49 protein-coding genes (1 of these 49 cut by a window edge) are annotated in these 56,827 nt (G+C 69.4%); 21 read left to right on the top strand and 28 right to left on the bottom strand.

Going from position 1 to position 56,827, the window contains the following annotated elements; translation table 11 throughout:
* Positions 1-824, bottom strand: partial view of an HlyD family secretion protein gene (locus QPK32_RS21355; RefSeq protein ID WP_290414817.1) — the 5' portion only. It extends 268 nt beyond the left edge of the window; the window shows 824 of its 1,092 coding nt (coding positions 1-824); it begins with the start codon at positions 822-824; its stop codon lies beyond the left edge, outside the window.
* A gap of 106 nt (positions 825-930) precedes the next feature.
* Here QPK32_RS21355 and QPK32_RS21350 point away from each other — a divergent pair, with 106 nt between their 5' ends.
* Positions 931-2,352, top strand: a complete 1,422-nt coding sequence (locus QPK32_RS21350) for an efflux transporter outer membrane subunit (RefSeq protein ID WP_290414816.1) — start codon at positions 931-933, stop codon at positions 2,350-2,352.
* On the opposite strand, the gene QPK32_RS21345 is transcribed toward QPK32_RS21350, so the two are convergent.
* The 8 genes from QPK32_RS21345 to QPK32_RS21310 form a co-directional block, all read right to left on the bottom strand.
* Positions 2,353-2,913, bottom strand: coding sequence for a TetR/AcrR family transcriptional regulator (locus QPK32_RS21345; protein ID WP_290414815.1), 561 nt, complete (start codon positions 2,911-2,913; stop codon positions 2,353-2,355). It abuts the gene before it with no gap.
* A gap of 302 nt (positions 2,914-3,215) precedes the next feature.
* On the bottom strand, positions 3,216-5,108 hold the full coding sequence (locus tag QPK32_RS21340) for a bifunctional diguanylate cyclase/phosphodiesterase (protein ID WP_290414814.1): 1,893 nt from the start codon (positions 5,106-5,108) through the stop codon (positions 3,216-3,218).
* Between the two features lie 164 nt (positions 5,109-5,272).
* Positions 5,273-6,157 carry a LysR family transcriptional regulator gene (locus tag QPK32_RS21335; RefSeq protein ID WP_290414850.1) on the bottom strand — a complete coding sequence of 295 codons (885 nt, stop codon included), beginning with the start codon at positions 6,155-6,157 and terminating at the stop codon, positions 5,273-5,275.
* A 27-nt stretch (positions 6,158-6,184) separates the two neighbouring features.
* Positions 6,185-6,937 (bottom strand): SDR family oxidoreductase, encoded by a 753-nt coding sequence (locus tag QPK32_RS21330; protein ID WP_290414813.1) that lies wholly within the window; start codon positions 6,935-6,937, stop codon positions 6,185-6,187.
* 140 nt (positions 6,938-7,077) lie between these two features.
* A complete protein-coding gene (locus tag QPK32_RS21325; RefSeq protein WP_290414812.1) occupies positions 7,078-7,458 on the bottom strand; it encodes a response regulator in 381 nt (126 codons plus the stop codon).
* A gap of 98 nt (positions 7,459-7,556) precedes the next feature.
* The gene (locus QPK32_RS21320) at positions 7,557-8,189 is read right to left on the bottom strand and encodes a response regulator transcription factor (protein WP_290414811.1); all 633 of its coding nucleotides are present in this window, start codon (positions 8,187-8,189) and stop codon (positions 7,557-7,559) included.
* Positions 8,179-9,633 (bottom strand): sensor histidine kinase, encoded by a 1,455-nt coding sequence (locus QPK32_RS21315; RefSeq protein WP_290414810.1) that lies wholly within the window; start codon positions 9,631-9,633, stop codon positions 8,179-8,181. Before QPK32_RS21315 ends, QPK32_RS21320 begins: the two co-directional genes overlap by 11 nt.
* A 103-nt stretch (positions 9,634-9,736) precedes the next feature.
* Complete coding sequence (locus QPK32_RS21310; protein WP_290414809.1) at positions 9,737-12,490, bottom strand: EAL domain-containing protein; 2,754 nt, start codon at positions 12,488-12,490, stop codon at positions 9,737-9,739.
* A 193-nt stretch (positions 12,491-12,683) separates the two neighbouring features.
* On the opposite strand from QPK32_RS21310, the gene QPK32_RS21305 reads away from it, so the two are divergent.
* The 4 genes from QPK32_RS21305 to QPK32_RS21290 all read left to right on the top strand — a co-directional run bounded on the left by QPK32_RS21305 (position 12,684) and on the right by QPK32_RS21290 (position 19,132).
* Complete coding sequence (locus QPK32_RS21305) at positions 12,684-13,412, top strand: SDR family oxidoreductase (protein WP_290414808.1); 729 nt, start codon at positions 12,684-12,686, stop codon at positions 13,410-13,412.
* 126 nt (positions 13,413-13,538) lie between these two features.
* A complete protein-coding gene (tssF, locus tag QPK32_RS21300; protein WP_290414807.1) occupies positions 13,539-15,473 on the top strand; it encodes a type VI secretion system baseplate subunit TssF in 1,935 nt (644 codons plus the stop codon).
* Entirely contained in the window at positions 15,464-16,522 is a 1,059-nt protein-coding gene (gene tssG / locus QPK32_RS21295) for a type VI secretion system baseplate subunit TssG (protein ID WP_290414806.1), read from the top strand. The genes tssF and tssG overlap by 10 nt, the downstream gene beginning before the upstream one ends.
* Positions 16,523-16,573: 51 nt before the next feature.
* Positions 16,574-19,132 (top strand): heavy metal translocating P-type ATPase, encoded by a 2,559-nt coding sequence (locus tag QPK32_RS21290; RefSeq protein WP_290414805.1) that lies wholly within the window; start codon positions 16,574-16,576, stop codon positions 19,130-19,132.
* 129 nt (positions 19,133-19,261) lie between these two features.
* On the opposite strand, the gene QPK32_RS21285 is transcribed toward QPK32_RS21290, so the two are convergent.
* The 6 genes from QPK32_RS21285 to QPK32_RS21260 form a co-directional block, all read right to left on the bottom strand.
* Positions 19,262-19,828, bottom strand: a complete 567-nt coding sequence (locus QPK32_RS21285; RefSeq protein WP_290414804.1) for a porin family protein — start codon at positions 19,826-19,828, stop codon at positions 19,262-19,264.
* Positions 19,829-20,170: 342 nt separating this feature from the next.
* Positions 20,171-20,707 (bottom strand): porin family protein, encoded by a 537-nt coding sequence (locus tag QPK32_RS21280; protein ID WP_290414803.1) that lies wholly within the window; start codon positions 20,705-20,707, stop codon positions 20,171-20,173.
* A gap of 298 nt (positions 20,708-21,005) precedes the next feature.
* Positions 21,006-22,379, bottom strand: coding sequence for a multicopper oxidase family protein (locus QPK32_RS21275; RefSeq protein WP_290414802.1), 1,374 nt, complete (start codon positions 22,377-22,379; stop codon positions 21,006-21,008).
* A complete protein-coding gene (locus QPK32_RS21270; protein ID WP_290414801.1) occupies positions 22,376-23,773 on the bottom strand; it encodes a TolC family protein in 1,398 nt (465 codons plus the stop codon). Before QPK32_RS21270 ends, QPK32_RS21275 begins: the two co-directional genes overlap by 4 nt.
* Entirely contained in the window at positions 23,770-24,156 is a 387-nt protein-coding gene (locus QPK32_RS21265; protein WP_290414800.1) for a hypothetical protein, read from the bottom strand. The genes QPK32_RS21270 and QPK32_RS21265 overlap by 4 nt, the downstream gene beginning before the upstream one ends.
* A gap of 101 nt (positions 24,157-24,257) precedes the next feature.
* The gene (locus QPK32_RS21260) at positions 24,258-24,728 is read right to left on the bottom strand and encodes a hypothetical protein (protein WP_290414799.1); all 471 of its coding nucleotides are present in this window, start codon (positions 24,726-24,728) and stop codon (positions 24,258-24,260) included.
* Positions 24,729-24,866: 138 nt separating this feature from the next.
* Here QPK32_RS21260 and QPK32_RS21255 point away from each other — a divergent pair, with 138 nt between their 5' ends.
* Both QPK32_RS21255 and QPK32_RS21250 read left to right on the top strand, forming a co-directional pair.
* Positions 24,867-25,223 carry a hypothetical protein gene (locus QPK32_RS21255; RefSeq protein ID WP_290414798.1) on the top strand — a complete coding sequence of 119 codons (357 nt, stop codon included), beginning with the start codon at positions 24,867-24,869 and terminating at the stop codon, positions 25,221-25,223.
* A 24-nt stretch (positions 25,224-25,247) separates the two neighbouring features.
* A complete protein-coding gene (locus tag QPK32_RS21250; RefSeq protein ID WP_290414797.1) occupies positions 25,248-25,547 on the top strand; it encodes a hypothetical protein in 300 nt (99 codons plus the stop codon).
* A 57-nt stretch (positions 25,548-25,604) separates the two neighbouring features.
* Here the strand turns inward: QPK32_RS21250 and QPK32_RS21245 are convergent, their stop codons facing one another.
* Positions 25,605-26,570 carry a GlxA family transcriptional regulator gene (locus QPK32_RS21245; RefSeq protein ID WP_290414796.1) on the bottom strand — a complete coding sequence of 322 codons (966 nt, stop codon included), beginning with the start codon at positions 26,568-26,570 and terminating at the stop codon, positions 25,605-25,607.
* A gap of 7 nt (positions 26,571-26,577) precedes the next feature.
* Entirely contained in the window at positions 26,578-26,952 is a 375-nt protein-coding gene (locus QPK32_RS21240) for a hypothetical protein (RefSeq protein ID WP_290414795.1), read from the bottom strand.
* A 237-nt stretch (positions 26,953-27,189) separates the two neighbouring features.
* On the opposite strand from QPK32_RS21240, the gene QPK32_RS21235 reads away from it, so the two are divergent.
* Complete coding sequence (locus QPK32_RS21235) at positions 27,190-27,822, top strand: response regulator transcription factor (RefSeq protein WP_290414794.1); 633 nt, start codon at positions 27,190-27,192, stop codon at positions 27,820-27,822.
* A 7-nt stretch (positions 27,823-27,829) separates the two neighbouring features.
* On the opposite strand, the gene QPK32_RS26750 is transcribed toward QPK32_RS21235, so the two are convergent.
* The gene (locus QPK32_RS26750; RefSeq protein WP_290414793.1) at positions 27,830-30,772 is read right to left on the bottom strand and encodes a triple tyrosine motif-containing protein; all 2,943 of its coding nucleotides are present in this window, start codon (positions 30,770-30,772) and stop codon (positions 27,830-27,832) included.
* A 316-nt stretch (positions 30,773-31,088) separates the two neighbouring features.
* Positions 31,089-32,105 (bottom strand): cation diffusion facilitator family transporter, encoded by a 1,017-nt coding sequence (locus QPK32_RS21225; RefSeq protein WP_290414792.1) that lies wholly within the window; start codon positions 32,103-32,105, stop codon positions 31,089-31,091.
* A 101-nt stretch (positions 32,106-32,206) separates the two neighbouring features.
* Here QPK32_RS21225 and QPK32_RS21220 point away from each other — a divergent pair, with 101 nt between their 5' ends.
* Together QPK32_RS21220 and QPK32_RS21215 are read left to right on the top strand one after the other, a co-directional pair.
* Positions 32,207-34,885, top strand: coding sequence for a bifunctional acetate--CoA ligase family protein/GNAT family N-acetyltransferase (locus QPK32_RS21220; protein WP_290414791.1), 2,679 nt, complete (start codon positions 32,207-32,209; stop codon positions 34,883-34,885).
* A gap of 3 nt (positions 34,886-34,888) precedes the next feature.
* Positions 34,889-35,065: a hypothetical protein gene (locus tag QPK32_RS21215; RefSeq protein ID WP_290414790.1), complete on the top strand. Its 177-nt coding sequence runs from the start codon at positions 34,889-34,891 to the stop codon at positions 35,063-35,065.
* Between the two features lie 29 nt (positions 35,066-35,094).
* Here the strand turns inward: QPK32_RS21215 and QPK32_RS21210 are convergent, their stop codons facing one another.
* Both QPK32_RS21210 and QPK32_RS21205 read right to left on the bottom strand, forming a co-directional pair.
* Complete coding sequence (locus tag QPK32_RS21210) at positions 35,095-36,375, bottom strand: cytochrome-c peroxidase (RefSeq protein WP_290414789.1); 1,281 nt, start codon at positions 36,373-36,375, stop codon at positions 35,095-35,097.
* Positions 36,365-37,783, bottom strand: coding sequence for a metallophosphoesterase (locus QPK32_RS21205; protein ID WP_290414788.1), 1,419 nt, complete (start codon positions 37,781-37,783; stop codon positions 36,365-36,367). The genes QPK32_RS21210 and QPK32_RS21205 overlap by 11 nt, the downstream gene beginning before the upstream one ends.
* Positions 37,784-37,993: 210 nt before the next feature.
* Between QPK32_RS21205 and QPK32_RS21200 the strand changes: the two genes are divergently transcribed.
* Genes QPK32_RS21200 through mnhG form a run of 6 tightly spaced genes read left to right on the top strand, consistent with a single transcriptional unit; the run spans position 37,994 to position 44,041 of the window.
* Positions 37,994-40,918 carry a monovalent cation/H+ antiporter subunit A gene (locus QPK32_RS21200; RefSeq protein ID WP_290414787.1) on the top strand — a complete coding sequence of 975 codons (2,925 nt, stop codon included), beginning with the start codon at positions 37,994-37,996 and terminating at the stop codon, positions 40,916-40,918.
* On the top strand, positions 40,918-41,262 hold the full coding sequence (locus tag QPK32_RS21195) for a Na+/H+ antiporter subunit C (protein ID WP_290414786.1): 345 nt from the start codon (positions 40,918-40,920) through the stop codon (positions 41,260-41,262). Before QPK32_RS21200 ends, QPK32_RS21195 begins: the two co-directional genes overlap by 1 nt.
* Positions 41,259-42,893, top strand: a complete 1,635-nt coding sequence (locus tag QPK32_RS21190) for a monovalent cation/H+ antiporter subunit D (protein ID WP_290414785.1) — start codon at positions 41,259-41,261, stop codon at positions 42,891-42,893. Before QPK32_RS21195 ends, QPK32_RS21190 begins: the two co-directional genes overlap by 4 nt.
* Positions 42,890-43,408, top strand: a complete 519-nt coding sequence (locus QPK32_RS21185; RefSeq protein WP_290414784.1) for a Na+/H+ antiporter subunit E — start codon at positions 42,890-42,892, stop codon at positions 43,406-43,408. The genes QPK32_RS21190 and QPK32_RS21185 overlap by 4 nt, the downstream gene beginning before the upstream one ends.
* Positions 43,392-43,670 (top strand): K+/H+ antiporter subunit F, encoded by a 279-nt coding sequence (locus tag QPK32_RS21180; protein ID WP_290414783.1) that lies wholly within the window; start codon positions 43,392-43,394, stop codon positions 43,668-43,670. The genes QPK32_RS21185 and QPK32_RS21180 overlap by 17 nt, the downstream gene beginning before the upstream one ends.
* Positions 43,667-44,041: a monovalent cation/H(+) antiporter subunit G gene (gene mnhG, locus QPK32_RS21175; RefSeq protein WP_290414782.1), complete on the top strand. Its 375-nt coding sequence runs from the start codon at positions 43,667-43,669 to the stop codon at positions 44,039-44,041. The genes QPK32_RS21180 and mnhG overlap by 4 nt, the downstream gene beginning before the upstream one ends.
* Before the next feature lie 3 nt (positions 44,042-44,044).
* On the opposite strand, the gene mrdA is transcribed toward mnhG, so the two are convergent.
* From mrdA to QPK32_RS21150, 5 genes are all read right to left on the bottom strand, one after another.
* Positions 44,045-45,925, bottom strand: coding sequence for a penicillin-binding protein 2 (mrdA, locus tag QPK32_RS21170; protein WP_290414781.1), 1,881 nt, complete (start codon positions 45,923-45,925; stop codon positions 44,045-44,047).
* 133 nt (positions 45,926-46,058) lie between these two features.
* Positions 46,059-46,388 carry a Dabb family protein gene (locus QPK32_RS21165; protein WP_290414780.1) on the bottom strand — a complete coding sequence of 110 codons (330 nt, stop codon included), beginning with the start codon at positions 46,386-46,388 and terminating at the stop codon, positions 46,059-46,061.
* 85 nt (positions 46,389-46,473) lie between these two features.
* Positions 46,474-47,742 (bottom strand): DEAD/DEAH box helicase, encoded by a 1,269-nt coding sequence (locus tag QPK32_RS21160; protein WP_290414779.1) that lies wholly within the window; start codon positions 47,740-47,742, stop codon positions 46,474-46,476.
* A gap of 130 nt (positions 47,743-47,872) precedes the next feature.
* Positions 47,873-48,001, bottom strand: coding sequence for a hypothetical protein (locus QPK32_RS21155; RefSeq protein ID WP_290414778.1), 129 nt, complete (start codon positions 47,999-48,001; stop codon positions 47,873-47,875).
* A 116-nt stretch (positions 48,002-48,117) separates the two neighbouring features.
* The gene (locus tag QPK32_RS21150; protein WP_290414777.1) at positions 48,118-49,182 is read right to left on the bottom strand and encodes an acyltransferase; all 1,065 of its coding nucleotides are present in this window, start codon (positions 49,180-49,182) and stop codon (positions 48,118-48,120) included.
* A gap of 240 nt (positions 49,183-49,422) precedes the next feature.
* Here QPK32_RS21150 and QPK32_RS21145 point away from each other — a divergent pair, with 240 nt between their 5' ends.
* Together QPK32_RS21145 and QPK32_RS21140 are read left to right on the top strand one after the other, a co-directional pair.
* Positions 49,423-49,971, top strand: coding sequence for a hypothetical protein (locus tag QPK32_RS21145; RefSeq protein WP_290414776.1), 549 nt, complete (start codon positions 49,423-49,425; stop codon positions 49,969-49,971).
* Positions 49,972-50,100: 129 nt separating this feature from the next.
* A complete protein-coding gene (locus QPK32_RS21140) occupies positions 50,101-51,402 on the top strand; it encodes an NAD(P)/FAD-dependent oxidoreductase (protein ID WP_290414775.1) in 1,302 nt (433 codons plus the stop codon).
* A gap of 97 nt (positions 51,403-51,499) precedes the next feature.
* On the opposite strand, the gene QPK32_RS21135 is transcribed toward QPK32_RS21140, so the two are convergent.
* Positions 51,500-52,207, bottom strand: a complete 708-nt coding sequence (locus tag QPK32_RS21135; RefSeq protein ID WP_290414774.1) for a sensor histidine kinase — start codon at positions 52,205-52,207, stop codon at positions 51,500-51,502.
* Positions 52,208-52,356: 149 nt separating this feature from the next.
* Here QPK32_RS21135 and QPK32_RS21130 point away from each other — a divergent pair, with 149 nt between their 5' ends.
* Positions 52,357-52,857, top strand: coding sequence for a hemerythrin domain-containing protein (locus QPK32_RS21130; protein WP_290414773.1), 501 nt, complete (start codon positions 52,357-52,359; stop codon positions 52,855-52,857).
* Positions 52,858-52,863: 6 nt separating this feature from the next.
* On the opposite strand, the gene QPK32_RS26745 is transcribed toward QPK32_RS21130, so the two are convergent.
* Complete coding sequence (locus tag QPK32_RS26745; RefSeq protein ID WP_290414772.1) at positions 52,864-54,513, bottom strand: response regulator; 1,650 nt, start codon at positions 54,511-54,513, stop codon at positions 52,864-52,866.
* Between the two features lie 273 nt (positions 54,514-54,786).
* Between QPK32_RS26745 and QPK32_RS21120 the strand changes: the two genes are divergently transcribed.
* Positions 54,787-55,233: a hypothetical protein gene (locus QPK32_RS21120; RefSeq protein ID WP_290414771.1), complete on the top strand. Its 447-nt coding sequence runs from the start codon at positions 54,787-54,789 to the stop codon at positions 55,231-55,233.
* Positions 55,234-55,537: 304 nt separating this feature from the next.
* Complete coding sequence (locus QPK32_RS21115; RefSeq protein ID WP_290414770.1) at positions 55,538-56,791, top strand: glycosyltransferase family 9 protein; 1,254 nt, start codon at positions 55,538-55,540, stop codon at positions 56,789-56,791.
* Positions 56,792-56,827 lie beyond the last annotated feature (36 nt).

Genomic DNA, 56,827 nt, shown 5'->3' with positions numbered 1-56,827 from the left:
GCGAGCTGGTCTTCCTTGAAGTTGGCGTCGATCCACAGGCCGCGCGCCGGGATCAGGGACACGAGATGCTCGCCGGCCTGGGCATAGGCGCCGGCGCGCGCACGGCGGTTGCCGACCACGCCGTCGGCCGGGGCGCGTACCTCGGTATAGGCCAGGTTCAGGCGCGCCAGCTCCAGTTCGGCGCGGGCCTGGTCCAGCGCGGCCGTGGCCTGCGCGGCGCGCGAGGCGATTACGTCGAGCTCGCGTTCGGCTGCCAGCTGCGTCGCGCGCGCCTTCGCGCCGTTCGCCTGCGCTTCCTTCCACGCCGCCTCCGCGCGCTGGGCGCTCTGCAGCGAGACGGCGGCCTTGCCCGCCAGGCTGCGGTAGCGCGCGTCGTCGTCGCGCGCCCGCGCCAGTTCGGCGGCGCTGGCCGCGACCCCGGCCTCGGTCTGCTGCACGACCGCCCGCTGCTGGCGGCGCGTCGCCGCCAGGTTGTCCAGCAGCGCTTGCTGCGCCGCCACTGCGGCTTCGGCTTTCGCCACCGCGGCACGGTAGTCGCGGTCGTCGATGCGGTACAACAGCTCGCCCTTTTTGACTGCCTGGTTGTCGGCTACGTGCTCCTCGGCGATGTAGCCGGGGACCTTCGGGCGCAGCACCACGGTGTCGGCGCCAACATAGGCATCGTCCGTCTTCTCGATGAAGCGGCCTTCGGTCCACCAGTGCACGCCGTATGCGGCGAGCGCCACGGCGGCGATGGCGCCGCCGGCGGCGGCCTTGATGTGCTTGCGCGTTGGCTTGCGCGGGGCGGCGCCGACGGCGATATCCTGGGGAGCGGCAGTCGTCATGACAATCTATCCTCTTGTTGCTTTCAAAATGCAAGTCACTATACACTTGCGACTTTCATCATGCAAGTAACTAGGCGAGGACCAGATGGATGCAGCACGAATGGGAATGAAACCTGCCGCGCGGTCGGCGATCGCGGCGATCGCGGCGGCACTGCTCTCGGCCTGCGCGGCCCAGCGCCCCGACACGGCGCCGCAGATCGAGACGGCGGCGGCTTTCCGGCACGCGCCGGACGGCGGGGCGGCTACCGTCCCGGCGCCGGCCCTGGACCGCTGGTGGCTGCAGTTCGAGGATCCGGACCTGACGCGGCTGATCGAACTGGCGCTGGCCCAGAACCTGGACCTGCAAGCGGCGGTGGCGCGCGTCGAGCAGGCGCGCGCGGCGGCTGGCATCGCCGGTGCGGCGCTGCTGCCGCGCCTGGACGCGCAGGCGTCGTTCAGGGCTGAGCAGCAGTCGCTGGAAAGTCCGCTGGGACGCATCGGCAGCCGCTTCCCCGGCTACGACCGCAGCCCCGTGCTGCGCAGCGAAGCGCTGGCGGCGAGCTGGGAGCTGGACATCGGCGGCGGCTTGCGAAGTGCCCGCGACCAGCGCCGGGCCGAAGCCGAGGTGGCCCAGGCGCAGCAACTGGGCGTGCGGGTTTCGCTGGTGGCGGAAGTGGCAGACAGTTATTTCCGGGTACGGGGCGCGCGGTTGCGCTTGGCGCTGGCGGAGCGGCGACTGCGCGACGACCGCGAATTGCTGCGCCTGGTACTGGCGCGGCGCGAGGACGGCCTGGCGACGCTGGGCGAACAGGCGCAGGCGGAGGCGCGCGTGGCGCAGGTGGAGGCGGGCATGCCTGCGCTGCAGGCGCAGATAGAGACCCAGCTGAACCGCATCGACGTGCTGCTGGGCGTGACGCCGGGCAGCACGGCGGGGCGGATCGCGACGTCGACGGCGCCGCTGCGCACGCCTGCGCTGGCCGGCAGGCTGTCCCCGGCCGAGCTGCTGAGGCGCCGGCCGGACGTCGTCGCGGCCGAACGGCGCCTGGCGGCAGCCGGGGCGGGTGTGCAGGTGGCGCGCGCGGAGTATTACCCGAAGGCGTCGCTGAGTGTCTTGCTGGGCATGGAGAGCTTGCGGACAGGCGTGCCGAGCGGCGCGAACTTCCAGCCGGCTGCACTGCTGGGCCTGCGTTGGCGGCTGTTCGACTTCGGCGCGATCGACATGGAGGTCGCGCGCGCCACGGCCGCACGGCGCGAAGCCTTGCTGGCCTATCGCCAGGCGATGCTGCGTGCGACCGAGGACGTCGAGAACGGCCTGCTGGCCTCCAGCTGGCTGCGCGCGGAACAGGCGGCGCTGGCGCGCCAGGCGGAAGCCGCGGGCCGGGCACGCGACCAGGCCCATGAAGCTTACGTCGGCGGCGCCGCGAGCCTCATGGACGAACTGGAGCTGGAGCGCGACCAGCTCGATGCGCAGGACCGCCTCGCGCAATCCGAGACGGAAGCCGGCCGCGCGCTTGTCGCGACTTTCCGAGCGCTCGGCGGCGGCTGGTGATCAGGTTTCCTGCGACGGCGCCCGGATCGCCGACCGCACGGCGGCGAGGATCTGGTCCGATGCGGCCGGATCCTTGACGGCGCGCGCCAGCGTGATCGCACCGACCATCGCGGCCAGCGCCACGAGGCTGCGTTCCGGCGGCGCGCTGCGCAGTTCCGCGCCTTCGAGGCGCTGCGTCATGCGCTGGACCACGATGTCGCTCGTGTCGCTGGGGCTGCCGCGCAGGCCGAGTTCGGCGCACAGGCTGGGGAGGGGACAGCCTTCGTCGGGGTTGTCGCGGTGCTCGGGCGACAGGTAGCTGGCCACGAAGGCCAGCAGTTCGTCCGAATCGCGCGGCTCGGGCCAGCGCTCGAAGGCCTGTTCGGCGGCCGATGCGAGCGACGCCTCCACCAATGCATCCTTCGATGCGAAATGGGCATAGAAGCCGCCATGGGTCAGACCCAGCGCCTTCATCAGGGGGACCAGGCCGGTGCCTTCGACGCCGTCCTTGCGGAAGCGGCGCGACGCTTCGCCGATGATGCGCTTTCGGGTTTCTGCCTTATGGTTACTCGAGTAACGCATGTTGTTGCACTTCTGCTGAGGTTGTAATGGCCGGGCTGTTGGGGCTCCGGGGACGGTCAGCGCGCGGCCTTGAATTTGGCAACGCGCCGTGTCACGATTGTAATCAATTGTAATGGGTAAGCCACAATTGTACAAATAGATCAGCGGCGAATTGTCGACCCCATGTAACGGATCGAATCCGGAACAAAACCGGATGAAATGCGGCAGATGAGCGACTGTACCGCACGGGCGTGCGGGTGGGAAGCCAAGTGTTGTTGAAGTGCTAAAGAGCCGGCTTGCGGAGCGGCCCGGCAGGCCGTCCGTCAGGAGGCGGAGAGCCCGTCTGCCTGGGTGCCGTGCAGCCGTAAATACTCCGCGCACGCCTGCGCCTCCAGCGGAGGGCTGAAATAAAAGCCCTGGATCTGGTCGCAGCCCGCGGCGCGCAGCGCCTGGTACTGTTCGGCCTTGTCGACGCCCTCGGCGATCACCTCCAGATGCAGGCTGTGGGCCATCGCGATGATGGCCTGCACCATCGCCAGCGACTCCGCGCTCTGGTGCACGTCCAGCACGAAGGAGCGGTCGATCTTGAGCTTGTCGACGGGTAGGCGCTTCAGGTAGCTCAGGCTCGAATAGCCGGTGCCGAAATCGTCGATGCTCAGCGCGATGCCGAGTTCGCGCAGCTGGTGCATCAGCGCGCTGCTGCGCTGCGGGTCGTCGATCGACATGCTTTCGGTGAGTTCCAGTTCCAGCGCGCCGGGCGGCAGGGCGGCGTCGCGCACCACGCCGGCCACGGTGGCGACGATGTCGGTGCGCAGGAACTGGCGCGCCGACAGGTTCACCGCCACCGGCACCGGGGGCACGCCGGCGGCCCGCCACGCGCCGGCCTGGGCGACGGCGCCGCGCAGCACCCATTCGCCGATCTCGACGATGAGTCCCGAGTCCTCGGCGATGGGGATGAATTCGACGGGCGAGATGGTGCCGTGCTCGGGGTGCTGCCAGCGCAGCAGCACCTCCAGCCCGGCGACGGCGCCGTCGCGCAGGCCGATCTTGGGCTGGTAGACCAGGTACAGCTGGTCGTTGACGATGGCCTGGCGCAGCTGGGTTTCCAGCGTCAGCTTGCGCTGCACGGCGCGGTGCAGTTCGTCGGAAAAGCGCTGGATCTGGCCGCCGCCCAGTTCCTTGGCGCGGCGCGTGGCCATCGTCGCGTGGTTCAGCAGCACGTCGCCGTTGCCGCCATCCTGCGGGAAGATCGCGTAGCCGATGCTGCAGGTGAGGGGCACCGTGCCGCCGCCGGACTTGAACTCGCGGTTCACGGCCTGCATCAGCTGGCGCAGGCGGTCGCGCGCGACGGCGTCGTCGCCCAGGCCGGGCAGCAGCAGCACGAACTCGTCGTTGCCGGCGCGCGCCAGCGTGTCGCCGGGGCGCAGGAGGCTCTGCAGGCTCCAGGTGACGGCGACCAGGGCCTTGTCGCCCGCGTGGTGGCCGAGCAGCTCGTTCAGGCGCTTGAACTTGTCGATGTTGATCGTCGCCACGAGGGTCTGGATGCTCGCCTTGCCCCAGTTGCCCAGGTTCTGCTCGATGGTGCGCACGAGGGACTGGCGGTTGGCCAGGCCCGTCAGCGCGTCGTGGTTGAGCAGGAACTCGACCTGGCCCGCCGCCGCCGACAGCTCGCCGCTCGCGCCCGGCTCGACGTACACGTGGGAATGGAGGGACTGGGCCGCGCTGGCCAGCTGGCGGTGGTGGATCAGCTGCTCGGCCATGCGCGCCAGGTCGCGCAGGATATCGAGCTCGTCCTCGGACAGGTGGCGCGGGACGCGATCCAGCACGCACAGGGTGCCCAGCGGCATGCGGTCGATCGAATACAGCTGCACGCCGGCATAGAAGCGCACGTGCGGCGGCCCCGTCACGAGCGGGTTGTCGGCGAAGCGCGCGTCGAGCGCGGCATCGGGCACGACGAGGGGCTCGTGGTCGAGGATCGCGTGGGCGCAGAAGGAGACGTCGCGCCCGGTCCGGTCGACGTCGATGCCGCAGCGCGATTTGAACCACTGGATGTCCTTGTCCACCAGGGACACGGTCGCCATCGGCATCTTGAGCAGGCGCGACGCCATGCGGGTGATGCGGTCGAAGGCGTCGTCGGGCTGGCTGTGCAGCAGGCGGGTCGCATGCAGCGCGGTCAGGCGCCGGGCTTCGTCGAGGGGGAGGGATGGGATCTGCATGCTCTGTGTTCGGGGAGCTGTCGGACTGCGCCTATTCTGCCACGGCATGCCGTACGGCGCACGGTGCACGAGTTTGCCTGCAGGCGCCGCGCTGTCGTTGTTGCTGCGCGACCATTTCCAAAAACCGGGCTCCGACCCCGGCTCTGACCCCGGTTTGCGTTTGCTCAGGTGCGCAGGCAGGCGACCAGCCAGTCGGCGAACACGCGCACGCGGGGCGACAGCTGGCGCTGGCGCGGGTACAGCACGGACACGGGAAAGGTCGGCGGCGGCAGGTCCGGCAGCACTTCGCGCAGCAGGCCGGCGGCCAGGTCCTGGGCGATGCGGTAGCGCGGCACCTGCACCAGCCCCAGGCCGGCCAGCGCGGCGGCCGTGTAGGCATCCGCGCCGGTGACGGAGACGACGGCCGGCGGGTTGGCCAGGCGCAGGCCGTCGGGCGTGACGAATTCCAGCGGGTAGGGGCGGCCGGTGGCGGTGGACACGTAGTGCACGGCCTGGTGCCGGTCCAGGTCCGCCAGCGACCGCGGCGTGCCGAAGCGTTCCAGGTAGGCGGGGCTGGCGACGGTGGCCTGGGGCAGGTCGGCCGCGCGCCGCGCCACCATCGAGGAGTCGAGCAGCGGTCCCGCGCGCAGCACGCAGTCGACGCCCTCGCGCACCAGGTCGACCAGGCGGTCGCCTTCGCCCACGTGCAGCTGGATGCGCGGGTAGCGCGCCAGGAAGGCGGGCAGCGCCGGGAACACGAACATGCGGGCCAGCGTGGGTTGCAGGTTCACGCGCAGCAGGCCCGCCGGTTCGGTGGCGCGGAAGGCGCCTTCCGCTTCGTCCAGGTCGGCCAGCAGGCGCACGCAGCGCTGGTAGTAGGCTTCGCCGTCCTGGGTCGGCGCCACGGCGCGCGTGGTGCGTTCCAGCAGGCGCACGCCGAGACGCTGTTCAAGGCGCTTGATGGCATTGGTGGCCGTGGCGCGCGGGATCAGGAGGTCCTGGGCGGCCAGCGTGAAGCTGCGCCGCTCGACGATGCGCACGAATACCTGCATCTCCTGGAACCGGTCCATCTGCGCGCTGGCCATGTGCCGCTTTCCTCAGGCCAGGCCGCCGTTGGCGCGCAGCACCTGGCCGTTGACCCAGGCGCCGTCCGGGCCGGCCAGGAAGGACACGACGCGCGCGATGTCCTCCGGCTCGCCCAGGCGCTCCAGCGGCGCGGCCTTGGCCAGCTGCTGCACCTGCTCGTCGCTCTTCCCGGTGAAGAACAGCTCGGTGGCGACGGGGCCCGGAGCGACGGCGTTGCAGGTGATGCGGCGGCCGCGCAGCTCCTTCGAGAACACGCGCGTCATCGCTTCCACCGCGGCCTTGGTGCCGACGTAGACGCCATAGGTGGGCGGCGCCAGGTGCAGCACGGTGGTGGAGAAGTTGACGATGCGTCCGCCGTCGTTGACGCGCGCGGCCGCTTCGCGCATCGTGTTGAAGGTGCCCTGCACGTTGATGGCGAAGGTGCGTTCGAAGGTCTCGTCGCTGGTCTCGGCGATGGTCACGTAGGGCAGCACGCCGGCGTTGTTGACGAGGACGTCGACGCGGCCGAAGCGGCCTTCGACGGCGTCGAACATGCGCTTGACGGCGGCGCTGTCCGCCACGTCCGCCTGCACGGCGAAGGCGCGGCCGCCGGCGGCTTCGATCGCGGCCACGACGGCATCCGCCTCGGCCTGCTTGCTGGCGAAGTTGACGGCGACGGCAAAGCCGTCCTCGGCGAGGCGCCGGGCGATGGCGGCGCCGATGCCGCGCGAGGCGCCGGTGACGAGGGCGACGCGGCCGGTGTTCGGGGTTGCTTGGGCGTTCATGCTGCACTCCTTGGTTCGGTTGACGGTGAAGCCATGATGATTGATATCTCGAAAAAGATAATCAGGGTATCGATAGCTTCAGTATTCCGCCTGCTTTAACAATCCAGGCGAACCGACGCGGGAGCAACATACGGGCTGTGTCAACCGCCGCCGACGGCCGAACTGACGCATTCGGCCAGGATCTCGTCGTCGACGGGCTTGCTGAGGAAGCAAGTCGCGCCGCCGGCGAGCGCGCGCCTGCGTACTTGCTCGTCGGGGAAGGCGGTCATCAGGATGCAGGGCGGGCCGCCGGGTTCGGCGCGCAGGCGGCCCAGCAGTTCCAGGCCGCCCATGACGGGCATCTGGACATCGCTGAGTACGCAGTCGATGCCGGCGAGGCCGGCCGACAGCAGGTGCTGGGCGCCCTCGTACAGCGTGACGCGCCATCCGTAGGAACGTAACAGGGCATGCATGGCGACGCGGACGTCGGCATCGTCGTCGACAACGGCGACGTGGGGGGAAGAACGGCTGGAGGTATCCATGACCCCAGCATACAATGCGTCCGCAGGCACGGAAAGTCATACATTGGTATGACCGGGCCTGCGAGGCGGGAATCGTTGCAATGCGGCGTAACGACGCCTCAGGCTTGCCGCTCCGGCGCCAGTGCCTCTGCCATGCGCACGAGGTCGGCGAAGGTCTTCGCTTCCATCTTGCGCATCGCATTGCCGCGGTGGATCTTGACGGTGATCTCGCTGGTGCCCACTTCGCCGGCGATCTGCTTGTTCATCAGGCCGCGCACGGCCAGGCCCATCACCTGGCGTTCGCGCGGGCTCAGCGTGCGGTAGCGCGCTTCCAGTTCGGCGTGGGAGCGCCCCCGTTCGCGCCGCACGCGGTCGCGCGCCAGCGCCTGCTGGATGGCGTCGAGCAGGTCCTGCTCGCGGAACGGCTTGCTGAGGAAGTCGACGGCGCCGCCCTTCATGGCGCGCACCGTCATCGGGATGTCGCCGAAACCGGTCATGAAGATCACGGGCAGGGCGACGCCTTCCTGGTTGAGCTGGTCCTGCAGGTCCAGGCCGCTGGCGCCCTGCAGGCGCACGTCCAGCAGCAGGCAGCTGCACACCTCGGGGCGCGGCGCGCGCATGAATTCGGCCACGCTCGGGTAGCAGGCCACCTGCATCCCGACCGAACGCAGGAGGCGCGACAGGCTGTCGCGCACTTCGGCGTCGTCGTCGACGACATGGACGAGTTCCGGGATCGTGGTGTCACTGCTCATGCGCGTGGGCCTCCTGGGGGACGGGTAGTTCGACGTGGAAGGTGCTGCCCGGCGGCGTGCTGCGCGCGCCGATCTGGCCGCCGTGCTTGGTGATGATGGAACGGCAGATCGACAGGCCCAGGCCCATGCCGTCCGACTTGGTCGAGAAGAACGGCTCGAACAGGCGCGCGCTGTCGGCGTCGGCAATGCCCGGACCGCTGTCGCGCACCGACAGGCCGACGGTCTCGCCGTCCCGGTACGTGCGCACTTCCAGCCGCGCCGGGGTACGGGGCGCGGCCATCGCCTGCAGCGCGTTCATGATCAGGTTGATCAGCACCTGCTGCAGCTCGACGCGGTCGCCGACCACCGCGGGCAGGCCGGGTTCCAGGTCCAGGCGCAGCGCGAGCGGGGCGCGTTCGAGTTCGCGCTGCAGCAGCTCGATGGTCTCCGTGACCAGTGCGTTCAGGTCGAGCTGGCGGTGTTCGGGATCGGCGCGGCGGGCCAGCGCGCGGATGCGGCGGATCACCTGGCCCGCGCGTTCGCTGGCCTGCACGATGCCGTCCAGCGCCGCCATGGTCTCGGGCAAATCCGGCTCCGGCCGCCCGAGCCAGCGGCGTGCCGCCTTGGCGTTGGCGAGGATCGCCGTCAGCGGCTGGTTGACCTCGTGCGCGACCGAGGCCGCCAGTTCGCCCAGCATGCTCACGCGCGCCGCGTGCGCCAGCTGGATCTGGGAGGCGTGCAGTTGCTGTTCGGCCTCGACCCGCTCCGTGATGTCCGTGATCGCGCCCAGGTACTCGCAGTCGCCGTATTCGTCGCGCGACACCTCGGCCAGCACGTGCACGTGGCGCAGCTGGCCGTCCGGCAGCAGCAGGCGGTGGGCGAAGTCGATCTGCCCCTCGCAGGCCAGCGCGCGCCCGAAGGCCTCGCGCACGGCGGCGCGGTCTTCCGGCAGCGTGCGCTCCAGGACGCGCTCCATGCTCGGCGCGGCGTCGCCGCTGTAGCCGAAGATACGCGCCGCTTCCTCCGACCACACCATCGACGCGTCCGGCACCTTGATGCCGAAGCTGCCGGTGCGCGTCAGGCGCTGGGCGCCGGCCAGGAAGGCTTCGCTGCGGCGCAGGGCGTCCTGGCGCTGGCGCAGCCGGTCCAGCGTGTCCTGGCACTTGACGGCGAGCCAGGTGGCGATCCCGATGGCGGCGATGCTGACCAGCGCGCGGCCGGCCGGCGAGGGGTGCAGCGTGAAGCCGTGCGCGATCAGGTAGGCGCCCATGGTCAGCAGCACGCAGGCCACGCTCAGCGCGAGCGCGGCCCTGCGCGGCCAGGCCGAGGCGGCCAGCATCAGCACGACGATGTACATCACGGCGATGGCGGTGTCGAGGCGGGTGAAGGCGTCCACCGCGAAAATCGCGCAGGTCAGCAGGATCAGGGCGGCGGATTGTGCGGGATGGCCTTGGCGTCGTGGCATGTTTACAAGCTCCGGAATTTGCTGGAGCTTACACCTGTCCGAAGGTGAGGCCAACTAGTAAAAAGACGGGTATTCGGCGGGCATAGTGGCCGAAATGGAGGGATCAAGCTGCTATCGCGCGCGCTTCGCCTGCCTCGCGCACTTTGCCAATCTCGCGCGCGGCGCCGTGCTCGTGCAGCGCGGCCAAATCGCGCGCCGGCATCGGCCGCGCGAACAGGTAGCCCTGGAACGACAGGCAGCCGATCTCGCGCAGGCGCTCCCACTGGTCCTCGCATTCGACACCTTCGGCCACCACGTTCAGTCCCAAGCTGGCGGACAGGTGGACGATCGCCTGCACGATGCTGGCGGCGTGCGGCGTGCGCAGCATGTCGCGCACGAAGGACTGGTCGATCTTGAGCTGGTCCAGCGGCAGCCGCTGCAGGTAGCTCAGCGACGAGTAGCCGGTGCCGAAGTCGTCCAGCGAGAAGCCGATGCCGTACAGCTTGAGCGACTGCATGCGCGCGATGGTGTCCTCGATGTCTGTCAGCAGCATCGATTCCGTCAGTTCCAGCTTGAGCCGGCGCGGGTCGGCGCCGCTCGTCGCGATGATCTCCAGCAGGCGCGCCACGAAGTCGTCCTGGCGGAACTGGCGCGCGCTGACGTTGACGGCCAGCGTCAGGTTCGCCGTGGCCGGATCGCCGCTCCAGGCCACCAGCTGGCGGCAGGCTTCCTGCAGCACCCATTCGCCGATGCCGACGATCAGGCCCGATTTCTCGGCCTGAGCGATGAAGGCGCCGGGCCCCGTCAGGCCGTCGCGCGGATGGCGCCAGCGGATCAGCGCCTCGGCCCCGATCATCAGGCCCATCTGGTTGACCACGGGCTGGTACCACAGCTCGAACTCGCGCCGCGCCAGCGCGAAGCGCAGGTCGGTCTCCAGGCTCGTCGTGGCGTCCACCGCGGCTTGCATGCCAGGGTCGAAGAAGCGGTAGGCGCCGCCGCCGGCCGACTTGGCCTCGTACATGGCCATGTCGGCCTGGCGCAGCAGGTCGTGCGCCACCACGTGGCCGTTGCCGAACAGCGCCGCCCCGATGCTGGGCGTGCTGCGCAGCTCGTGGCCGTCCAGCGTGTAGGCGAGCGAGAGCGCGTTGAGGATCTTGCGCGCCACCAGCTCGGCGTGGGCGCCGGCGTCCGGCGCGGTCGTGCCCAGGTCTTCCAGCAGCAGCACGAATTCGTCGCCGCCCAGGCGCGCCACCGTGTCGATGTCGCGCGTGACCTGCTGCAGGCGGAACGCGACCATTTCCAAGAGGCGGTCGCCGGTGTCGTGGCCGCGCGTGTCGTTGAGCAGCTTGAAGTCGTCCAGGTCGATGAACAGCACGGCGCCGTAGCCGCCGTTGCGCTCGCACTTGGTCAGCGCATGGCCCAGGCGGTCCATCAGCAGGCGCCGGTTCGGCAGGTTGGTCAGGCCGTCGTAGAACGCCAGGTGGGCGATGTCCGCCTCGGCCTGCTTGCGGGCGCTGATGTCGCTGCGGGTGCCGACCATGCGCACCGGCTGGCCGTTTGCGCCGCGCTCGACCACCTTGCCGCGCGACTGCACCCAGACCCAATGGCCGTTGCGGTGGCGCATGCGGAACTCGGCCTCGAAGTCCGGCGTGGCGCCGTGCAGGTGGCGTTCAAGGATCACGTGCAGCGCGTCGCGGTCTTCCGGATGCACGGGGCCCATGCCCTCGGGGTCCATGGTTTCCTGCTCGCCCGAAGTGTAGCCGAGGATGGCGCAGGCGCGCGCATCGACGCTGCGGCGGCCGGAGGCGATGTGCCAGTCCCACAGGCCGATGCTGGCGCCGGCCAGCGCGAGGTCGACCCGTTCGGCCGCCTCCATGCGCTCGGCCTCGGCGCTGCGCGCCAGCAGCTCCAGCGCGCCGCGGCGGCGCTGGGCCAGCAGCAGGGCGGTGGCGCAGGCCAGCCAGAACAGGGCCCAGCCGGCCAGGCTGGCCAGCGCCACGCGGCGCCAGCCCATGCCGATCAGGTCGGCGTTGCGCGACAGGCCGATGACGAGCGTGCGTTCCAGGCCCAGGTCCGCCAGGCGCATGCTGCGCTGGACCAGCAGCCGCTCGGTGCCGGACGCATCGCGGGCGCGCTGCACGGTGACCAGGCGGCCGCCGGCGCGGTGCGCGGCCAGCAGCGGATCGGCATGGGCCGGCACGGCGCGCATCTCGGCCGGATCCGGCGGCACGTACAGCAGGCGCCGTCCGCTCGGATCGGAGATCGAGATCGTCATGTCGCTGGCATACAGCGCCGAGCGCATCACGGCGTCGAAGTATTCGGGGTTCAGGATCGCCACCACGGCGCCGCGCCCGCAGCCGTCCAGCGGCGACAGCGACATGGCGACCTTGAGGTCGAAACGGTCCGGCTGCGCCTCGAACGGGTCGGACAGGTACAGCGTGTCGCCGCTGCACATGTGCGCGACGCGCGCCAGGAAGCGGCGGTCGTCCAGGCGGCGCGCGCCCAGGTCGTCGTCGGACAGCAGGATGCGCCCGTCCGGGCCCAGCGCCATCAGCGCCCGCACACCGGGCATCGCGCGCTTGAGCGATTGCAGCAGCGTGCGGCGGCAGGCCGGGCCGCAGGCGGCGTCCGCGCGCAGCGCCTCGCGTGAGCCTTCCAGCGACCAGCGCACCGCCTCCAACTGGCGGTGCAGCGCCTGGTCGATCACCTGGACCTGCTCGCGCATGCGTTCTGCATCCGCTTCCAGCGCCGTGCGGCGTTCGTTCCAGGCCGTGCCGGCCAGCAGCAGGCCGGTCGACAGCAGGCCGGCGGCGAGCAGCAGCCATTCCGTGAGGCGGCGCCGCGGTGCGGTCAGGCGGAGCAGAAGGTGCAGTGGCATGATGGTCTCCCTGTTCATGGCTGCGATCGTAAGCGGCCCGTGCCGCCGGCGCCATCAGACCTCGGTATGGCCGCTCATACGGGTGTATAGGGAGGCGCCGGCGGAGGCCCGCAACGCGCACGATTGGCCCGTGGGCGCTTCATGGTTTACCATCCGTGTGGCTGCGCCCAGCGGCGGATACTCGGAGAACACCATGAAAGCGATCCTGACCGGCCACACCAAGGGCCTCGGCGCCGCCCTCGCGGCCAACCTGCTGGCGCGCGGCGTGCCGCTGCTCGGCCTGGCGCGCACGGGCGCACCCGCGCTGCGCGAAGCCTATCCGGACCTGTTCGAGGAAGTCGAGCTGGACCTGGCCGACGGCGCCGCGCTGGCGGCCTGGCTCGAAGGGGGCGCGCTGGAACGCTACCTGGACGGCACCGGCGCCGTCCTGCTGCTGAATAACGCCGGCGTGGTCGGCCCCGTCGGCCCGCTCGACGTCCAGGACCCGCAGGCCGTATTGCGCTCGGTGGCGTTGAACGTGGCGGCGCCGATGGCGCTGTCGGCGGCGGTCGTGCGCGCCAGCAGCGCCGCGCAGCGGCGCATCCTGCACATCTCCAGCGGCGCGGCGCGCAACGCCTATCCGGGCTGGAGCGTGTACTGCGCCACCAAGGCCGCGCTCGACCAGCATGCGCGCGCCGTGGCCCTCGACGGCGAGCGCGGGGTGCGCATCTGCAGCCTGGCGCCTGGCGTCATCGACACGGGCATGCAGGCCGAGATCCGCGACACGCCCGAGGAGCGCTTCCCGCAGCGCCAGCGCTTCGTCGACCTGAAGGAGACGGGCACGCTGGTCGATCCTGAACGGTGCGCGGAGCAGCTGGTCGACTACATGCTGGGCAGCGGGTTCGGGGCCGAGGTGATTGCGGACTTGCGGACGCTGTCGTGACCCGTAGCCCATCGACGCAGGGTGGGCGCGGCCGGCGTAGGCACCGCGTGCCCATCATGCACGGATGCCCCTGCGGCTGAGAGGTGTTGACTGGCGTCAAGGTAATGCCGCAGCGGCGATGGGACGATGCATCTTGGTCTCAAGCAATTGCACATCGGGGGAGCGATGGACGAGCTGCTGCGCTATTACGAGGAAGAGCTGGGACTGTTCGGGCAATTCGCGCGCGAGTTCCGCGCCCGCTACCCGAAGCCGGCCAGCGAGCTGCACGTGGCCGGCGAAACCTGGGAAGACCCGAGCGTGGCGCGCCTGATCCAGTCGGTGGCCCTGCTCGGCGCGCGCATCCAGAAGCGCCTCGACGACGACTACCCGACATTCACCGAAGCGCTGCTGGACAGCCTGTACCCGCACTACCTGCGCCCGCTGCCGGCGTATTCGATCGCCCAGGTCGGCTGGCGCGGCGATGGCGAGATCCCGGACAACGTCTCGGTGCTGGCGCGCGGCAGCATGTTGCGCAGCAGCGCCGCCCACGGGCAGGTGGTGCGCTTCCGTACCGTCTACGACGTCCTGCTGGCGCCGCTGCGCGTGGCGCGCCTGCGCTTCGATCCGCTGCTGGTGGCGCCGCGCGCCGCGCATGCGCCGCGCGCGGTCGGCAGCAGCATCGCGCTCGAGATCGCGCTGGCCCATGGCGGCGCCGGCCCTGGCTCTGGCCCTGGCGCCGCGGCGGCGCTGCCCGCCCGCCTGCGCCTGTTCGCCGACGGCGAAGCCTCGGTGCGCGCGGCGCTGGTCGACGCGCTGTTCCTGCGTACCGCCTGCGCCTGGCTCGAGGTGGACGGCGACGGCCGCAGGCTGCCGTTGGCCACGGTGCCGCTGAGCCTTGCCGGGCTGGACGAGGCCGACGCCATGATCCCGTATCCGGCGCGCTCCCATCCGGCGCTGCGCCTGCTCAGCGAATACTTCGCCTATCCGGAAAAATTCAATTTCGTCGACGTCGACCTGGCCGAAGTGGGCGCGCTGCTGCCGCCGCGCTGGCGCCGCTTTACCCTGCACCTGGGCTTGTCCGGCATCCGCCCCGACGGCGGGGAGGCGCGCCTGCTGCAGGGGCTGGACGCGCGCAACCTGCTGCCGGGCTGCACGCCGGTGATCAACCTGTTCTCCAAGGCGGCCGCGCCGCTGCAACTGGCCCACACGAGCGCCGACTATCCGCTGCTGGCCGACGGCGCCCATGCGGCCGACTACGAGATCCACAGCGTCGACGCCGTGCGCCTCGTGCGCGACGGTGCGCGCCCGGCCGTGACGCATTTCGCGCCTTTGTATTGCGCGGACGACGGGTGCGCGGACGACGCCGCGCCCACCGGCGCGCATTACTGGATCGTGCGGCGCGACCATGCCACCGCCGCCGTCAGCCCGGGCCACGAGCTGCGCATCGCGCTGATCGACGGGGATTTCCGCACCACCGAGGCCGGCGGCGCCACGCTGTCGGCCGACCTCACCTGCAGCAACCGCGACCTGCCGGCGCGGCTGCCCTGGGGCCAGGCGCAGGGCGACCTGCAGAGCGGCGATGTGGCGGGGCTGGCGCCCGTGCGCCTGCTGCGCAAGCCGACGCCGTCGCGCCGCTTCGAGGGCGTGCGCGGCGCCCACTGGCGCCTGATCTCGCACCTGGCCCTGAACCATGCGGGCCTGACGATGGCGGGCCTGGCCGACTTCCGGAAGATGCTGGCGCTGTACGACCTGGCGCGCTCGCCGGTGGCGCAGCGCCAGATCGCCGGCATCCTCGGCCTGGAGCACGGCGCCGTACGCGCCTGGGTCGCCACGGCGCCCGTCGCCACACTGATGCCGGGCATCGGCATCCGCCTCACCGTCGACGAGGAAGCGTTCGCCGGCAGCGGCCTGTACCCGTTCGTGCAGGTGCTGGACCGCTACTTCGCGCTGAACGGGCAACTGAACTGCTTCACACGGCTGCAGGTCGTGTCGCGCCAGACCGGCCAGGAGATCGCCGCCTGCGCACCCCGCATGAGCGCGGGCGGCATCGACGCGGCGCCGGGCGGCGCGGGATGGAAGTGATCGCGCGCCTGCTGGCCGACCCCCAGCGCTTCGAATTCTTCCAGGCGGTGCGCCTGCTGCAGCTGTGGCTGGGCGAGCACGGCGTCGCGCCGCGCCAGGCGCTCGACGGCCACCTGCGTTTTCCCAACAGCCTGTCGCTGGCGTTCCCGGCCAGCGAGATCGAACGCCTGGCCGTGGAGCGCATGCCGGGCGGATTGCCGCGCTTCGTGCTGACGCCCGGTTTCATGGGCCTGCTCGGCGCCCACGGCGCGCTGCCGCGCGACGTCACGGAGCGCATCCTGGCCTGGCAGGGCGGGGAACCCGATCCGGAACTGGCCGCCGCCCCGCGCGCCTTCCTCGACATGTTCTCCACGCGCATGCTCGCGCTGTTCTACGGCGCCTGGAAAAAATACCGCGTCGAGCTGACGGCGGGCGGGCCGGACGACGCCTTCCTGCCGCTGCTGCTGGCGCTGGCCGGGCTCCCGCCGGGCGCCCTAACGGGCATCGACGGGAAGGCGCTGGCGCCCTACGCGGGCCTGCTGGGCCGCCGTCCCGTGTCGGCGGCCGTGCTGGGCCGGATCCTGTGCGGCCACTTCTCGGTGCCGGTCCGCGTCGTCGAGGGCGTCGGCCACTGGGACCGCCTGCTGCCGGCCGAGCGCAGCGCGCTGGGCGGCGGCGGCGGCCGGCCTCCGGCCGCGCTGGGCCGGGCCGCGCTGCTGGGGGAGCGCTGCTGGCGTCCGGACCTGCGCGTGCGGGTGCGCATCGGTCCCCTGGACCGCGAGGGCTTCGCGCGTTTCCTGCCGCACGGCGCGCGGGCGCTCAGGCTGCGCACGCTGCTGGGCCTGTTCGCCGCGCCCGCGCTGGCCTACGAGGTCGAGCTCGTGCTGCGCCGCGCCGATGTCCCGCCGCCGCGGCTGGCACAGGACGGTCCGAGGCTGGGCGTGGACGGCTGGCTGCTGGGCGGGCCGGCGACGACGGACCGCGCCGACCTGCGCTACGAACTGCGGCCGCTGGGGCCGCTGCCGCCGTTACCGGCCGGTGACCGCCGCGGCCGCGCTGAAAGCCCTTGACCTTCCCACCGTGGGAAGGAATATCCTGTCAGGGAATCGACAGGAGAACCCATGCAATCCTCATCCAATCTTGCCGCTGCCGCCACCCACACCGTCGGGATCGACGGCATGACCTGCGCGTCCTGCGTGGCGCGGGTCGAGAAGGCGCTGAAGGCGGTGCCGGGCGTCGTCGACGCCAGCGTCAACCTGGCCACCGAGAAGGCCAGCGTGCAGGGCAGCGCCGCGCCGGCGGCCATCCTCGCCGCCGTCGAGCGGGCCGGCTACGATGCGCGGCTGCTGGACGCCGGCCGTCCCGCGCCCGCCAGCGACGCCGCGCCGGCATCCCGCTTGCCGTCGTGGTGGCCGGTGGCGCTGGCCGCCATCCTGAGCGCGCCGCTGGCCGCGCCCATGCTGGGGGCGGCGCTGGGCCGCGCCTGGATGCTGCCGGGATGGCTGCAGCTGGTGCTGGCCACGCCCGTGCAGTTCTGGCTCGGCGCGCGGTTCTACCGCGCCGGCTGGAAGGCGCTGCGCGCCGGCAGCGGCAATATGGACCTGCTGGTGGCGATCGGCACCTCGGCCGCCTACGGGCTGTCCGTCTACCTGCTGCTGGCACAGGGCCGTATGGATGAGGGAATGGGACACCTCGGTGGACACCTCTATTTCGAATCGTCGGCGATCGTCGTCACGCTGGTCCTGCTGGGCAAATGGCTGGAAGGACGGGCCAAGCGCCAGACCGTGGCGGCGATCCGCGCGCTCGAGTCGCTGCGCCCGGCCACGGCGCTGGTGCGGCGCGGCGGGCGCGACGCCGAGATCGCGCTGGACGCGCTGCGCGTGGGCGACCTGATGGTGCTGCGCCCCGGAGAGCGCGTGCCCGCCGACGGCCGCGTGGTCGAAGGGGAGAGCCACCTGGACGAGTCGCTGCTCACGGGCGAAAGCCTGCCTGTCGCGAAACGCGTGGGCGACGCCGTCACGGGCGGCGCCGTCAACGGCGAAGGCCTGCTGCTGGCCGAGGCGACGGCCGTCGGCGCGGCGACGATGCTGGCCCGGATCATCCGCATGGTCGAGGATGCGCAAGCCGTCAAGGCGCCGATCCAGCGCCTGGTCGACCGCGTCAGCGCCGTGTTCGTGCCGGCCGTGCTGCTGGTGGCCGGCGTCACGCTGCTGGGCTGGGGGCTGGCGACGGGCGACTGGCAGGCGGCGCTGCTGAACGCAGTCGCCGTGATGGTGATCGCCTGCCCCTGCGCGCTCGGACTGGCGACGCCGACCGGCATCATGGTCGGCACCGGCGCCGCGGCTCGTTACGGCATCCTGATCAAGGATGCGGAGGCGCTGGAAACGGCCCATGCGGTGCGCACCGTGGTGTTCGACAAGACGGGCACGCTGACGGAGGGGCGGCCGGCGCTAGTGGCGCTGGAGACCGCCGGCGGGGGCGACGCGCGCCGCGTGCTCGCGCTGGCCTGGTCCGCCCAGCAGTTCAGCGCGCACCCGCTGGCGCGCGCCGTGGCGGAGGCGGGCGCGGCGAACGGCATCGCCTGTCCGGCGGCCTCGGACGCGGCCGCCTTGCCGGGACGCGGCGTGCGCGCGCGCGGCGGCGAAGGCGTCGTCTACCTGGGCAACCTGCGCCTGATGCAGGAACTGGGCGCCGAGGCCGCGATCGCGCCGGCGCTGCGCGAGGCGGCCGGTCGCCACGAGGCCGACGGCCGCACCGTGTCCTGGCTGGCGCTGGCGCGCGACGGCGGCACGCCGGCCGTGCTGGGCCTGCTGGCCTTCGGCGACCGCGTCAAGCCTGGCGCCGCCGCGGCGATCGCGCGCCTGAAGGCGATGGGCGTGGCCTCGATCATGCTGACCGGCGATAATCGCGGCAGCGCCGCCGCCGTCGCCCGCGCATTGGGACTGGAGCGCCATGTGGCCGAGGTCCTGCCGGGCGCCAAGGCCGACGAGGTGCGCGCCTTGATGAACGCCGGCGCGGGCAGGGTGGCGATGGTCGGCGACGGCATCAACGATGCCCCCGCGCTGGCGGCGGCCGACGTCGGCATCGCCATGGCCGGCGGCACCGACGTCGCCATGCACACGGCCGGCATCACGCTGATGCGCGGCGATCCGGCGCTGGTGGCCGATGCCATCGCCATCTCGCACCGTACCTACCGCAAGATCCGCCAGAACCTGGGCTGGGCCTTCGTCTACAACGTCGTCGGCATTCCGCTGGCAGCGTTCGACCTGCTCAATCCCGTGCTGGCCGGCGCCGCGATGGCCCTCAGCTCGGTGAGCGTGGTGACCAATGCGCTGCTGCTGCGGCGCTGGCGACCGGCGCGGCAGGACAGGGCGGCGGCGCCGCCGGGCGCATGGGAGCCCTTGCGCTTGCCGTCGCAGGAATCCGTATCAACCATCGGGGCGGCAGCCGCCCCTGTTCAAGGAGAAGCGAAGATGTATGAATTGACCGTCGAAGACATGACCTGCAAACACTGCGTGGGTCGCGTGACCAAGGCCGTGCAAGGGGTGGACAGCGGCGCTGTCGTGGACATCGACCTGCCGACCGGCAAGGTGAAGGTGGACAGCAAGGCGGAACTCGAGCGGATCGCGCAGGCGATCGACGAGGCGGGGTATCCGGTGAAGGAAAAGAAGGCGGCCTGACGGCCGCTCAAAAGACGCCGTTCCTGCGCAGGCAGGGACCTAATTTTGCAAGCGCACCAATCGTGCAAGCAGAAATTGGGTCCCTGCCTCCGCAGGGACGACGTAGCTTAAGCCTGGTTACGCGCCGGCTTAGAAGCCGTACTTCAGGCCCACCGACACGATGTCGGCCTTGGTGCCGGTGTCCTTGTCGCGGCCATAGCGCTCGTACTCGCCGACGATCGACGTGTTCTGGTTCAGCGCGTATTCGACGCCCAGGCCGCCGTACAGGCCGGTGTCGCGCTCGTTGTAGTCGCCGTAGCCGGCGATGCGGTTCTTGCGTTCGTTATACGACGCGCCCAGTTTGCCGTAGGCCGAGAAGCGCTCGTTCAGCGGATAGGCGTACTTGGCGGCGACGTAGGAGCTGTTGCCCTTGACGCTGGCGCGGCCCGGCAGGCCCGACGGGACGTTGGTATCGTAGTCGCGGCTGCCGAAGTGGGTGTAGCCCAGTTCGACGGCCCAGTTCTGGTCGATGTTATAGCCGCCGAAGACCTTGGCGCCTGCGCGCCAGTCGTCGGATGCCTGGTTCTTGCCACCCGAGACGCCGACGCCGACATAGGGGCGCGGGGCGGTGTAATTCGAGGTGTCGATGGTGGACTGGGCCTGGGCGGCGCCCATGGCGGCGACGCCGGCGGCGAGTGCGATGATCAGTTTTTTCATTGAATGGTTCCTTTCCACTGGTCGCGGTTCCTCGTGAACCGCGTAAGGAAACGATAGCAGCGCAGGCAATATTGACCGAGAAACAATCCGTAAGTAACTGTAACGGAGCGGGGTAGTAACTGACTCGCTGGTCAATATGCATGCGGGGTATCCGCCCTAAATAAAGGAAAGATGCCAGACGTTGCGCGATGTAGAGGGCTGCCGCGCGTCGGTCAGCGCTGTGACATTCTGAAACAACTTGTTGCTGTCGCATGATTGCAACAAGAATTTGACAATTCAATAAAAAACGCCGTGCCCGGCGCTAGCCGGCACGGCGTTCCATTGACGACGGGACGATGCAGCTTAGAAGTCGTACTGCACGCCGACGGTGTAGACATCCGCCTTGGCGCCCAGTTCCTTGTCCTTGCCGTAGCGTTCGTATTCGCCGATCAGCGAGACGTTCTGGTTCAGCTTGTACTGCACGCCCAGGCCGCCATAGACGCCCGTGTCGTTGTCGTTGTAGCCGCCGACGTTGCTGCGCAGCTTACGCTCGGTGTAGGCCACGCCCAGTTTCGCGAAGCCCGAGAAGCGGTCGTTGAATGCGTAGGTGTATTTGCCGGCGATATAGCTGTTCTCGCTCTTCACGTCGCCACGGACGCCGGAGCGGTTGAAGTCCTGCTTGTCGAACCAGGTGTAGCCGCCTTCGACTGCCCAGTTCTGGTCGATCTGGTAGCCGCCGTAGACCTTGGCGCCGGTACGGTAGTCGTCGGTGGTGACGTTGTCCGAAGTAGCCGCGCCGATGCCGGCATAGAAGTGCGGGGTGGTCGAGCCGACGGTCTGGGCTTGTGCTGCGCCAACGGCAACGATGCTAGCGATCAGGGCAAAAACGAGCTTGTTCATGGTCATTCCTTTCAGTTCTTGTTTTGGTCTGTGTCGCAGTTCGTCATGAATTGCGTAAGGGAAAGATAGTCCTCCACAGGCCGGAAAAAAAGGTGCCATTCGTAAGCAGCTGTAACATCGCCACCGGTTACTGACCTTTCGGTCAGGTAGCGAGGTGGCGCAAATCAAGATGAGCGAAGTATTCCGGCAAATTATCTCTGGGAAAGTATCGCAATGCGATACTTGTATTTCGTGACATCTTGCAACAAATTACTGCCGCCACCGCGGCGGTGGCGGCAGGTTTCATGCGCAACGCATATCAGTGACCGCCGTGGCCGCTGCCGCGCTTGACCTTGGCGGGCGGCGTGGCCGCCGGCGCGGGCGCGGGCGCGGCCCGCACGGGCTCCTCCAGCGGGCCGTTCCACTCCGCGGCGACGGTTCCTTTCGGATAGGCGTACCAGCCCGGATCCTTGTAGTCGCCGCGCGCCAGTCCTTCGCGTACCTTGATCGTGGTGAACATGCCGCCCATCTCGATCTCGCCGAACGGTCCTTTCCCGTCCATCATCGGCAGCGTGTTCTCGGGCAGCGGCATGCGCATGCCGCCCATCGAGCCACCCTTGTCGCCCATGACCATATAGCCCGGCACGAGGTCGTTGATCTTGCGGGCCACGCCGCGGTGGTCGACGCCGATCAGGTTCGGCACGTCGTGGCCCATCGCGTTCATCGTGTGGTGCGACTTGTGGCAGTGGAAGGCCCAGTCGCCCGGCGCATCCGCGATGAATTCGATGGCGCGCATCTGGCCCACGCCCACGTCGACCGTCACTTCGGGCCAGCGCGCGGCCGGCGGGATCCAGCCGCCGTCGGTGCCCGTCACCTCGAAGCGGTGGCCGTGGATGTGGAAGGGGTGGTTCGTCATCGTCAGGTTCCCGATGCGGATGCGCACGCGGTCGTCCTTGCGCACCACCATGGGGTCCGTGCCGGGGAAGGCGCGGCTGTTGATCGTCCACAGGTTAAAGTCCAGCATCGTATTGACCTTGGGCGTGTAGCTGCCCGGTTCGATGTCGTAGGCGTTCAGCAGGAACACGAAATCGCGGTCGACTGCGTGCTGGCGCGGATCCTTCGGGTGCGTGACCCAGAAGCCCATCATGCCCATCGCCATCTGCGCCATCTCGTCCGTGTGCGGGTGGTACATGAAGGTGCCGGCATAGCGCGCCACGAATTCGTAGACGAAGGTCTTGCCCGGCGCGATTGCCGGCTGGTTCAGGCCCGCCACGCCGTCCATCCCGTTCGGCAGCAGCTGGCCGTGCCAGTGGATCGTGGTCGCTTCCGGCAGCTTGTTGGTGACGAAGATGCGCACACGGTCGCCTTCGACGACCTCGATGGTCGGGCCAGGACTCTGGCCGTTGTAGCCCCACAGGTTGGCCGTCATGCCGGGCGCGATCTCGCGCACCACGGGTTCCGCCACCAGGTGGAATTCCTTCACGCCGTCCTTCATGCGCCACGGCAGGCTCCAGCCGTTGAGCGTGACGACGGGGTTGAACGGCCGGCCGTTGGGCGGCGGCGGGGGCGGGAGGGTAGCGGGCGAGCTTTGCACCGGCGCCTCGGGGACGGCGGCCTGGCCGGCCTTGCCGACCAGCGCGGCGCCGAGGAAGGCGCTGCCGGCGCCGCCGATGAAGTGTCTGCGGGATGTCATTCTGCGTGTTCCTTGTGTTCGTGTGCCTGGACCGCGGCCGGTGTGCCGACGCGCGCGCCGAGCGCGGCCTCGAGGTTGGCTTGCGCGGTCCAGAATTCCTTCAGGGCGTCGATATAGGCGTTGACGGCGCCGGCCTGTTCGCGCGCGTCGGCGAGCAATTCCTGGGTACTGGCCAGCATGCCGTTGTAGCGCAGCAGGACCTCGCGCGAGATCTGCTTGCGCAGCGGGATCACGGAGTCGCGGTAGTGGCGGGCGACGTCGTACGAGGTGCGGTAGTCGAGATAGGACTCGCGCGCCTCGCTGCGCGCCGTGACCGCCGTTTCCGCCACGTGCTGCAAGGACTGCATGTAGACGGCTTCGGCGCGCGCCACGCGCGCGCCGCCCCAGTCGAACAGCGGCAGTTCGATCGACAGCTCGTAGCCGCGCGCGGACGGCGAGCCCGTCTCGGACTTGCCGGCATAGCCCAGTTCCAGCGCATTCACGAAGCGCGTGACGCGCGTGAGGCCGAGGCTGCCGGCCGTCGCCTGCGCGTCGGCCTTGGCCGCCTGCACGTCCAGGCGCTGTTCGAGGGCGATGCGTTCGACGTCCTGCAGCTCGGCCGGCATGGCCGGCAGGTCGGGCAGGCGATCGGGCAGCGTGTATTGGGTGTCGGCGCCCCACAGGCCCATCAGGCGGGTCAGGCGTTCGCGCGTGGCCATGACCTGCTTGCCGGCGCGCGCCAGCGCGGCCGCGCTTTCCGCATGAAAGGCCTGCTCGCGTGCGAGGTCGAGCCTGGCGATATTGCCGGCCGCCGTCATCCGCGCCGCCAGTTCGGCGCTGGCCTCGGCCGAGGCGTTCACCTGGCGCGCGTATTCCAGCTGCTGGCGCGCGGCGACGGCATCGATCCAGGCGCGGCGCGTGTCCGCCGCATGCCGTTCGATGGCTGCGCCGACGTCGCGCCGCACGGCCTCGAAGCGGCGCGCTTCCATGCGCGCGGCCAGCGGCGTGGTCAGCAGGCCGACCAGGTTGAACGACAGGCTCCGTTCGATCTCGATGTCGCCGCCCCCCGACACGCGCTTGAAGCCGAGCGCCGGGTTCTGCAGGCGGGAAGCCTGCGCCAGCTCCGCCTGGGCGATGCCGACGTTCCAGTAGGTCGCCTGCAGGCCGGGATGGTTGACGAGGGCGACGCGCACGGCCGCGTCCATGTCGAGCGGCCGCGCCAGCTCGGCGCGCACGCTGTCGCGCAGCGTGCGCGCGGCCTGCTCGTCGCGTGCCAGGCGCGGCGTCGCGCCGATGCGGCCGGCCGTCGCGTCGGCCACGGCGCCGAAGCCGCCGTCGGGCGCGACCGCCGTGCAGCCGCTCGCCAGCAGGGCGGCGGCCAGCAGCGCCGCGCCGTTGCGCAGATGCGTGCTCATTGCTGGTCTCCGTGGTGCTGGACGTGGTGGTCGTGCGCCCGCTGCTGTTGTTGCGGCTCCCGCTGTGGCGGCATGCCGTGGCCTGCATGCGGATCGGCCGGCGCCGCGGGCGCGGCATGGCCCGCATGGCCGGCGTGGCCGTCCATCGATTTCATGGTCAGCGCCATCGAGTTGGTATTGGCGACGGTGTCGTTACTGGCTTTCCAGTGGCGGTCCGGCCGGTGCGGCGCGGGTGCCGCGCGGTAGTCGACGGCCGGCCGGTAGGCGGTGGCGGGTACCGGCGCCTGCGCATCGGCGGGGCCGGATTGCCGCGCCTGGGCAAGGGTACAGGCGGCTGCAAGCAGCAGGCCGGCGGCGCGCGCCGGCATGGATGATCGTTTCATGGTTCCTCGTACGGTCTGGCGTGATGGGGCCGCAGCCGGTGGGCGGCGGCGACGCGGGCCTGGAGCGGTCGCGGGGACCGCCGGCGCAGGCCGGGATGACGTCAGGCGCGACGCGCGCGCGGAGGCCGTTCGAGCAGCGTGGGGTCGACGCTCGGCACGTGGCCGGCGCGGAAGGGGATCGAGCTGGAATCGGGCGTCGCCGGCGCCAGCGGCGTGGGCACGGCGGCCGGTGCCATCGCGGCGCCGACGCAGCAGGACGCGCATGAGCCCTTGCCGTGGTGGGCGTTGCCGTCGTGGCAATCCGGCGTCCCGGAGGATGCTGCGTCGGATGCCGCGTCGGACGTCGCCTGCATGGCGCAATGCGCGTCGGCATTGTCCGCCCCGGCCATCGCCGCCGCATGCCCGTGGCCCGCCATCGGCGCGTCCACCGCATGCACGTCCACCGCATGCACGTCCACCGCATGCACGGCCGCGGGCGGCGCGCACGGCAGCATGCCCGCCGCGGCGACACCCTGGAAGGGCAGCGCCAGCAACAGCAGCCAGGCGAGGAAGACGTGGACAAGGGATTTCACGCGCTTATTCTAGCATGTGGCATCGGGCCGACAACGGCATCGTCATCGCGCTGTTGCCGCCGTGCGGGACTTGTAGACACGAGCATAACTGATAATATATTGACATCGGTAACGAGAGGGCAGCGGCACATGAGGCTGATGACGCGGAAGCTGTTGACGCGCTTGCTTGCAGCGCCAGGCATGGGCACCCAGCACGGCGTCGCCGAGCGCGCCGCGCACGTGATCGACAAGGTGATCTTCGACATGGGCGTCGAGCGCCTGCTGCAGGGAACGATGCAGCTGGATTGGCGCCTGCGCCCGTGCTTCCATGGTTGCCCGGAAGGCGCCGCCCGGGCGTCGCTGGCGACGGTGGTCCTGGCGCGCCTGAGCGAGGCCGCGGCACTGGGCGCCGCCGGCGAGCGCGGAGCGCCGCTGCAGCCCTACACGAGCGCCATCGTCGACGCGCTGCTGCGCGAATTCCGCGCCCAGTCGCCGCGCTTCCGGACGTTGCCCTGACGCCGGCCGCGGCTACAATGCCGCATGCCGAAAAACTCTCCCATCTTCCCCGGCCCGCGTACCGCGCGCGGCGCCGTTCTCGCGGTGCTGCTGTCCAATGGCGACCAGGCCGGCGCGGAACCCCTGCGCGGCAGGGTGACGCTGGCCGCGATCGTGCGCGCGCTCAAGCGCAAGTACCACTGGCCGATCGAGACGACCAGCTTCCCGTCGAACGCGGCGGATGGCCGCGCCACCTGGGCCACCGTCTACAGCCTGCCGCCCGACGTGATCGCGGCCGCCCTCGACGAGCGGGGCCGCGACTGGCTGCGCAGTGCCGCTCGATGAAGCGGACAATGAAGCGGACAACGAGCTGGCGGCGAGGGCGGCGGTTGGGGCCGTCCGTCAGGCCGGCTGCGCGAATTGCGCCGCCTGCTCGCGCGCCGCGCGCTTGATGGCCTGCGGCGGCTGGCCGAAGGCGCGCAGGAAGGCGCGGCGCATGCGCTCGGAGTCGGCGAAGCCGGTCTCGCGCGCCACCACGTCGACGGGGTGGTTGCTGTCCTCCATCATGGCGCGCGCCGCTTCCACCCGCAGCAGCTCGATCGCCCTTGCCGGCGACTGGCCCGTCTCGATGCGGAAGGTACGGCTGAACTGGCGCGTGCTCAGGTTGGCGGCATCGGCCAGCTCGTCCACCGACAGGGGCTTGCGCAGGTGCCGCTTGGCATAGGTGAGCGCCTGCTGGATGCGGTCCGACTTCGGCTGCAATTCGAGCAGCGACGAGAACTGCGACTGGCCGCCGCTGCGGCGGTGGTACAGCACCATCTTGCGGGCGACGTTACGCGAGACCTCGATGCCATGGTCGTCCTCCACCAGCGCCAGGCACAGGTCGACGCAGGCCGTCATGCCGGCCGAGGTCCAGAACTTGCCGGCATTGATGAAGATGCGGTTCTCGTCGACCTGCAGGCGCGGGAAGGCGTGCTGCAGCGTGCGCCCCAGCTCCCAGTGGGTGGTGGCGCGCCGGCCTTCCAGCAGCCCGGCCTGGGCCAGCAGGAAGGCGCCCGTGCACAGGGCGGCGACGCGGCGCGATTCCTCGGCCGCGCGGCGCAGGATCTCGAGGAAGCCCTCCGAGGCCGGCGCCGCGCCGGGCATCATCTGGCCCGCCACCAGCAGCGTGTCGTAGTCATAGCGTGTGATGGGCGCGGTCAGGACCTGGATGCCGGACGAGCTGGCGAGCATGCCGCCCTCTTCGGACAATACCGTCATGTCGTAGCAGGGTTCGTCGAGCAGCGTGTTGGCCACTTCGAAGACGGTGCTGGCCATGAAGTCCAGTGCCTGGAAGCCGGGGGGCAGTAGTAGTCCGATCTGTTTCATGATGTCCTCAGTGTTTTCGATGCGTGCGGATGTCGGCGAGAACGCGCCGGCGCCCAAACAACCTGGCATCCAGGGAGTACGCCCCAGGCCCCGCGAGGCCGACAGCCAGGCAACAAAGGATCGGATCGACCAGCGATCCGACGTCCTGCGCGGTGCCGAGCGCAAAGCACAGCAGTTCGCAGGCGAGGCACGAGGCCGCGGCCAGCGGCGTCAGGAACCCCGTTGCGAGCAGCAGTGCCGTCGCGCCGCACGCCAGCGCCAGCGCCAGCGGGGGTGGCGCGGCGATGCCGCTACCGGCCAGTTGGTAAGCCGTGGTGGCGCGCAGGAGCAGCAGGCCGATGCCTGCCGCGCCCCGCGGAAACGCACTTGCAAACAATTTCACTGCTGCGCTCCGGTCAAGGTGGGCCGTGCATTCCCGGCAACTCGCTCATCCGGGACCGGCCGGGCGACTATCGCCTTGCCGTGCCAGAATGTAGAATGAATGTTAAAGTTTTTTGCGGTCGCAGCAATCTCCAGATCATTCAGGGTCGAACTACCCAGATTTGGGGATGACGGCGTGGCGCCTCCCTGGCACGGTCCGGGGCGCGTGCTTTTCCCACTACCAGAACCAGGTCCCGCCATGCCCATTTCCGTACTGATCGTCGACGACCATCCCTTGTTCCGCCAGGGGTTGGCCAGCATCCTCGACGGCGAACCCGATATCGTGCTGGCAGGGGAGGCGGGCACCGGACGCGAAGCGCTGGCATGCTGTCGCAGCCTGCAGCCGGACGTGGTCGTGATGGATATCCAGATGCCGGAACTGGACGGCATCGAAGCGACGACGCTGATCCGGCGCGACTTTCCCGACATCCGGGTGGTGGTGCTGACCACCTACGAGGGCGATGTCCACGCCCTGCGCGCGATGAAGGCCGGCGCCAGCGGCTACATGCTCAAGGGCCAGGCGCGCAAGGACCTGCCCGACGCCATCCGCGCGGTGTACGGCGGCGAGCGCCGCATGGCGCCCTCGGTGGCCATGGCGATGGCATGCCACGTGCACGACGACGCGCTGACGCCGCGCGAGATCCAGGTGCTGGAACTGGCCGCGACCGGCAAGACCAACCGCCTGATCGGCACGCAGCTGGGCATCTCGGAAGCCACGGTGGCGGCGCACATGAAGAGCGTGCTGTCCAAGATGGATGCGAACGACCGCACCCACGCCGTCGTGCTGGCGCTCGAGCGCGGCATCATCGACCTGCGCCGGCGCGGCGCCTGACGGCCCCTCAGGCGCCGGTACGGCCCAGCAGCGCGCGCAGGCGGCGGCGCCAGCGCTGCTTTTCCTCCGGTGCGTACACGCGCGCGGCGGGGAAGCGCGCGATCACCTCGGTGCCCAGTCCCGCGCGGCTCCACCATTCCAGCGTGCCGCCGAGCGCCCCGGCGCGTTCCTTCATGCCGGGCAGGCCCCAGTGTCCGTCGCGGCCGCCGCGCTGCTGGATGTCGTCGTCGATGCCGCGGCCGTCGTCGCGCACGACCAGGCCGAATTCGCCATTGCCGTAGGTGAGCTCGACCTCGATCTTGCGGGCATGCGCGTGCTGGTAGGCGTTGAACAGCGCCTCGCGGCCGATGTAGTAGATTTCGCGCCAGGCCGCGTCCTGCAGAGGACGGATCGTGCCGCCGACGAAGAGCTTGAACTCGGCGCCGAACTGCTCCTGCAGGGTGGCGCCGAAGGCGGCCAGCGCGTGCCCGATGTCGGCGCGGCTGCCGTCGCCGCCCGCGCGCAGGCCCTTGATTTCCTCGCGCGCTTCGCGCATCACCGTGTCGGCCTGGTCGAGGATCGCGTCGAGGCGCCCGCGTACCTCGCTGCTGCGCTCCATCGGCTTGACGGCGCCATGCAGGCGCAGGAGCAGCGCCTGCATGTTCTGCAGCAGGGAGTCGTGCAGGCTGCGCGAGATGCGCTCGCGCTCGGCGAGCCTTTCCTGGAAGCGTTCGTTGAGGCGCTGCGCCAGGCGCCGCATGCGCCAGCGGTAGGCCAGGGCCAGCAGACCGATGGCGGACGCGGCGCACACCAGGCGGAACCACGTGGTCTGCGCCATGGTGGGCCGGATGACGAGATCGATCTGTGCCGGCGCGAGTGCGGGGACGCCATCCTCGTTGGTCGCGCTGACGCGGAAGCGGTACGTTCCGGGGCCGAGGCCGCTGTAGAAGGTCGAACGCCGGCTGCCCGCATCCTGCCAGTCGGGGTCCACGCCGTCCAGCCGGTAGCGGAAGCGGACCCGCTCGGGGTTCGTGTAGCTCAGGGCTGTATAGTCGAGGCGCAGGCTGCTCGTGCCGGCGGGCAGGACATGGCGACCCTGCGCATCCCTGGATGCCCCTTCGACGCCGGGCGGTTCGATGGCCAGTGTCGGCGCCACCTCGTTGCGGTGGACGCGGGACGGGTCCAGGTAGACCACCCCGGCCTGGGCCGAGAACCACAGCCTGCCGTCGCGCGTCCTGGTCGCAGTGGGAAAGCCGTTGTAGGACAGCGCGGTGCCGGGATAGCCCTCGGTGCCGTCGTACAGGGTGGCCTGCACATGCCCGGAGCCGGCGAGCGCCGCCTTCCACGCCGAGGCTGCCACGTGCACGACGCCTTTCCTGCCGTTGAACCAGCGGTCGCCGTTCGGGTCCACGATGTGGCCGGTGATCCCCGCGAGCAGCTCCGGGTCGCTTGCGTCCAGCCGATGAATGCGACCACCGACGACCACCGCGAGCCCATCGGCGCCCGCCACGAGCACGCCACGCTGCACGTCGATCAGTGTGATGGGGCCGATGCCGGCATTGCCGCTGACCGCGGACAGCGCGCCGTCGCGAAACCGCATGACCGTCCCGTCGCGGAACCCTAGCCACGCGGCATTGGGCGCGTCGGCCTCGATGCTCGTCACCCCCTTCGGCGCGCCGTAGTCGCGCGACGGGGTCCAGGCGCCGGCATGGTAGTGGAACAGCCCATGTCCGGACAGGCCGAGCCAGATGTCGTCGCCGCTCCCGGTAAGGCGGATCGCCAGGCCCTTCAGCAGCTTTCCGTCCGGTCCCGGGGGATAGTCGATCGTCGATACCGCGCCGCCGCGCGTGCGCGTGAGGCGGCCGTCGCTGGCGCAGAGCAAACTGCCGTCGCCCGTCCGGGCGAACAGGGCAGGCGGGCGCGGGCGTCCGAAGACCGTGCTGCCCGCTTCGAAGCGCAGGCCGCTGCCCGTGGATGCGACCAAAGGGGCGCCATCGGGCGCGGCGACCACCTGGAACCAGCGTTCGCCCATCGGCAGCGGGATCGGTGCCAGACGATTGTGACGGAAGCGTTCCAGGCCGGTCCGGGTCGCTACCCAGATATTGCCTTCGCGGTCTTCCAGCATCGTTTGGGTGGTGAGGTCGCTGAGCTCCCATGCGCGGTCCAGGCGGTCCGTGGCGAGCGCGGCGGCGTCGAACGGCGCACGTGCCCGCAGGCGGTCGGGCGTGGTGCGGCACAATCCAGTCGGACACATCAGGGTCCACCGATTGCCGTCGCGGTCCACGATCCCGCCGGAGGCGCTGGTCGGCGCGCGCATCGTCCCCGCCGCCAGGGTCGCCGTCGGACCGGGCGCTGGCAGCGCCTGCCACCGTCCATCCCGGATCAGCCACATGACGCCATCCGGTGCCGGCACAACGGGATTGCCGCTGTCCGGCATGCCGGTCGCGACGAAGCGTCCGTGTTCGCGGTCCAGCAGGTACAGCCCCGTGTCCTTGCTGCTGGCCCACAGCCGGCCGTACCGGTCCAGGGTGACGGCATCGGCGACGGGGCCGGGGAAGCCCTGTTCCGGACCGTAGGCGGTCCAGCGTCCGCCGTGGTAGCGCAGCATGCCCTTGACGGTGGCAGCCCAGATGCTGCCGTCCGTGTCGACGGCCAGCTGGTAGCTGGCCGGCACATCGGCGGCACTGGCCAGGCGCGTGACGGTTGCGCCGCGCAGCTGCACGATCCCGCCCATCAGGTAGCCAACGAGCAGGTCGCCGTGCGCCGTGGCGTACAGCGTCGAGACGCCGCCGCCAGGCAGGTCGATGCCCGCGCCGCCGTACCTGGAGAACCGCACGCCGTCGAAGCGGTACAGTCCGGAAGTCGTGCCCAGCCACAGCCATCCGTCCGTCGTCTGCGCCATCGTCGTGATGTTCGACGGCGCCCCGGACTTGGCAGTCCAGCTCGTGTGGTTGTAATCGGCGAGCCTCACGCGCGGGTCGAGAGCGTGTGCGGTCATCGCGGAAAGGGCCAGCAGGCTGCCCAGCACGAGGCGGACGGATCGGCGGAGCAGGGGCGTTGCGTCAGGGCGTTTGTTCGGCATCGGCGGGTGCGCTCGGTCAAGGGCGTGGCGCTGCAGGGCATGGGCAGCGCCAGATTGGCCATGCTTGCCAATCTTTCTTTACTGAACGATCACTCTACCATTTAATGGCGAACTGTTGTAATACTCAGTCATGATGATGGTCATCATGTTACAAGGGAGGGGAAAGCGAAGAGAATTTTGATTGTATATACAATTGTAGAAGAATTCATTGGGCGTCCGGCGCGGGCCGCTCGCCCATCGCCGAGCGCAGCGCCCCCGATTCGAAGTAGATCCGCTGGATCGACGGATACGCTTGCGCCACCGTGCGTTCGAGCCGCGCGATCGCCTGTTCGACCTCGTCGATGCGCATGCCGCGCTTGAACGTGACCGATGCCGTCAGCAAGGCCTCGTCCGGCCCCAGCTGCATGCTGAGCAGCTTGCCCACGGCGAGGACGGCGGGGTCGTCCTCGAAGATGCGGCGCAGGCGCTGCGTGGCTTCCACGCCGATGGTCTCGCCCACCAGCAGGCCTCCCGTCTCGCGCGCCAGCGTGAACGCGGCGCCCACCAGCAGCAGGCCGATCAGGATCGAAGCGGCCGGGTCGATGTAGGGGTTGTCGAGCAGGTGGCCGAGGAAAATGCCGGCGCCGGCGATGACGAGGCCGGCGAGCGCCGCCGAATCCTCGATGAACACGCTGAACACGGCCGCATCCTTGCTGGCCCGGACCGTTTGCCACAGCGAGGCGCCGGGCTTCCTCACCTTGTTCAATTCCTTGCGCGAGACGTTCCAGCTATAGCCTTCGAACGCGGCCGAGACCAGCAGCACGACGTAGTTCCACAGCGGATCCTCGAGCGGCTCGGGCTCGCGCAGGGAGACGATGCCATGGTGGATCGACAGGCCGCCGCCCAGCGCGAACACGGACATGGCGACGATCAGCGCCCAGAAGTACATGGCCTTGCCGTAGCCGAACGGGTGGCGCTTGTCGGGCGGCCTGGCGCTCACCTTCTCGCCGATCAGCAGCAGCAGCTCGTTGCCCGTGTCGACCGCCGAGTGGATGCCCTCGGCCAGCATCGCCGCGCTGCCCGTGATGGCGGCGACGATGAACTTGGCGACGGCGATGCCGAGGTTGGCGACGATGGCCGCATAGATGACCTTGCGCGAGCCGCCGCCGTCCCCGTCCTTCGACGCCTTGCGTTCCGGTTCCGTCTTCGTTTGTGTTCCCGCTTGCGCTATGCTGTCGCTCATGAATGCCATCGTCCTCGTTGTCCGTCGGCTCAAGTGTAGCCAAAAGCGTCCACGACCCCTGCACGGGTGGACGCGGGACGGGGGCCATGCCGGAGACCCGCATGAGCGTACGTAACCTTCGACAACTGTTCGCCCCCAAGTCCGTGGCGCTGGTAGGCGCCTCGCAGCGTCCCGGCAGCGTGGGCGCCACGCTGCTGCACAATTTGCGCGAAAGCGGCTTCAAGGGACAGCTGTATCCGGTCAATCCGAAGTACGACGAACTCGACGGCCTGCAAGTCTGGAGCGACGTCGCCGACCTGCCGGCGGCGCCGGAACTGGCCGTCATCTGCACGCCGCCCCCGACGATACCCGGCATCGTGCGCACGCTGGGCGCGATGGGGACGCGCGCGGCCATCGTGATGAGCGCCGGACTGTCGACGGCGCGCGACGTGCGCGGCCGCAGCCTGAAGCAGGCCACGCTGGACGCCGCCCATCCCTATTTGCTGCGCATCCTGGGGCCCAACAGTTCCGGCCTGCTGGCGCCGTCGATCGGCCTGAACGCCAGCATCGCCGCAGGCGGCGCCGCCTCGGGCCGGATCGCCTTCGTGTCCGAGTCGGGCGCCATGATGACGGGGGTGCTCGACTGGGCACGCATGCGCGGCATCGGCTTTTCCAGCTTCGTGTCCCTGGGCGAGTCGGGCGACGTCGACTTCGGCGACGTGCTCGACTACCTGGCCAGCGATCCCGGCACGGCCGCGATCCTGCTGCACGTGGAGAGCGTGCGCTATGCCCGCAAGTTCCTGTCGGCGGCGCGCGCGGCGGCGCGCAGCAAGCCGACCGTCGTGCTCAAGGCCGGCCGTTCTCTGGAAGGGGCGGCGGTGGGCGCCTGCCTGTCCGGCGTGCTGGCGGCGCCGGACGACGTCTACGACGCCGCGATCCGCCGCGCCGGCATGCTGCGCGTGACCACCACCGAGCAGCTGTTCGCCGCCGTCGAGACGCTGGCGCGCGCCAAGCCCTTGTACGGCGAACGCCTGGCGATCCTGTGCAACGGCGCCGGGCCGGTGGTCCTCGCCGCGGACGCCTTGCAGGCGGGCGGCGGCCAGGCCGCCGAGCTGGACGAGGCCACGGTGGCGCGCCTGCGCGATGTGGTGCCCGAGTGGCGCGGCAGCGGCCCGCTGAACCTGCGCGGCGACGCCCCGCCGGAACGCTACCGCGAGGTGGTCGAGCTGCTGCTGCGCGACCCGCGCGTGGACGCCGTGCTGGTGATCCACGCGCCCAACGCCGTCGTCGATCCTGCCGACGTGGCGCGCGCCGTGGCGCCGCTCGCGCAGGCATCGTCGCGCAACGTGCTCGCCTGCTGGCTGGGCGGGCAGTCCGTGAGCAGCGCGCGCCTCATCGCCGCGGAGGCCGGCATGCCGTCGTACCGCACGCCCGAGGATGCCGTCAACGGCTTCCTGCAGATCGTCCATTACCGCCACAACCAGCAATTGCTGATGGAAGTCCCGGGCTCCTTCGGCGGCGACGAGCCGGACCGCGAGCGGGCGCGCCGCCTCGTGCGCGCGGCGCTGGACAAGGGCCGCTACCTGCTGGCCGATCCGGACACCAAGGAGATCCTGTCCGCCTACGGCATTCCCGTGGTGCCGACGCGCTCCGCCGCCACGCCGGAGGACGCGGTCCTTGCCGCCGCCGACATCGGCTTTCCCGTCGCCGTCAAGATCCTGTCGCCGGACGTGGCGCAGAAGAGCGACGTGGGCGGCGTCACCCTCGACCTCGATACGCCGGAAGCCGTGCGCGCCGCGGCCGAGCGCATGCGCCGCCGCCTGGCCGAGCTGCGCCCGGACGCGCGCCTGGACGGCTTCATCGTGCAGGCGATGGCGCGTAACCCGCAGGCCCACGAACTGATCGCGGGCGCCGCCACCGATCCCGTGTTCGGTCCCGTGATCCTGTTCGGCCAGGGCGGCCTGGCGGTCGAGGTGGTGGCCGACTATGCGGTGGCGCTGCCGCCGCTGAACATGGTGCTGGCGCGCGACCTGGTGCGGCGCACCCGCATCGCGCGCCAGTTGAAGGGCTACCGCAACCACCCCGCCGCCGACATGGACGCCGTGCTCGCCGTGCTGGTGCAGGTGGCGCGCCTGGTGGCGGAGATTCCCGAGATCGTCGAGCTGGACATCAATCCGCTGCTCGCGCACAGCGGCGGGGCCGTGGTGCTGGACGCGCGCATGCGCATCGCCATGGCCGACCGCTCGGGCAGCACGCTGGACCGGCTGGCGATCCGACCCTATCCGGCCGAGCTGGAGGAAACGATCCCCTGGCAGGGCGGCGAGCTGCTGCTGCGGCCGATCCGGCCGGAAGACGGCCCGGCCCACGTCGCCTTCTTCAACGCGCTCACGCCGGACGACGTGCGCTACCGCATGTTCGTGCGCGTGCGCGAGCTGCAGCCGGCGCAGCTGGCAAGGTTCACGCAGATCGACTACGACCGCGAGATGGCCTTCATCGCCACCCGCCCCACGGCCGACGGCACGCCGGAGACGCTGGGCGTGGGCCGCGTGGTCGCGGACCCGGACAATATGAGCGCGGAATTCGCCGTCACCGTGCGCTCCGACCTGAAGGGCAAGGGGCTGGGCATCCTGTTGATGAACAAGCTGATCGCCTATTGCCGCGCGCGCGGCACGCGCGAGATCGTCGGCGAGGCGCTGCCGCAGAACGCGCCCGTGATCGGTCTCGTGAAGAAGCTGGGCTTCACGGTGGGGCCGGTGGACGAGGAAGAGGGCGTGCGCAAGTTCTGGCTGCCGCTCCGGTGAACCGTGATCTTTCTTGCATCGTTTGTGCATTGGCGAACGGAAGCGGCCCCGCGGCTGCGGCATGCTGGAACCGTCAACCAAGCATATGCAAAGGAGAGAATCATGGGCAAGTATTTCATCGCATGGCTGCTGGGCGTTCCCGCTTTCGTCCTGGTGCTGTTCTACCTGTTCTTCCACTGATCCACGATGGCGCGGTCACGCGGCTCCGATCAACGGGCTGCGCGGACCGCTTGCTGTCCGGCTGAAGGCGCCCACGGCGCATCCGTGAGCGTGCGCAGGAAGGCCACGATGGCGTCGATCTCGGCGTCGTCGAGGGCCGGCCGCATTCCCTTCACCCGGTTGTAGGGCAGCGTGGCAACGTTGACGTTGCCGCGATGGCGTCTGGGCACGTCGTCGAATGATTGTCCTCCCTTGTACCAGCGCTCCGGCGTGACCGACCGCGTTGCATAGAACGCGACGGCGTCGCGCAAGTCGTCGAAGATCCCGTTGTGCATCAGGCGTTCGCGCACCGCGACGTTGCGCAGGCTCGGCGTGCGGAAGTAGCCGCAGTACTGGCCGCTGTCCGGCCAGCCCTTGGCGGCGGCGACCTTGCATAGCCCCGTGTCGAAATAGTTCGGGTCCGCGTTGGCCGGAATCGCGCGGTTGCGCGGCAGGCCGGCGGCGTCGAAGCCGAAATCGGTGAACAGCGAGCGGGCCGGATTGGACGAGGTCTCGTTGAACTTGTGGCAGCTCGCGCAATTGCCCTTGTCCGGGTCCTTGAACAACTTCAGGCCGCGCAGTTCCTGCGCCGTCAATGTCTCCTTGCCCCGCACCCAGTCGTCGTAGCGCGACGAGAAGGGCGCCATCTCGGGACTCTGGAAAAAACTTTCCAGTGCGCTGCCCAGCGCCGCGAAGGCGGCGCCATCGGTGTCGAACACGCGCGCGCCGAACTCGCGCCGGAAGGCGTCGGCATAGGGCGCCGCGGCCAGCTTGCGGCGCACCTGGGCGGCGCTGGCGTTGTGCATCTCGCGCGGGTCGAGCAGGGGATGGCGCGCCAGTTCCGCGACCGTGTCCACGCGTCCATCCGCGAACAGGCCGCCGAACGGGATCGGCGCCAGGGCATCGTCGTCCTGGTAGAAGAACAGGCGCGGGATGTAGGCCACGTACAGCGCGGACGGCGTGTTGCGGATGCCGACCAGGCCGGGCCGGCTGCCCAGCGCCACGCCGAGGCGCGAGCCGTGGTTGCCGGAAAAGGCCTGGCGCGGATCGTGGCAGCTGGCGCAGCTGGTACCCGCGGGCTCGGACAGGCGCGGGTCGAAGAACACCTGGCGGCCCAGTGCGACACGCGCCGGGGCCGGCGTGAACGGCCCCGCGACCTCGGGCATGGAGGCACGCTGCGGCGTGGCGCCGATGCGCGCGACCTCGACGGGCGACGCCGCAGTCCCAGCCGACGCGGCGGCGCAGGCCGCGAGAAGCGCAGCGCCGGCGGCGCCTGTGAACCTAGCCAGCAAGGAAGCCCGCCTTGTCGCAGCGGATCTTGTTGAGCGACTGCGCGCAGGTCGCCATCAGCTTGCCGGCCTTGGTGTACGCCTTGAAGGTCCAGCTGGTGCCGCTGCGCTCCATCGTCATGAAGCCGAACGTCACGCTGTGCGTGATGCGCTCGACGGAGACGCCGGGCGCCGGACCCAGGTTGGCGGGGAACGGATCGGGCAGGGCGACGTCGAGGTTGTCGCCGCCGTTCCCGCTGACGAAGGTGGCGGGGTGGTTCGAGCTGAAATTGATGGCCTGGAAGTCGTGCACGTGGCCGTGCAGCGCCAGCGACACGCCGGGCGGATAGTAGGCGGCCGGGTTGACCTGTGCGGCCACCGACAGCAGCGCGGCATTGCCGCCGGCGGGCGGGCCGCCCGCGATCGGCGCGAAGCCCAGGATCGGGTGGTGGTTGACGAACAGGCTCGTCGTCTTGGCTTTCGCGGCCAGCTTGGCCGCGGTGCCGAAGTCCTTCTGGTAGGCGATGAATTGCGGGTCCGTCGCGGACAGTGCCGCCTTGCCGGTGCGCGCCGAGTCGAACACGATGAACTGGGTGTCGCCGCCGACGGGAACGGCGTAGGGCGTCGTGTAGTTGGCGCCGGCATCGTTAGCGGGGTCGTCGCAGCTGCGCGCGGCGCTGTAGGCCTGCGTGTCGAGGAGGCGGAACCAGCCCTGGCCCGCGCGGGCGCATTCCTCGTGGTTGCCGCGCACGACGACCCACGGCGCGGCCGCGAGCAGCGGCGCGGCCGGCTTGAACAGGTCCGCTTCCCAGGTATCCCAGCCATAGCCCCACGGACTGTCCTTGCAGCCGCCGATGTCGGACGGGCAGGCGTTCTCGCGGTAGTGGTAGTCGCCGATGTGCAGCACGAGATCCGGCTTCATGGCCGCCGCGGTGGCGGCGATCTGCGCCAGCGGCCAGGCCTCGGCGTCGTTGCAGCTCTGGAAGGCGTTATCCGCCTTCTTCAGGCGGCAGCCGGTATCGGCCAGAATCAGGATCCGCTGCGGGTCGGCCTTCGGCAGGGGCAGGAGCTTGTCGCCGACCTGGGCGACCTTGGCGCCGGACGGCAATGCCGCTTCGCACGTCGTCAGGGGGAATGCCGACGGCTTCGAATCGGCCGGGCTGCTGGCCGTCGTGCGCAGGGCCGCGGTACCGGCCGCGGCGCGCACGGTCATGCGGGTCGAGTTGCCGTCCACGGTGACGTAGGGGCAGCTGGGGTAATCGGTGGCGACGCGCGCGATCGGCTTGCCGCCGTCGCCCAGTACCACCCAGGCATACTTGACGTGCTGGTCGCGGCTTGCTTCGTCGTTGGTGGTGCTGCAGCCGGCGAGCAGCGCGCCGGATAGGCACAGCAGCCTGGCCGCAAGAAGGCGGGGGCGCTTGGAGCGGGTCATCGGTGATCCTCGTTTTTATGAAGTGGCAACACGATAAGCACCGAATATGACCTCGGCGTGACACCGGCGTGAAGTTGCCGATATTGAACAATTGAAGCCGGAAAGTAACGCGTGGTCATTTTTGCCACAAAACCGCTAGAGTGGCCCCATGCCGGATTTTTACATGTCATTTACCGGGCGCTCGTTGCGCGGCTGCAGGAGGTAGGCCCGATGCTGCCGACCGAGCCGCTGCCCCTGCTCATCCTCATCCCGTTCATCGGCGCCTTCGTCGCGGCCAGCTGTCCGCCCGGCTCGCGCACGCGGCCCGCGCTGGTTGCGACAGCAACCGCGCTCGCCGGCCTCGTCGTCGCCATTGCCCAGTTCCGCCGCATCGAAGGGGGAGAGGTGCTCGACACGCGCTTCACCTGGCTGCCGCAATACGGCCTCGACCTGGTCTGGCGCATGGACGGCCTGGCCTGGCTGTTCACGATCATGGTGCTGGGCATCGGCGTGCTGGTGATGATCTATGCGCGCTACTACATGTCGCGGCGCGACCCCGTGGCGCGCTTCTTCGCCTACATGCTGGCCTTCATGGGCGCGATGCTGGGCGTGGTCCTGTCCGGCAACCTGATCCAGATGGTGATGTTCTGGGAACTGACCAGCCTTGCGTCCTTCCTGCTGATCGGCTACTGGACGGAGCGCAACGACGCCCGCCGCGGCGCGCGCATGGCGTTCACCGTGACGACCAGCGGTGGCCTGTGCCTGCTGGCCGGCGTGCTGATCCTGGGCCACATCGCTGGCAGCTACGAACTCGACGAGGTGCTGGCGGCCGGCGACGCGATCCGCGCGCACCCGCTGTACCTGCCTGCCCTGGTGCTGGTGGCGCTGGGCGCGCTGACCAAGAGCGCGCAATTCCCCTTCCACTTCTGGCTGCCGCACGCGATGGCGGCGCCCACGCCCGTCTCGGCCTACCTGCACTCGGCCACGATGGTGAAGGCCGGCGTGTTCCTGCTGATGCGCCTGTCGCCGGCGCTGTCCGGCACCCACGAATGGACGTGGATCGTGGGCGGCGCCGGCGTGTGCACGCTGCTGCTCGGGTCCTTCTACGCGATCTTCCAGAACGACATGAAGGGCCTGCTCGCCTACTCGACCATCAGCCACCTGGGCCTGATCGTCGTGCTGCTGGGGATCGGCAATCCGCTGTCCGTCGTGGCGGCGATCTTCCATACGATGAACCACGCCGTGTTCAAGGCCTCGCTGTTCATGGCCGTCGGCATCATCGACCACGAGACCAGTTCGCGCGACATGCGCGTGCTGCGCGGCCTGCGCCGGGCGATGCCGATCACGGCGGCGCTGGCGATCGTCGCCAGCGCCGCCATGGCCGGGGTGCCGCTGCTGAACGGCTTCCTGTCGAAGGAGATGTTCTTTTCCGAGGCCGCGCTGGTCGGCGGCGACGAGGACTGGTCGATGGCGGTGGCGGCCACGCTGATGGGCATCTTCAGCGTCGCCTATTCGCTGCGCTTCATCAGCGTGTTCTTCGGGCCGCTGAAATGCGACCTCGAAGACCCGCCGAACGAGCCGCCGCACTGGATGCGCTTTCCCGTGGAATTCCTCGTCGTCGTGTGCGTCGCCGTCGGCGTGGTGCCGCACCTGGCCGTGGGCGCCGTGCTGGCCGTGGCGGCGCGCGCCGTGCTGGGCAGCCGCATGCCGGAATACGACCTGGCGATCTGGCACGGCTTCAACCTGCCGCTGGCGATGAGCTTCGTGGCGCTGGGCGGCGGCTGCCTGTTCTACATCTGGCTGCGGCGCCGCGCCAACCTGCGCGAACGGAGCGACGTTCCCGTCCTGCACCGCATCAAGGGGGCGCAAGCCTACGAGAACGTGATGTCGGCGCTGGGCCTGGCGGCCGAGCGGCTGATGCGCCATGCTGCCACGCGCCGCCTGCAGCCGCAATTCCTCGCCATCGCCGTGCTGCTGGTGGCGGTGCCGCTGCTGCTGGCCGACCCGTTGCCGGCGCTGGCCATGCCGGACCTGGATGGCTTCGACCCCGCGTTCGCCCTGCTGTGGGCGATCGGCGCCACCTGCGCCGTGGCCGCCGCCTGGAAGGCCAAGTACCACCGCATGGCGGCGCTGGTGATGGTGGGCGGCACCGGCATCGTCGTCAGCATCACCTTCCTGTGGCTGTCGGCGCCCGACCTGGCGCTCACGCAGCTGATGGTGGAGACGGTGACCACGGTGCTGATCCTGCTGGGCCTGCGCTGGCTGCCGCCGCGCAAGCGTCCTGCCGAACTGCTGCCGCACGCGCCGCCCCGCACCTGGTGGCGGCGCGGCCGCGACGCGACGATCGCGCTGGCCGGTGGGCTAGGGCTGGCGGCGGTCAGCTGGGTCGTGCTGGCGCGCGCGCCGGGCGCCCCCATCAGCGACTTCTACGTGCTGCGCGCGCTATCGGAGGGGGGCGGCGCCAACGTGGTGAACGTGCTGCTGGTCGATTTCCGCGGCTTCGACACGATGGGCGAGATCACGGTGCTGGGCGCCGTCGCGCTCACGGTCTATGCGCTGCTGCGCCGCTTCCGTCCCGCGCCCGAGAGCGTCGCCATTCCGGTCCAGCAGGCCAACGACGTGGATCCCGCCGTGGCCCAGCCGCCGGGCGAGCAGGCCGCCGGCGGCTACCTGATGGTGCAGGCGGTGTACGTGCGTTTCCTGCTGCCCGTGATGGGCGTCATCGCGCTGTACTTCTTCATGCGCGGCCACAACCTGCCGGGCGGCGGCTTTGTCGCGGGCCTGATCTTTTCCACCGCGCTGATCGCGCAATACATGGTGGCCGGCACCGACTGGGTCGAGGCGCACCTGCGCCTGCGTCCGCACCGCTGGATCGCCGGCGGCCTGGCCACGGCCGTGCTGACGGGCGCGGGCGCCTGGCTGCTGGGCTACCCGTTCCTGACCAGCCACACGGCGCACCTGTCGCTGCCCGTGCTGGGCGAGCTGCACGTGCCGAGCGCCTTCTTCTTCGACGTCGGCGTGTTCCTCGTCGTCGTCGGCGCCACCATGCTGATCCTGGTGGCGCTCGCGCACCAGTCGCTGCGCAGCCACCGCATGCCCATGCCCGCGCGCGCCGTGGTGCCGGAAGCGCTGCCGCCATCCAAGGAGATCAAGTGATGGAAATCGTGATCGCGCTGGCCATCGGCATCGTGTTCGGCTCCGGCATCTGGCTGGTGCTGCGCCCGCGCAGCTTCCAGGTGCTGATCGGGCTGATGCTGATGTCGTACGCCGTGAACCTGTTCATCTTCATTATGGGCCGGCTGTGGGTCGACCGCGCGCCGCTCACGCCGGCCGGCAGCGTGCCCGATCCCAAGCTGCTGGCCGATCCGCTGCCGCAGGCGCTGGTGCTGACCGCCATCGTGATCGGCTTCGCCACCACGGCCTTGTACCTGGTGGTGATGATCGCCGCGCGCGGCCTCACGGGCACGGACCACGTCGACGGCAGGGAGCCGGAAGCATGACGCAGCCCTGGATCCAGCACATCCTGCTCGTGCCGATCCTGCTGCCGCTGCTGTGCGGGGCGGCGCTGGCGCCGCTGACCCAGGGCTGGCACCGGCTGAAGTTCGCGCTGAGTTACGCGTCGGTGCTGGGCCTGCTGGCGACCAGCCTCGTCCTCGTCGCGATGACGGACGGCGGCTACTGGGCCGACGGCATCGGCGTCTACCTGGCCGCCAACTGGGCGGCGCCGTTCGGGATCGCCCTCGTGGCCGACCGCCTGGCCGCCCTCATGCTGCTGCTGACGGCGCTGCTGGCGCTGGCCTCGCTGCACTTCGCCAAGCTGCGCTGGGGCCGCATCGGCGTGCATTTCCACACGCTGTTCCAGTTCCTCGTCATGGGCATCGACGGCGCCTTCCTCACCCACGACCTGTTCAACCTGTTCGTCTTCTTCGAGGTGATGCTGGCCGCGTCCTACGGCCTGGTGCTGCACGGCTACAACGCCGAGCGCCTGCGCGCCAGCATGCAGTACGTGGCCGTGAACCTGGCCGCGTCCTCGCTGTTCCTGCTCGGGACCGCGTTGATCTATGCGACGGCGGGCACCTTGAACATGGCCGACCTGGCCGCGCGCATGGCCGCCATGCCGGCCGCGGACGCCGGCCTGCTGCAGATCGGCGCGGCCGTGCTGGCGCTGGCCTTCCTGATCAAGAGCGCCATGTGGCCGCTGGGCTTCTGGCTGCCCACGACCTACGCGGCGGCCGCGCCGCCGGCCGCCGCCATGCTGGTGCTGATGACCAAGGTCGGTGCCTACGCGATCCTGCGCCTGTGGCTCCTGCTGTTCCCGGCGGGCGCCGGCGCGGCAGCCGGTTTCGGCTACGACGCGCTGCTGGCCGGCGGCATGGCCACCATCGTGTTCGGCGCCGCCGGCATGCTGTCGACCGACAGCGCGGGCCGCATGGCCGGCTACGGCGCGACGGTGTCGTCCGGCACGCTGCTGGCCGTCATCGGCTACGGCCAGCCTTCGCTGGTGGCGGCCGGCCTGTACTACCTCGTCGGCTCGACGCTGGCGATCGCCGCCTTCCTGCTGCTGATCGAACTGATCGACCGCATCCGCACGCCGCGCGCCGCCATCCTCGCCGTGACGATGGAGGCGTGGGCCGTCGAGGATTCGCCGATCGACCCGGTCGGGCGCGGGGTGCCGGCCGCGATGGCCTTCCTGGCGCTGTCCTTCGCCGCCTGCGCGCTGATGATCGCGGGCCTGCCGCCGCTGTCCGGCTTCGTCGCCAAGTTCGGCATGTTCCACGCACTGCTCAACCCCGATCCCGGACAGGCCATCCGCCCATCCGGCTGGATCCTGATGGCGCTGGTGATCCTGTCCGGCCTCGTCGCGCTGGTTTCCATGCTGCGCTTCGGCGTGCGCACGTTCTGGGCCGGCGGCAACGCCGTGCCGCCGCGCCTGCACCGCTCGGAAGTGGTACCCGTGCTGTTCCTGCTGGCCCTGTCCGTGTTCATGACGGTGCAGGCCGGGCCGATCCTCGGCTACCTGGGACGGGCCAACGACGGCATCCACCGGCCGCAGGACTATATCGAACGCGTGCTGCATGCGGCACCGGTGGCGGGCGCCGCCGCCGTGGCAAACGGCGGGGAGGGCGCATGAGCACCTGGCTGCCGTATCCGGTCGTCTCGCTGGGCCTGTGCGCGCTGTGGCTGCTGCTGAACCAGCGCGTCGATCCCGGCCACCTGCTGCTCGGCGCGCTGGTGGGCATCGCGGGACCGCTGCTGGGACGCCGGCTGCAGCCGCGCGGCTACCCGCGCCTGCGCGCGCCGGCGGCGCTGGTCCGGCTGCTGGCCATGGCCACGGTCGAAGTGCTGCGCTCCTGCTTCAACGTCTGCCGCATCATCCTGTTCGCCGATTACGCCAAGGTCAATTCCAGCTTCATCCGGGTGCCCTTGACGCTGCGCGACCCGTACGGCCTGGCCCTGCTTTCGTGCCTGATCAACCTGACGCCGGGCACCGTGTGGGTCGAGATCCTGCCGGACAGCCACGAGCTCGTGCTGCACGTGTTCGACCTGCAGGACGAGCGGTTCTGGATCGACACCATCCAGCAACGCTACGAACAACCCTTGCTCGACATCTTTACGACGGAGGCCGATCGTGCCGACCTTGCTTGAATATGCCCTGGACTATGCGCTGGCCTGCGTGATCGGCGCCATGCTGCTGTGTACCGTGCGCCTGCTGCGCGGCCCGTCCGCGCACGACCGCGTGCTCGCGCTGGACACCCTGTGGATGACGGGGATGGTGCTGGCCCTGGTGCTGGGCATCCGCTCCGGCACCCAGCTGTATTTCGAGGCCGCGATGCTGATCGCCCTGGTCGGCTTCGTCTCCACCGTCGCCATGGCCAAGTTCCTGATGCGCGGGGAGATCATCGAATGAACGCGCTGCACGCGATTCCCGACTGGGCCGCCGCCGTCGTCGCCTTGCTGCTCGTGCTGGGCGCGACCATCGTGCTCATCGGCGCCCTGGGCCTGCTGCGCCTGCGCACCTTCTACCAGCGCATGCACGGCCCCGCGATCACGATCACGCTTGGCACGGGCAGCATCCTGCTGGCGTCGGTCGTGTACTTCACGGCGGCCCAGGCGCGCCCCGTCGTGCACGAGGCGATCATCGCCGCCTTCGTGATGGCGACGGCGCCCGTGGTGTCGATGATGATCATGCGCGCGGCCGTGTACCGCGACCTGCGCGCCGGCAGGGGAGAGTCCGGCGCGACGGCGGGCAAGGTGTACCGGCTGCCGGCCGGGGAGTAACACTCAGGGAGCAGCTACCGGCGCGGCGGCATGCGCGCCGCCCAGGTAGTAATCCAGCGCCTTGCGCACGATGGGCGCGGCGATCGTGCCGCCGGACCCGCCGTTCTCGACGACGACCGCGATCGCGATGCGTGGCTTGTCGGCCGGGGCGAACGCGGTGAACAGGCCGTTGTCGCGCAGGTGCTCCGGCGTCATCGCCTTGTTGTACTTGGCGCCGTTCAGGCCCACGACCTGGGCCGTGCCCGTCTTGCCGCCCACCGTGTAGGCGGCGGTATGGAAGGCCTGGTAGCCGGTGCCGCCCGGGACCGATGTCACGCCGACCATGGCGCGCTTGACGACGTCGATGTTTTCCTGCTTGAGCGGGACGCGCCCCGACGCCTGCGGCACGGTGGCGATGCGCTTGTGCGTGGCCGCGTCCTCGACCATCTTGACGAGGTGCGGCTTCATGATCACGCCGTCGTTGGCGAGCGTGGCCACGGCGTGCGCCAGCTGCAGCATCGTGTAGTTGTTGAAGCCCTGGCCGATCGACACGGAGACCGTGTCGCCGCCGACCCAGCGGCCGGCCGCGCGGTTGCGGCGGAAGCGTTCGCGCTTCCATTCCTGCGAGGGCAGCACGCCCGTCTTTTCGTGTTCGAGGTCGATGCCGGTCGGCTGGCCGAAGCCGAACTGCTTCATGAAGCCGCTGATGGCGTCGATGCCCATCTCGGTGCCCAGCTGGTAATAATAGGTGTCGCAGGAGACGACGATCGACTTGAACATGTCCACGTCGCCGTGGCCGCCGGGACGGTCGTCGTTGGTGCGGTGTCCGCCCAGCATGAAGAAGCCGGGGTCGTGGATCGTCTGGCCGGGCGTGCGCTTGCCCAGCTCCAGGGCCGCGAGCGCCATGAAAGGCTTGAAGGTGGAGCCGGGCGGGTAGGTGCCGGACAGCGGGCGGTTCAGCAGCGGCTTGGCGGCCGAGGTATTCAAGGCGTTCCAGCTCTGCACGTCGATGCCGTCGACGAACAGGTTGGGGTCGAAGCCGGGACGCGAGACGTAGGCCAGCACGTCGCCCGTGGCCGGCTCGATCGCCACCAGCGCGCCGCGCATGTCGCCGAACGCGTCCTCGACCACTTTCTGCAGGCCCGTGTCGATCGACAGGATCAGGTTGCTGCCCGGCGTGGGGGCGCGCCGCGCGAGCGTGCGGATCGCCCGTCCCGTCGCCGCGCGCTCGACTTCCTCGTAGCCCGTGCGACCGTGCAGCACGTCCTCGTAGCTCTTTTCCAGGCCTTCCTTGCCGATGTGGTCGGTGCCGTTGTAGTTGGCCGCGTCGCCCCCGGCGTCGATCGCTTCCGCCTCCTTGCGGTTGATGCGGCCGATGTAGCCCAGCACATGCGATGCCGTCTCGCCCAGCGGGTACTGGCGCAGCAGGCGCGCCTGCACGTCCACGCCGGGAAAACGGAAGCGTTCGGCGGCGAACCGGGCCACTTCCTCGTCGCTCAGGCGGGTGCGGATCGGGATGCTGGCGAAACGCGGGGACTCGCCCATCACGTGCATGAAACGGCGCCGGTCCCTGCGGTCGATCGCGACCAGCTTGGCCAGCTCGTCGATCACGGAATCGGGGTTCGCCTCCAGCTTCGACGGGGTGATCTCGAGGGTATAGGCCGAGTCGTTGGCGGCCATGACGACGCCGTTGCGGTCCAGGATCAGGCCGCGCGTCGGCACCACCGGTAGCAGGGCGATGCGGTTGTCCTCGGCCTGGGCCATGTACTGGTCGTGCTTGAGGACCTGCAGCCAGATCCAGCGCGCCACCAGCAGCGCGAAGCAGAGGAACATGAAGGCGGCGAGGGCGCCGATGCGCGTGCGGAACGAGCGGATGGTCCGCTCGCTGTCGGGGAGGTCGGTCATTCGGAAAGGCGCCGCGGGAAGCCTGCCCGCCGGCGGCGGGCAAAACTTCGATTATAGGGACACGTTATCCGAATGGAAATACTTACATAGGGAGAAGCCGCAGGGCAGGCGCTCCACCGCCCACCCGACGGCTTCACTGCGCCCAGTAATCGAGCACCAGGGCGCGCTGCACGCAGTCGCCGAGCGTGCCGACGAAGGCCTGGTGGGCCGGGTGCACGAGGTAGGCGTCGCGGTCCTCGGCGGACGCGAACGTCAGCGTGAAGCAGTGGGTGAAGCCGTCGTTCATGTTTTCCGGACTGACGTTGGTGCCCCATTCGTAGCCGGCGATCTGGGGGATGGCCTGGCGCAGGGCGCCGAGGCCGGCGACGAGGGCGTCGATGCGCGCGGGCGTCGTGCCTTCCTTGAACGAGAACATCACGATATGGCGCAGGGTGGCGGCGGTGGCGGTAGTAGCAGCGGTCATGGCGGCAAAGGATGAGTGATCGGGACGCCATCTTACGGCAGCCGCGCAATTCTTGCTGGCCGCCGGCCCGCGCGCCGCGGCAGGGTCAGGTCCGGCGGAAGCGCACGTCTTCCTGCACCACCCTGGCATCGGCCTGGGCGCGCCGTTCGTCCTTGTTCTTCTTGGGCTTCTTCGGCTTCTTGACGACCTGGCCGCCCGCGTTCGTCTGCGGCACCCGGTGTTCTGCCTCGAAGCCGGCTTCTTCCTTGCGCTGCAGGGTCTGGCCCGTGAGCGCCTCGATGGCGGCCAGTTGCTGCACCTCGTCGGCGCACACCAGCGACACCGCCTCGCCCGACGCGCCTGCGCGGCCCGTGCGGCCCGTGCGGTGCACGTAGTCCTCGGCGACGATCGGCAGGTCGACGTTGACGACGACGGGCAGTTCGTCGATGTCCAGGCCGCGCGCGGCGACGTCGGTGGCCACCAGCACGCGCACCTCGCCCGCCTTGAAGCGCTCCAGCGCGCGCAGGCGCGCCGGCTGCGGCTTGTCGCCGTGGATCGAGTCGGCGCCGATTCCTTGCGCGGCCAGCAGGTCGACCAGCTGGTCCACGCCTTTCCTCGTCTTGACGAAGGCCAGCACCTGGCTCCAGCCGTGGCGTTTCAACAGGTGCAGGAACAGGTCCGGCTTGCGCTTTTTATCGGTCGTGACGATCCACTGGCGGATCGCCTTGGCGGTGGTGTTGCGCGGCGCCGTCTCGATGTCGACGGGGTCGTGCAGCAGCCTGGCGGCCAGTTCCCGGATCGGGTCGGAGAAGGTGGCCGAAAACAGCAGCGTCTGGCGGCGCTTGGGGAGCAGCGCCAGCAGCTTGTCGATGTCGCGCGAGAAACCCAGGTCGAGCATGCGGTCGGCCTCGTCCAGCACCAGCGCCTGCACCTGGTTGAATTTCACCGCGTTCTGGCGCTGCAGGTCGAGCAGGCGGCCCGGCGTGGCCACCAGCACGTCGACGCCCTTGCGCAGGCGCATCATCTGCGGATTGATGCTGACGCCGCCGTAGGCGACCATCGTGCGCAGGGGCAGGCCGTCGCCATAGGCGCGCACGCTCTCGTGCACTTGCTCGGCCAGCTCGCGCGTGGGCACCAGCACGAGCGCGCGCACGGCATTGCTGCCGACCTGGGCACCGTCCTGCACGAGGCGCTGCAGCAGGGGCAGGGCGAAGCCGGCCGTCTTGCCGGTGCCCGTCTGGGCGGCGGCCATGACGTCGCGTCCGGCCAGCACGGCGGGAATCGCCTGGGCCTGGATGGGCGTGGGCTGGGTGTATTCGAGCGAGGCGAGGGTGCGGACGATCTGGTCGATCAGGCCGAGCGAGGCAAACGACATGGGTGGATGTGGACTGTGCAAAAGCGACAGTGTACCGCGTCAACGTCCCGAGACGCCAGGCGAGCGTCGGCGGCGGCAGGCGCCGTGCCGCCGCGCATCTCGGCCGCCGCGAACCCGGCCGCCGGCCCGATCATGCCGTTTGCTGGACGGCCGGCGTCTGCGCCACGGTTGGCTTGACGGGTTCGCGCCTGTCCTGGCACGCCGTCAGCAGCAGGCAGGCCCCGAGCAGCAGGGGCCAGGCGAAGCGGTGCTTGTTCATAGGATGTCCTCCCGAGAGCCGTGGAACCATGCTAGCGCAGGCGTGGCGCGGGCGGCGCGCAGCAGGACGGCAAGCGCACGGTCCTTGCGCGAACGCGTCGGCATTCCACCTGCGGCTTACGCCTTGGCCGCTTGTTCCGCGCCCACGGGGACGGGACGGTGGTCGCCTTCGCCGCGCGCGCCGATGACGGCGTTGAAGGCGCGCGGGGCCACCCGCATCAGGACGCGGTACAGCGCGACGAGGACGGCGATGGTCAGCACGGGCCCGGCGAACCAGAAGGCTTCGTAGGGCAGGCCGGGCAGCAGGGCGCGGTGGCCCAGGTAGACGAGCTCGAGGAGCGGGGCATGGCCTACGAAGACGAAGAAGCTGTACTTGCTCATCCGCAGTGCCCAATCCCAGGCGGCACCGCCCTGCAGCAGCGACACGGCCGGCCAGATCAGGAACGGCGCCGTGTAGACGAGGAAGGTATTGTCGTCGATGCGGAACAGCATCGGCGCGGCGCACAGCAGGCACAGCAGGACGAGGGCCGGCAGCGCATGGCGGTCGGCGGCACGCAGGTCGCGGCCCGCCAGCGCCAGCCAGCCGCCGAGGTAGAACACGACGGCGCTGCTGTCGCGGCGCAGCAGGAAGCCGTCGAAGCCGCAGCCGAACACGAGGGCCACGGCCAGCAGCCCCACGATGGGCCGGCGCCGCAGGAACCAGCCGAACAGGGGCGCCAGCGCGATCAGGACGATCAGGTCGCGCAGGAAGTACAACGGATAGTTGAAGGGCACGGCCTTGATGCCGAACAGCGCATTGACCCAGTCGCGCGCCTCGACGCCGACCAGGTTGCGCATGTAGACGAAGCCCGTCTGGTACTGGACGGCGGCCCCCAGCAGCGCCAGCAGCACGTTGAACACGAGGAAGGGCACGGCGATGGTCTTGAACTTCTTGCGGTACAGCTTCGCCGGCACGAGGTCCAGGCCAGCGCGGAACAGCAGGAAGCCGGCGATCAGCGACAGCATCGGCACCGTGCCGCGGAACAGGCCGAGCTGGAAAAAGCCGGAGACATAGTCGAACCAGGTCGAGCCCATCATGCTGGGTCGGTCGAGCTGGCCCGGCACGTGCACGAACACGATGCCGAAGATGAGCAGGGGCCGCAGCACGGCGATGCGTTGCGCGATATGGCTGTCGAGTTTCATCCGCTTGTTCCGGGAAATTGATCAGGAGCACATGCTGCAATGCATGATCTCACCGATCTTAGCGCCGACTCCTACAACGGCTGCGCACGCTACCCCTGGGATACGAATAATGAACGTGGGAACTCAACAATTGCATCACTCGTAACAAGATTCCCGACTGTGTAAGGATGTGTTGCAGCGTACCGAAAGCGAAGATTCCATGCGGTAAACTTGGATCATTCCTACAAGAGAGAGTTCGCCATGAAAACCTTCGTCCTTGGTATGGCACTGTGCGCCGCCGTCTTCCCCGCGCTGGCCCAGACCAATGTCAGCGTCAGCATCGGCCAGCCCGGCTTCTACGGCCGCATCGACCTCGGCGACTTCGCCGGCCGTCCCGTGCTGTACGGCCCCCAGCCCGTGATCGTCACGCGCGGCCCGCGGTACATCGCGGAGCCTGTCTACCTGCGCGTGCCGGTCGAGCACCGCCGCCACTGGCACCGCTGGTGCGGCCGCTACGGCGCCTGCGGCCGCCCGGTGTATTTCGTGCGCGACGAGTGGTACCGCAACACCTATGTGCCGCGCTGGCACGAGCACCATGGCCGCCGCCCCGATTTCCGCGGTCCGCCGCCCCGTCCTCCCGTCTATGTGGTGGACCGCGGCCACGGTCCCGGCCACTGGCATCACGACCGTGGCCGCCATGAAGGTTGGGATCGCGGCCATGGCCATGATCGCGGCCACGGACCGGACCACGGTCGTGGTCCCGACCGCGGCCACGACGACCGCGGCCATGGGCGCGGCCACGACCGTTGACCCTGTTGTTGTTTCCATTCGGTAACGGGGCAAAGCCCACCGTTTCGGCCGCTACGTAGTAAACTCCCTTCGTCAGCCTGTCGCCGCACGTCGCGGCGGCAGGCGTTTGCATTATCGAAGGAGAAAAGTTTGCAAAGTGAAATCGTGATCGTGGGTGGCGGGGCCGGTGGGCTGGAGCTGGCCTGCAAGCTGGGGCAGAAGCTGGGACCCGGCAAGGTGATGCTGGTCGACAGCCGCCTCTACCACATCTGGAAACCCTCGCTGCACGAAGTGGCGGCCGGTACCCTGGACATTCACCAGGAAGGCCTGTCCTACCAGATGCTGGCCCACGACCGCGGCTTCACCTTCGTCTACGGCGCCATGACCGCGCTGGACGCCGGCGCGCACCAGCTGACGGTGGCGCCGGTGGCCGCCGCCGATGGCGAGGAAGTGCTCCCGGAACGGAGAATCGGCTACAAGTCGCTCGTGATCGCCGTGGGCAGCACCTCCAATTACTTCGGCGTGCCGGGCGCGCGCGAGCACACGATTTCGCTGAACGCCACCGAGGATGCCGAGCGCTTCCGCCTGCGCCTGCTGCGCCTGCTGGCCCAGGCCGAGCAGGACCGCGAGGACGGCGCCAGCCGCAGCGGCCTGGACATCGTCATCATCGGCGGCGGCGCCACCGGCGTCGAGCTGGCGGCTGAGCTGCGCGAAGCGTCGGGCGTCTATGCCGCCTACGGCTTCAACCGCCTGCAGGTGCAGCGCGACGTGCGCATCACGCTGCTGGAAGGGGCGCCGCGCATCCTGGCGCCCTTGCCGGAGCGCGTCTCGGGCGCCGCCACGCGCCTCCTGGATCAGCGCGCCATCAAGGTTGTGCCCGACTGCCGCGTCGCCGCGATCGCCACGGACCACGTCACCGACAGCAACGGCAATGTCTACCCGGCCGACCTGTGCGTCTGGGCCGCGGGCATCCGCGCGCCGGAATTCCTCGGCACGCTGGGCTTGCCGACGACCAAGGGCGGCCAGCTCGAGGTCGACGGCCACCTGCGCGTGAACGGCGTGCCCGACGTGTATGCGCTCGGCGATTGCGCCGCGTGCATGGACGGCAACGGCAAGCCGGTCCCGCCGCGCGCCCAGGCCGCGCACCAGCAGGCCGACTACCTGCTCAAGACCTTCATGAACATGGCGTCGGGCTACCCGCCGCAGAAGCATCCCTATGTGTACCGCGACTACGGTTCGCTCGTCTCGATCGGCCACCAGACCACCGTCGGCAGCCTGATGGGTTCGCTGCGCGGCGCCAGCTGGTTCGTGGAAGGGTTCATGGCGCGCATCATGTACCTGAGCCTGCACCTGCTGCACCACAAGGCGGTGCTGGGCACGATGCGCACGGGCTTGATGGCGTTCGGGCGCTTCCTGATCCGCAGGACGACGCCGCTGGTCAAGCTGCACTGAGCGGGTAGAAAACGTAGCAATACCTCGTCGTTCCCGCCTGCGCGGGAAGTCGTTTCCGGCAATGCCGGGAACGACGTTGTTTTTTGTTTGCCGGGTGTTAATCCGCCTGCTTCGGCAGCACCAGCGTCAACGCCGTGCCCTTGCCGTCCGGCCCGGCGCCCAGTGTCAGGGTGCCGCCGAGCAGGCGTGCCCGTTCGCGCAGCAGGCGCAGGCCATGGCCGCTGGAGGAGGTGGCGTCCGCGCCCGGGCCGGCGCCGTTGTCGCGTACGGTCAGCATCGCTTGGTCGCCGTCGTCGTCGAGGATCACGTCGACCTCGCTCGCCTGGGCATGCGCGAGCACGTTGCGCAAGCCTTCCTCGGCGCAGCGCAGCAGCGCGACACCCTGCGGGCGGGAATACTCCGGATCCTCGTCGGGCAGGCTGGCGCGTGCCTTGATGCCGTGCTCGCGGCCCCAGTCGCCCACCAGTTCGGCAATCGCCGCCTTCGGGCCGAGGAACTCCAGCTTGTCGTTCCACAGCTGCAACTGCATCTTGCGGTTGGTCTCGATGACGTTGTTCAGTAACTGCTTCATCTGCGCGGCGCGATCGCGCTGCGGCTGCTCCTGCAGGTGCTGGGACAGGAGACCGAGGTGCATGGTGAGCGCCGTCATCGACGAGCCGAGACTGTCGTGCAGGCGGCGCGCAAGCAGACGGCGCTCCTCGTCCCAACTGGCCGTCAGGTGGCCCAGGAGTTCGGTCAGTTCCGCGACGCGGGCCGCGGACGCGTCCTGCCCGGGGGCGGCTTGTTCAGATGCTGGAACTTTCATGAAGGCAACCAATTTATGTTTCCTTGGATGATACAACAGCTTGCCCCGTGGTGGCGCGCAGGAATGGACTGTGTGTTGCCGTACCGTCGGCAACGTTGTTTTGCGCGACGCTGGAGGCTCCATCAGCCCCACACTGAAAGGGAATTACCATGACTACGAAGCAAACCGCAAGCGGCCGCAAGTCGGCCGACACGATGCCCGGCGTCCAGGACGCGATCGCCATGCTGACCGAGGAACACCGCGAGGTGTCCGACATGTTCGAGCAGTTCGAGCAGCTGGGCGACCGCGCCAAGGTCGCCAAGGCCAAGCTGGTCGAGAAGATCTGTACCGCGCTGATCGTCCACACGGCCATCGAGGAAGAAATCTTCTATCCGGCCGTGCGCGAAGCGCTGAAGGACGGCGAGGACATGGTCGACGAGGCCGTGGTCGAGCACGCCTCGGCGAAGGACCTGATCCGCCAGCTGCAGGAGATGAACCCGGACGAGGACCTGTACGACGCCAAGGTCAAGGTGCTGGGCGAGCAGATCGACCACCACGTCGAGGAAGAAGAGAAGGAAATGTTCCCGAAAGCGCGCAAGTCCGGCCTCGACCTGAACGAGCTGGGCGCCGAAATGGCGCAGCGCAAGCAGGAACTGCTGGCGACGATGTAACGTGCCTCAGCCGGCCGCGGCCGGCTGGTCCACCTTGGCCGCAGCCGGCGCCACGGCGGCGTCGGCCAGTCGCTCGAGCAGGGCGTTCAGCTCCACCGGTTTCACCAGGTGCAGGTCGAAGCCCGCTTCCAGCACGCGCCGCTGGTCCTCGGCCAGGCCGTAGCCCGTGAGGGCGATCAGGTGGATGTCGCGCGTCGCCGCGTCCTGGCGCAGGCGGCGCGCCACCTCGTAGCCGTCGATGCCGGGCAGGCCGATGTCGACCAGGGCCACGTCCGGCCGCCGCGCCAGCGCGGTGGCCACGCCTTCGACCCCGTCGCGCGCCTGCAGCACGGGATAGCCGAACGAGGACAGCATGGTCGCCATCATCTCGCGGCCGTCGTCGTTGTCCTCGATGAGCAGGATCGTCGGCTTGCCGGCTTCGTCGGCGCCGCCGGGCGCCGGCGTTTCCACGCCGGCCACCGCCTCCGTGCGCGGCAGGCGGATCTCGAACGTGCTGCCGTTGCTGGTGCCCGCGCTGCTGGCGCTCACGCTGCCGCCGTGCAATTCCACCAGGCGCCGCACGAGCGACAGGCCGATACCCAGTCCGCCCTGCGAACGGTCGATCGAGATCGCGCCCTGCACGAAGATGTCGAACACATGCGGCAGCAGGTCGGGGGCGATGCCCACGCCGGAATCGCGCACGCGCAGCACCACCTCGTCGGCCTCCAGCGCGACCGTGATCTCGATATTGCCGCCGGCCGGCGTGTACTTCAGCGCATTGTCGATCAGGTTCGAGGCGATCTGCTCCAGGCGGGTGGCGTCGCCGTCGACCCAGCCCGGCGCCAGGCGCGTCTCGATGTCGTAGCCGGCCATGCGGCCGGTGGCGCGGAAGGTGTCCAGGCAGCTCGACACGAGGGCGGCAAGGTCCAGGCGCTTGCGCGACAGCAGGATCTTGCCGGACATGGCACGCGACAGATCGAGCAGGTCGTCGACGATGCGCGACAGGTGCTGGCTCTGGCGCTGGATGATGAGGCGGGCGCGCGCCAGCGATTCCGGCGCCGCGCCGGGCATGCCCAGCAGCGAGGCGGCGCTGCTGATCGCCGACAGCGGATTGCGCAGTTCATGGCCCAGCATCGCCAGGAACTCATCCTTGGCGCTGCTCTTGCGTTCGGCCGCGCGGCGCTCTTCCATCTCGCGCACGAGGCGCTGGTTGGTCGCGGTCAGTTCGGTGGCATGTTGCGACAGCTTCTCGGCCTGGCGCTTGAGCTGCTCGTTCTTGGTCGCCAGCGTCACGAACACCTGCACCTTGGCGCGCAGCACCTGCGGGATCACGGGGGTGAACAGGAAGTCGGCGGCGCCGCGCTGGTAGGCCTTGAGGCGGTCGATCTCGTCGGCCAGGAAGGCGGTGACGAAGATGATCGGGATGTCGGCCGAACGGGGGCGCTGGTGGATCGCCTCGGCCGTCTCGAAGCCGTCCATGCCGGGCATGTTCACGTCGAGCAGGATGACGGCGAAATCGTGGCGCAGGACCTGGCGCAAGGCGTCCTGGCCCGAGCGTGCCGACAGCACCTCGTAGTTGCTTTCGTCAGCCCATTGCTCCAGCAAGCTGGTCAGCGCAAGCAGGCTGGCGGCGTCGTCATTAACGACGAGAATCTTCGGTTTCGAGAAGTCGGACACGGCGTTTCGAGCAGGGCGTCGGATACACGTATGCGCAATCTCCCTAGATTAGCAGAGGCTGCTGTTTTGCAAATGAATTGTTAAGAACTGTTGCAATTAGTCATGATACCACGCCCTCATCAATACACGAAACCAATCGTGCGGCCGGTGCCTGCAAGGCGCAAGCGCATGGTACGGTGTCGCACATACGTGCCATTTCGACCATGCGATACTCGAATCGTGTCTGGTTCAACCGTGTCAATGGAAGACAGGCGCCAATTTGAAAGGACAGACATGAATATTCAGATCATCGTAAACGACAACTACCACGATAAATGCTTCCGCGAGCTCGTCAATGAGCCGGTGAGCGCGCTGCGCGGCGTGACGCCGCAGCAGGCCGATGCACTGCGCGAAGCCTTCGGCATCTCCACGATCGGCGAGCTGGCCGAACTGAAGCTGGTCAAGTGGGCCCGCGCCATCCGCACCATGGCCACGGCCGAATCGGAGCCGCGCGAGTCGGTGGCGAAGGAAAGCCTGATCGACGACGCCGTCGAAATGACCTTCCCCGCCAGCGACCCGGTGGCCATCGAGTCGAGCATCACCCGCATCGAGGTGCCGCCGGACAAGGTGGATGCCAGCTCGGACCACCAGGCGGCGACCTCGATCGAGGCGAACAACGAACAGGCCCTGGGCGAGCGCGCCCTGGGCCCGGGCGGGGAGAAGAAGGCCGGCGTCGCCTGAACCGGGTTTTCTTCGCTGCCTGCATCGCGGCGCGGCCGGGTTCGGTCGCGCCGCGATGCTTTCGTTGGCTCCATCGATCGCCGTGCCGTGCCGCCGCCGTGTGTTTCACGCGCCCCGGGCGCGATGTGCATTGCTTGCCGCTTTCGCTGTCGACCGTTTATCCTTGTTGCAAATTTTTACAAGGATTTACCGTAACGTGCGCGAAAAATGTTGCACGGCGACATACAATCTCGCCACGATGACCGTTTCGGGAGCATGAGCGCGCTCCGGGAACTTCCGCGATAACCTGGAATCGGAACAGGACATGACTTTTTCGAGTGAGCAAACGGTGAATTTCGATGCCTGGCAGGGCCCGTCCCGCGCGCGCGCCGCCACCTTGCCCGATGGGTTCGACGACGCGGCTTTCGACGACGCGGCGTGCGATGGTGCGCGCCGTGCCGGCGATGCCCCGGCGCCGCTGGTCGACGCGCGCCTGTTGCAACGTGCCGACAAGATCCTGTTCATCGCCCACCTGGCGCTGGGCGACTATACCTACCTGCAAGCCTGCTTCCGCGCATTCGCCGCGGCCTATCCGCACCTGAAGGTCCACCTCTGGGTCGACGAGCGGCGCCGCACCGCCAAGGCGTCGGAATGGGAGCACCTGCGCAAGTATGCCTTGTACGACTGGCTGGCCGAGTGCCCCCATTTCGACAAGGTCTACAACGAAACCTACAGTCCGGCGCTGTACCGGCGCTCGCTGCACGAGGCGCAGGCCGAGGATTATCCGATCGTCGTCACGCTGACCACGCTCGAGCGCCATCGTTATGCCGTAATGGCCCGCAAGATCAGTCCGCGCGGCTTCATCGTCGGCCAGAAGAAGCCAGTCCGCCGCTACGATCTTCCCAAGCATCTGTGCTACCGCAAACTCGACGCCGCCATTCTCGCTTACACGTCGTCCAGCAATTCCGAACGGCACATCAGCGAGATCTATGCCGGCTGGTTCGCCCAGATGTTCGGGATGCGGATCGCGCCGGAGGCACTGTTCCCGGTGCTGGAGATCCCGCGCCAATGGACCGACTGGGCGCGCGAGCAATGCGTCGCCTGGGGCATGGGACGCGCTGGCGGGGCGGACGGCAAGCTGGTCTTCCTGAACGCTTTTTCCAAGTCGATCGAGCGCAGCTGGCCGCTGGAGCGCGTGATCGAACTGGTCCGCGCGATGCAGGCGCGTCCCGGCTGGCGCGATGCGGGATTCATCGTGAACGTCGTGCCCGAGGAGCTGGCGCGGGCGCGGGCGCTGTTTGCCGGCGCCGGGCTCACCCGCACGCAATTGTTCAGTGCCGAAGACAATTTCTTCCAACTGCCCGCGATCCTGCGCGAATGCGACCTGGTCGTGTCGGTCGAAACGGCCGTGATGCACCTGGCCAATGCCGTGCACGTGCCCGTGATCGCCCTCATGCGCCAGAAGAATCCCGAGTGGACGCCGATCGACCGCGTCAACAGCACCGTCATTACGGTCAAGAAGCGCGAAGACTGGGTCGACAAGATCGGTGTCGACGAGGTGATGGCCGTGCTGGCGTAGATACCGTCTTGCCTGTCAAGCTGCGAAAGCGTAATT

Origin of the sequence: Massilia sp. YIM B02763, assembly GCF_030412015.1 — a bacterium.
GTDB lineage: Bacteria > Pseudomonadota > Gammaproteobacteria > Burkholderiales > Burkholderiaceae_D > Telluria.
Note: the sequence above shows the minus strand (reverse complement) of the source record. Positions and strands in the feature narration are given on the sequence as shown.

Bases quoted from the DNA above. Each gene is read 5' to 3' on its own strand.
- QPK32_RS21335 (WP_290414850.1), bottom strand. From the start codon at position 6,157: ATGGACCGGTTCCAGGAGATGCAGGTATTCGTGCGCATCGTCGAGCGG.
- QPK32_RS21305 (WP_290414808.1), top strand. From the start codon at position 12,684: ATGAAAGCGATCCTGACCGGCCACACCAAGGGCCTCGGCGCCGCCCTC.
- QPK32_RS21255 (WP_290414798.1), top strand. From the start codon at position 24,867: ATGACGCGGAAGCTGTTGACGCGCTTGCTTGCAGCGCCAGGCATGGGC.
- QPK32_RS21285 (WP_290414804.1), bottom strand. From the start codon at position 19,828: ATGAAAAAACTGATCATCGCACTCGCCGCCGGCGTCGCCGCCATGGGC.
- QPK32_RS21160 (WP_290414779.1), bottom strand. From the start codon at position 47,742: ATGTCGTTTGCCTCGCTCGGCCTGATCGACCAGATCGTCCGCACCCTC.
- QPK32_RS21340 (WP_290414814.1), bottom strand. From the start codon at position 5,108: ATGCAGATCCCATCCCTCCCCCTCGACGAAGCCCGGCGCCTGACCGCG.
- QPK32_RS21265 (WP_290414800.1), bottom strand. From the start codon at position 24,156: ATGAAACGATCATCCATGCCGGCGCGCGCCGCCGGCCTGCTGCTTGCA.
- QPK32_RS21345 (WP_290414815.1), bottom strand. From the start codon at position 2,913: ATGCGTTACTCGAGTAACCATAAGGCAGAAACCCGAAAGCGCATCATC.
- QPK32_RS21350 (WP_290414816.1), top strand. From the start codon at position 931: ATGAAACCTGCCGCGCGGTCGGCGATCGCGGCGATCGCGGCGGCACTG.
- QPK32_RS21315 (WP_290414810.1), bottom strand. From the start codon at position 9,633: ATGCCACGACGCCAAGGCCATCCCGCACAATCCGCCGCCCTGATCCTG.
- QPK32_RS21145 (WP_290414776.1), top strand. From the start codon at position 49,423: ATGAAAACCTTCGTCCTTGGTATGGCACTGTGCGCCGCCGTCTTCCCC.
- QPK32_RS21195 (WP_290414786.1), top strand. From the start codon at position 40,918: ATGGAAATCGTGATCGCGCTGGCCATCGGCATCGTGTTCGGCTCCGGC.
- QPK32_RS21150 (WP_290414777.1), bottom strand. From the start codon at position 49,182: ATGAAACTCGACAGCCATATCGCGCAACGCATCGCCGTGCTGCGGCCC.
- QPK32_RS21165 (WP_290414780.1), bottom strand. From the start codon at position 46,388: ATGACCGCTGCTACTACCGCCACCGCCGCCACCCTGCGCCATATCGTG.
- tssF (WP_290414807.1), top strand. From the start codon at position 13,539: ATGCATCTTGGTCTCAAGCAATTGCACATCGGGGGAGCGATGGACGAG.
- QPK32_RS21200 (WP_290414787.1), top strand. From the start codon at position 37,994: ATGCTGCCGACCGAGCCGCTGCCCCTGCTCATCCTCATCCCGTTCATC.
- QPK32_RS21190 (WP_290414785.1), top strand. From the start codon at position 41,259: ATGACGCAGCCCTGGATCCAGCACATCCTGCTCGTGCCGATCCTGCTG.
- QPK32_RS21225 (WP_290414792.1), bottom strand. From the start codon at position 32,105: ATGAGCGACAGCATAGCGCAAGCGGGAACACAAACGAAGACGGAACCG.
- QPK32_RS21330 (WP_290414813.1), bottom strand. From the start codon at position 6,937: ATGAACGCCCAAGCAACCCCGAACACCGGCCGCGTCGCCCTCGTCACC.
- QPK32_RS21250 (WP_290414797.1), top strand. From the start codon at position 25,248: ATGCCGAAAAACTCTCCCATCTTCCCCGGCCCGCGTACCGCGCGCGGC.
- QPK32_RS21115 (WP_290414770.1), top strand. From the start codon at position 55,538: ATGACTTTTTCGAGTGAGCAAACGGTGAATTTCGATGCCTGGCAGGGC.
- QPK32_RS21130 (WP_290414773.1), top strand. From the start codon at position 52,357: ATGACTACGAAGCAAACCGCAAGCGGCCGCAAGTCGGCCGACACGATG.
- QPK32_RS21290 (WP_290414805.1), top strand. From the start codon at position 16,574: ATGCAATCCTCATCCAATCTTGCCGCTGCCGCCACCCACACCGTCGGG.
- QPK32_RS21205 (WP_290414788.1), bottom strand. From the start codon at position 37,783: ATGACCCGCTCCAAGCGCCCCCGCCTTCTTGCGGCCAGGCTGCTGTGC.
- QPK32_RS21270 (WP_290414801.1), bottom strand. From the start codon at position 23,773: ATGAGCACGCATCTGCGCAACGGCGCGGCGCTGCTGGCCGCCGCCCTG.
- QPK32_RS21310 (WP_290414809.1), bottom strand. From the start codon at position 12,490: ATGCCACTGCACCTTCTGCTCCGCCTGACCGCACCGCGGCGCCGCCTC.
- mnhG (WP_290414782.1), top strand. From the start codon at position 43,667: ATGAACGCGCTGCACGCGATTCCCGACTGGGCCGCCGCCGTCGTCGCC.
- QPK32_RS21325 (WP_290414812.1), bottom strand. From the start codon at position 7,458: ATGGATACCTCCAGCCGTTCTTCCCCCCACGTCGCCGTTGTCGACGAC.
- QPK32_RS21275 (WP_290414802.1), bottom strand. From the start codon at position 22,379: ATGACATCCCGCAGACACTTCATCGGCGGCGCCGGCAGCGCCTTCCTC.
- QPK32_RS21155 (WP_290414778.1), bottom strand. From the start codon at position 48,001: ATGAACAAGCACCGCTTCGCCTGGCCCCTGCTGCTCGGGGCCTGCCTG.
- mrdA (WP_290414781.1), bottom strand. From the start codon at position 45,925: ATGACCGACCTCCCCGACAGCGAGCGGACCATCCGCTCGTTCCGCACG.
- QPK32_RS21235 (WP_290414794.1), top strand. From the start codon at position 27,190: ATGCCCATTTCCGTACTGATCGTCGACGACCATCCCTTGTTCCGCCAG.
- QPK32_RS21320 (WP_290414811.1), bottom strand. From the start codon at position 8,189: ATGAGCAGTGACACCACGATCCCGGAACTCGTCCATGTCGTCGACGAC.
- QPK32_RS21185 (WP_290414784.1), top strand. From the start codon at position 42,890: ATGAGCACCTGGCTGCCGTATCCGGTCGTCTCGCTGGGCCTGTGCGCG.
- QPK32_RS21135 (WP_290414774.1), bottom strand. From the start codon at position 52,207: ATGAAAGTTCCAGCATCTGAACAAGCCGCCCCCGGGCAGGACGCGTCC.
- QPK32_RS21280 (WP_290414803.1), bottom strand. From the start codon at position 20,707: ATGAACAAGCTCGTTTTTGCCCTGATCGCTAGCATCGTTGCCGTTGGC.
- tssG (WP_290414806.1), top strand. From the start codon at position 15,464: ATGGAAGTGATCGCGCGCCTGCTGGCCGACCCCCAGCGCTTCGAATTC.
- QPK32_RS21220 (WP_290414791.1), top strand. From the start codon at position 32,207: ATGAGCGTACGTAACCTTCGACAACTGTTCGCCCCCAAGTCCGTGGCG.
- QPK32_RS21245 (WP_290414796.1), bottom strand. From the start codon at position 26,570: ATGAAACAGATCGGACTACTACTGCCCCCCGGCTTCCAGGCACTGGAC.
- QPK32_RS21120 (WP_290414771.1), top strand. From the start codon at position 54,787: ATGAATATTCAGATCATCGTAAACGACAACTACCACGATAAATGCTTC.